The sequence below is a fragment of the Ancylobacter rudongensis genome, assembly GCF_900100155.1.
Classification (GTDB): Bacteria; Pseudomonadota; Alphaproteobacteria; order Rhizobiales; family Xanthobacteraceae; genus Ancylobacter; species Ancylobacter rudongensis.
Window position 1 is genome coordinate 392,813 of sequence record NZ_FMTP01000004.1, and the last position, 55,703, is coordinate 448,515.

The 55,703-nt window shown below is 69.1% G+C and carries 52 protein-coding genes and 1 tRNA gene (2 of these 53 running past the window's edge); 29 read left to right on the forward strand and 24 right to left on the reverse strand.

The annotated features are described in order from the left end of the window. Positions 1-761 carry the 5' portion of an ABC transporter substrate-binding protein gene (locus BLO63_RS13100; protein WP_091441255.1) on the reverse strand. The gene continues 16 nt to the left of window position 1, outside the view, so the window shows 761 of its 777 coding nt (coding positions 1-761); the start codon lies at positions 759-761; its stop codon lies beyond the left edge, outside the window. Between the two features lie 248 nt (positions 762-1,009). On the opposite strand from BLO63_RS13100, the gene BLO63_RS13105 reads away from it, so the two are divergent. Continuing rightward, a complete protein-coding gene (locus BLO63_RS13105; RefSeq protein WP_091441258.1) occupies positions 1,010-2,194 on the forward strand; it encodes an Mrp/NBP35 family ATP-binding protein in 1,185 nt (394 codons plus the stop codon). 30 nt (positions 2,195-2,224) lie between these two features. Here BLO63_RS13105 and BLO63_RS13110 read toward each other — a convergent pair whose 3' ends face one another. Next, positions 2,225-3,055 carry an isocitrate lyase/PEP mutase family protein gene (locus tag BLO63_RS13110; RefSeq protein WP_091441260.1) on the reverse strand — a complete coding sequence of 277 codons (831 nt, stop codon included), beginning with the start codon at positions 3,053-3,055 and terminating at the stop codon, positions 2,225-2,227. Between the two features lie 154 nt (positions 3,056-3,209). Between BLO63_RS13110 and BLO63_RS13115 the strand changes: the two genes are divergently transcribed. Continuing rightward, positions 3,210-4,298, forward strand: coding sequence for a TRAP transporter substrate-binding protein (locus tag BLO63_RS13115; protein ID WP_091441263.1), 1,089 nt, complete (start codon positions 3,210-3,212; stop codon positions 4,296-4,298). Positions 4,299-4,354: 56 nt separating this feature from the next. After that, positions 4,355-5,461, forward strand: coding sequence for a TRAP transporter substrate-binding protein (locus BLO63_RS13120; RefSeq protein ID WP_091441266.1), 1,107 nt, complete (start codon positions 4,355-4,357; stop codon positions 5,459-5,461). Positions 5,462-5,562: 101 nt separating this feature from the next. On the opposite strand, the gene BLO63_RS13125 is transcribed toward BLO63_RS13120, so the two are convergent. The 3 genes from BLO63_RS13125 to moaA form a co-directional block, all read right to left on the reverse strand. After that, complete coding sequence (locus BLO63_RS13125; RefSeq protein ID WP_091441267.1) at positions 5,563-6,456, reverse strand: DMT family transporter; 894 nt, start codon at positions 6,454-6,456, stop codon at positions 5,563-5,565. Between the two features lie 119 nt (positions 6,457-6,575). Beyond that, entirely contained in the window at positions 6,576-7,787 is a 1,212-nt protein-coding gene (locus BLO63_RS13130) for an MFS transporter (protein WP_091441270.1), read from the reverse strand. Positions 7,788-7,931: 144 nt separating this feature from the next. After that, entirely contained in the window at positions 7,932-8,978 is a 1,047-nt protein-coding gene (gene moaA, locus BLO63_RS13135; RefSeq protein WP_091441272.1) for a GTP 3',8-cyclase MoaA, read from the reverse strand. A 193-nt stretch (positions 8,979-9,171) separates the two neighbouring features. On the opposite strand from moaA, the gene BLO63_RS13140 reads away from it, so the two are divergent. Beyond that, on the forward strand, positions 9,172-9,564 hold the full coding sequence (locus tag BLO63_RS13140) for a gamma-butyrobetaine hydroxylase family protein (protein WP_091441274.1): 393 nt from the start codon (positions 9,172-9,174) through the stop codon (positions 9,562-9,564). Positions 9,565-9,612: 48 nt separating this feature from the next. On the opposite strand, the gene BLO63_RS13145 is transcribed toward BLO63_RS13140, so the two are convergent. The 6 genes from BLO63_RS13145 to BLO63_RS13170 form a co-directional block, all read right to left on the reverse strand. After that, positions 9,613-10,218: a L,D-transpeptidase gene (locus BLO63_RS13145; RefSeq protein WP_091441276.1), complete on the reverse strand. Its 606-nt coding sequence runs from the start codon at positions 10,216-10,218 to the stop codon at positions 9,613-9,615. A gap of 170 nt (positions 10,219-10,388) precedes the next feature. Then, a complete protein-coding gene (locus BLO63_RS13150) occupies positions 10,389-12,269 on the reverse strand; it encodes an acyltransferase family protein (protein WP_091441445.1) in 1,881 nt (626 codons plus the stop codon). A 153-nt stretch (positions 12,270-12,422) separates the two neighbouring features. Then, positions 12,423-14,345, reverse strand: coding sequence for an acyltransferase family protein (locus BLO63_RS13155; protein WP_091441278.1), 1,923 nt, complete (start codon positions 14,343-14,345; stop codon positions 12,423-12,425). A 56-nt stretch (positions 14,346-14,401) separates the two neighbouring features. Then, positions 14,402-15,142 carry an SOS response-associated peptidase gene (locus BLO63_RS13160; RefSeq protein ID WP_091441281.1) on the reverse strand — a complete coding sequence of 247 codons (741 nt, stop codon included), beginning with the start codon at positions 15,140-15,142 and terminating at the stop codon, positions 14,402-14,404. A 56-nt stretch (positions 15,143-15,198) separates the two neighbouring features. Further along, positions 15,199-15,273, reverse strand: a tRNA-Val gene (locus BLO63_RS13165). Between the two features lie 87 nt (positions 15,274-15,360). Further along, complete coding sequence (locus BLO63_RS13170; protein ID WP_091441283.1) at positions 15,361-16,044, reverse strand: HAD-IA family hydrolase; 684 nt, start codon at positions 16,042-16,044, stop codon at positions 15,361-15,363. Positions 16,045-16,224: 180 nt separating this feature from the next. Between BLO63_RS13170 and BLO63_RS13175 the strand changes: the two genes are divergently transcribed. The 4 genes from BLO63_RS13175 to BLO63_RS13190 all read left to right on the forward strand — a co-directional run bounded on the left by BLO63_RS13175 (position 16,225) and on the right by BLO63_RS13190 (position 18,675). After that, entirely contained in the window at positions 16,225-16,704 is a 480-nt protein-coding gene (locus tag BLO63_RS13175) for a hypothetical protein (protein WP_244517861.1), read from the forward strand. A gap of 104 nt (positions 16,705-16,808) precedes the next feature. Next, positions 16,809-17,510 (forward strand): ribose-5-phosphate isomerase RpiA, encoded by a 702-nt coding sequence (gene rpiA / locus BLO63_RS13180; protein ID WP_091441285.1) that lies wholly within the window; start codon positions 16,809-16,811, stop codon positions 17,508-17,510. Between the two features lie 21 nt (positions 17,511-17,531). Further along, entirely contained in the window at positions 17,532-18,083 is a 552-nt protein-coding gene (locus BLO63_RS13185) for a DUF2059 domain-containing protein (RefSeq protein WP_091441288.1), read from the forward strand. A gap of 109 nt (positions 18,084-18,192) precedes the next feature. Beyond that, complete coding sequence (locus BLO63_RS13190) at positions 18,193-18,675, forward strand: DUF421 domain-containing protein (RefSeq protein WP_091441290.1); 483 nt, start codon at positions 18,193-18,195, stop codon at positions 18,673-18,675. Positions 18,676-18,749: 74 nt separating this feature from the next. On the opposite strand, the gene BLO63_RS13195 is transcribed toward BLO63_RS13190, so the two are convergent. The 3 genes from BLO63_RS13195 to BLO63_RS13205 all read right to left on the reverse strand — a co-directional run bounded on the left by BLO63_RS13195 (position 18,750) and on the right by BLO63_RS13205 (position 21,810). Continuing rightward, complete coding sequence (locus tag BLO63_RS13195; RefSeq protein ID WP_091441293.1) at positions 18,750-20,261, reverse strand: tripartite tricarboxylate transporter permease; 1,512 nt, start codon at positions 20,259-20,261, stop codon at positions 18,750-18,752. A 10-nt stretch (positions 20,262-20,271) separates the two neighbouring features. Beyond that, positions 20,272-20,757 carry a tripartite tricarboxylate transporter TctB family protein gene (locus BLO63_RS13200; protein WP_091441295.1) on the reverse strand — a complete coding sequence of 162 codons (486 nt, stop codon included), beginning with the start codon at positions 20,755-20,757 and terminating at the stop codon, positions 20,272-20,274. An 87-nt stretch (positions 20,758-20,844) separates the two neighbouring features. Then, positions 20,845-21,810, reverse strand: coding sequence for a Bug family tripartite tricarboxylate transporter substrate binding protein (locus BLO63_RS13205; protein ID WP_091441298.1), 966 nt, complete (start codon positions 21,808-21,810; stop codon positions 20,845-20,847). Between the two features lie 226 nt (positions 21,811-22,036). On the opposite strand from BLO63_RS13205, the gene gor reads away from it, so the two are divergent. From gor to BLO63_RS13225, 4 genes are all read left to right on the forward strand, one after another. Continuing rightward, positions 22,037-23,443, forward strand: a complete 1,407-nt coding sequence (gor, locus tag BLO63_RS13210) for a glutathione-disulfide reductase (RefSeq protein WP_091441301.1) — start codon at positions 22,037-22,039, stop codon at positions 23,441-23,443. A 355-nt stretch (positions 23,444-23,798) separates the two neighbouring features. Then, positions 23,799-25,184, forward strand: coding sequence for a class II 3-deoxy-7-phosphoheptulonate synthase (locus BLO63_RS13215; protein ID WP_091441303.1), 1,386 nt, complete (start codon positions 23,799-23,801; stop codon positions 25,182-25,184). 126 nt (positions 25,185-25,310) lie between these two features. Then, on the forward strand, positions 25,311-26,096 hold the full coding sequence (locus tag BLO63_RS13220; protein ID WP_091441305.1) for an alpha/beta hydrolase: 786 nt from the start codon (positions 25,311-25,313) through the stop codon (positions 26,094-26,096). A gap of 189 nt (positions 26,097-26,285) precedes the next feature. Continuing rightward, positions 26,286-27,104, forward strand: a complete 819-nt coding sequence (locus BLO63_RS13225; RefSeq protein ID WP_091441307.1) for an alpha/beta hydrolase — start codon at positions 26,286-26,288, stop codon at positions 27,102-27,104. Between the two features lie 46 nt (positions 27,105-27,150). On the opposite strand, the gene BLO63_RS13230 is transcribed toward BLO63_RS13225, so the two are convergent. Next, positions 27,151-28,164 (reverse strand): zinc-binding alcohol dehydrogenase family protein, encoded by a 1,014-nt coding sequence (locus tag BLO63_RS13230; protein ID WP_091441310.1) that lies wholly within the window; start codon positions 28,162-28,164, stop codon positions 27,151-27,153. Between the two features lie 187 nt (positions 28,165-28,351). Between BLO63_RS13230 and BLO63_RS13235 the strand changes: the two genes are divergently transcribed. The 4 genes from BLO63_RS13235 (at position 28,352) to BLO63_RS13250 (ending at position 33,987) form a co-directional block, all read left to right on the forward strand. Then, positions 28,352-28,702, forward strand: a complete 351-nt coding sequence (locus tag BLO63_RS13235; protein ID WP_091441311.1) for a winged helix-turn-helix transcriptional regulator — start codon at positions 28,352-28,354, stop codon at positions 28,700-28,702. A 112-nt stretch (positions 28,703-28,814) separates the two neighbouring features. Beyond that, entirely contained in the window at positions 28,815-30,815 is a 2,001-nt protein-coding gene (locus BLO63_RS13240; protein WP_091441314.1) for a rhamnan synthesis F family protein, read from the forward strand. Positions 30,816-30,874: 59 nt separating this feature from the next. Next, entirely contained in the window at positions 30,875-32,260 is a 1,386-nt protein-coding gene (locus tag BLO63_RS13245) for a nitrilase-related carbon-nitrogen hydrolase (RefSeq protein ID WP_244517862.1), read from the forward strand. A gap of 362 nt (positions 32,261-32,622) precedes the next feature. After that, entirely contained in the window at positions 32,623-33,987 is a 1,365-nt protein-coding gene (locus BLO63_RS13250) for a glutamate--tRNA ligase (RefSeq protein ID WP_091441318.1), read from the forward strand. Positions 33,988-34,114: 127 nt separating this feature from the next. Here the strand turns inward: BLO63_RS13250 and BLO63_RS13255 are convergent, their stop codons facing one another. Further along, entirely contained in the window at positions 34,115-35,134 is a 1,020-nt protein-coding gene (locus tag BLO63_RS13255) for a DUF2865 domain-containing protein (protein ID WP_091441320.1), read from the reverse strand. 221 nt (positions 35,135-35,355) lie between these two features. On the opposite strand from BLO63_RS13255, the gene BLO63_RS13260 reads away from it, so the two are divergent. Continuing rightward, positions 35,356-35,892, forward strand: coding sequence for a CreA family protein (locus tag BLO63_RS13260; protein WP_091441323.1), 537 nt, complete (start codon positions 35,356-35,358; stop codon positions 35,890-35,892). A gap of 67 nt (positions 35,893-35,959) precedes the next feature. Here the strand turns inward: BLO63_RS13260 and BLO63_RS13265 are convergent, their stop codons facing one another. After that, on the reverse strand, positions 35,960-36,289 hold the full coding sequence (locus tag BLO63_RS13265) for a hypothetical protein (RefSeq protein ID WP_091441326.1): 330 nt from the start codon (positions 36,287-36,289) through the stop codon (positions 35,960-35,962). 295 nt (positions 36,290-36,584) lie between these two features. Between BLO63_RS13265 and cysS the strand changes: the two genes are divergently transcribed. Continuing rightward, the gene (gene cysS / locus BLO63_RS13270) at positions 36,585-37,979 is read left to right on the forward strand and encodes a cysteine--tRNA ligase (RefSeq protein ID WP_091441328.1); all 1,395 of its coding nucleotides are present in this window, start codon (positions 36,585-36,587) and stop codon (positions 37,977-37,979) included. After that, on the forward strand, positions 37,961-38,485 hold the full coding sequence (locus tag BLO63_RS13275; RefSeq protein ID WP_091441330.1) for a GNAT family N-acetyltransferase: 525 nt from the start codon (positions 37,961-37,963) through the stop codon (positions 38,483-38,485). Before cysS ends, BLO63_RS13275 begins: the two co-directional genes overlap by 19 nt. A gap of 174 nt (positions 38,486-38,659) precedes the next feature. On the opposite strand, the gene BLO63_RS13280 is transcribed toward BLO63_RS13275, so the two are convergent. Next, positions 38,660-39,271: an LOG family protein gene (locus tag BLO63_RS13280; protein WP_483073322.1), complete on the reverse strand. Its 612-nt coding sequence runs from the start codon at positions 39,269-39,271 to the stop codon at positions 38,660-38,662. Between the two features lie 173 nt (positions 39,272-39,444). Between BLO63_RS13280 and BLO63_RS13285 the strand changes: the two genes are divergently transcribed. The 4 genes from BLO63_RS13285 (at position 39,445) to pssA (ending at position 43,595) form a co-directional block, all read left to right on the forward strand. Further along, positions 39,445-39,828: an ArsR/SmtB family transcription factor gene (locus BLO63_RS13285; RefSeq protein ID WP_091441336.1), complete on the forward strand. Its 384-nt coding sequence runs from the start codon at positions 39,445-39,447 to the stop codon at positions 39,826-39,828. Between the two features lie 97 nt (positions 39,829-39,925). Beyond that, a complete protein-coding gene (locus BLO63_RS13290; RefSeq protein ID WP_091441338.1) occupies positions 39,926-41,854 on the forward strand; it encodes an ABCB family ABC transporter ATP-binding protein/permease in 1,929 nt (642 codons plus the stop codon). A 137-nt stretch (positions 41,855-41,991) separates the two neighbouring features. Then, the gene (locus tag BLO63_RS13295) at positions 41,992-42,690 is read left to right on the forward strand and encodes a phosphatidylserine decarboxylase (protein ID WP_162841811.1); all 699 of its coding nucleotides are present in this window, start codon (positions 41,992-41,994) and stop codon (positions 42,688-42,690) included. A gap of 23 nt (positions 42,691-42,713) precedes the next feature. Beyond that, on the forward strand, positions 42,714-43,595 hold the full coding sequence (pssA, locus tag BLO63_RS13300) for a CDP-diacylglycerol--serine O-phosphatidyltransferase (protein ID WP_091441344.1): 882 nt from the start codon (positions 42,714-42,716) through the stop codon (positions 43,593-43,595). 43 nt (positions 43,596-43,638) lie between these two features. Here pssA and BLO63_RS13305 read toward each other — a convergent pair whose 3' ends face one another. After that, positions 43,639-43,875 (reverse strand): transferase, encoded by a 237-nt coding sequence (locus tag BLO63_RS13305; RefSeq protein WP_091441346.1) that lies wholly within the window; start codon positions 43,873-43,875, stop codon positions 43,639-43,641. 312 nt (positions 43,876-44,187) lie between these two features. Next, entirely contained in the window at positions 44,188-44,781 is a 594-nt protein-coding gene (locus BLO63_RS13310; RefSeq protein ID WP_091441349.1) for a protease inhibitor Inh/omp19 family protein, read from the reverse strand. Between the two features lie 317 nt (positions 44,782-45,098). Here BLO63_RS13310 and BLO63_RS13315 point away from each other — a divergent pair, with 317 nt between their 5' ends. Further along, positions 45,099-45,869, forward strand: a complete 771-nt coding sequence (locus tag BLO63_RS13315) for an SDR family NAD(P)-dependent oxidoreductase (protein WP_091441351.1) — start codon at positions 45,099-45,101, stop codon at positions 45,867-45,869. Positions 45,870-45,928: 59 nt separating this feature from the next. On the opposite strand, the gene chrA is transcribed toward BLO63_RS13315, so the two are convergent. Further along, positions 45,929-47,143 (reverse strand): chromate efflux transporter, encoded by a 1,215-nt coding sequence (gene chrA / locus BLO63_RS13320; RefSeq protein ID WP_205409325.1) that lies wholly within the window; start codon positions 47,141-47,143, stop codon positions 45,929-45,931. Positions 47,144-47,213: 70 nt separating this feature from the next. Continuing rightward, positions 47,214-48,080 carry a LysR substrate-binding domain-containing protein gene (locus BLO63_RS13325; protein ID WP_091441357.1) on the reverse strand — a complete coding sequence of 289 codons (867 nt, stop codon included), beginning with the start codon at positions 48,078-48,080 and terminating at the stop codon, positions 47,214-47,216. 238 nt (positions 48,081-48,318) lie between these two features. Here BLO63_RS13325 and BLO63_RS13330 point away from each other — a divergent pair, with 238 nt between their 5' ends. The 3 genes from BLO63_RS13330 to BLO63_RS13340 all read left to right on the forward strand — a co-directional run bounded on the left by BLO63_RS13330 (position 48,319) and on the right by BLO63_RS13340 (position 50,934). Next, a complete protein-coding gene (locus tag BLO63_RS13330; protein WP_091441360.1) occupies positions 48,319-49,326 on the forward strand; it encodes a DMT family transporter in 1,008 nt (335 codons plus the stop codon). 103 nt (positions 49,327-49,429) lie between these two features. Next, positions 49,430-49,768, forward strand: coding sequence for a rhodanese-like domain-containing protein (locus tag BLO63_RS13335; protein WP_091441363.1), 339 nt, complete (start codon positions 49,430-49,432; stop codon positions 49,766-49,768). Further along, the gene (locus tag BLO63_RS13340; protein ID WP_091441366.1) at positions 49,768-50,934 is read left to right on the forward strand and encodes a hypothetical protein; all 1,167 of its coding nucleotides are present in this window, start codon (positions 49,768-49,770) and stop codon (positions 50,932-50,934) included. Before BLO63_RS13335 ends, BLO63_RS13340 begins: the two co-directional genes overlap by 1 nt. 20 nt (positions 50,935-50,954) lie before the next feature. Here BLO63_RS13340 and BLO63_RS13345 read toward each other — a convergent pair whose 3' ends face one another. Together BLO63_RS13345 and BLO63_RS13350 are read right to left on the reverse strand one after the other, a co-directional pair. Then, the gene (locus tag BLO63_RS13345; RefSeq protein WP_091441368.1) at positions 50,955-52,334 is read right to left on the reverse strand and encodes a transaminase; all 1,380 of its coding nucleotides are present in this window, start codon (positions 52,332-52,334) and stop codon (positions 50,955-50,957) included. A 68-nt stretch (positions 52,335-52,402) separates the two neighbouring features. Beyond that, a complete protein-coding gene (locus BLO63_RS13350) occupies positions 52,403-53,782 on the reverse strand; it encodes an aspartate aminotransferase family protein (protein ID WP_091441370.1) in 1,380 nt (459 codons plus the stop codon). A gap of 244 nt (positions 53,783-54,026) precedes the next feature. Here BLO63_RS13350 and BLO63_RS13355 point away from each other — a divergent pair, with 244 nt between their 5' ends. Together BLO63_RS13355 and BLO63_RS13360 are read left to right on the forward strand one after the other, a co-directional pair. After that, entirely contained in the window at positions 54,027-55,436 is a 1,410-nt protein-coding gene (locus BLO63_RS13355) for a glutamine synthetase family protein (RefSeq protein WP_244517863.1), read from the forward strand. Positions 55,437-55,551: 115 nt separating this feature from the next. After that, on the forward strand, positions 55,552-55,703 hold the 5' portion of the coding sequence (locus BLO63_RS13360; protein WP_091441376.1) for a polyamine ABC transporter substrate-binding protein. 958 nt of this gene lie beyond the right edge of the window; 152 of the gene's 1,110 nt are visible here — the first part of the coding sequence; it begins with the start codon at positions 55,552-55,554; its stop codon lies beyond the right edge, outside the window.

The window sequence follows — 55,703 nt, forward strand, 5'->3', positions numbered from 1 at the left end:
GGGAAATACTTGTCGTTGATGGTCTTGTAGGTGCCATCGGCGACGATCGCGTCGATCGCCTTGTTGAACATCGCCACCAGTTCGGGGTCGTCCTTGCGGATGCCGATGCCGATGCCCTCGCCGAAATATTTCGCGTCGGTATGGTCGGCGCCGACGAACTGGCAGCAGCCGCCATCCTTGGAATTCAGCCATTCCAGCAGCACGATCTTGTCGGCCAGAACCGCGTCGAGCCGGCCATTGGCGAGGTCGAGATTGGCCTCGTCCTGCTTGCCGTACAGCTTCACCTCGGCGCCGGCCTTGGCGTAGACGTCCTCAAGGTAGTTCGAGTGGATGGTCGAGGCCTGCGCGCCCAGCACCTTGCCCTTCAGCGCGGCCGGCGAGGTGTCGGTGATCTTGCTGTCCTTCGGGGCGGCGAAGATTGCGGCGGTCTTGTAGTATTTGTTGGTGAAGGCGATCTGCTGCTTGCGCTCCTCGGTGATCGACATCGAGGCGACGATGGCGTCGTACTTGCCGGCCAGCAGCGCGGGAATGATGCCGTCCCAGTCCTGCGCGGTGAAGGTGCATTCCACCTTCATCTTGGCGCACAGCGCCTTGGCGATATCGACGTCGAAGCCCTTCAGCTCGCCATGCTCCATATAGTTGAAGGGCGGGTAGGCGCCTTCGGTGCCGATGCGGACGGTCTTCCATTCCTTGGCGGAGGCGCCGCCGGCCATGGCCACTGCAAGCATGGCCACGGCCGCGAACCGGGTGACGAGCCTCATGATGTTCCCCTCTGAAAGACGATGCTTCGCCGGTGTGTTGTGTCGTTCCCGGCAATCCATGCTGGCACTATTTCCGAATGTAGCGCAACGGGGATGCCGCTTAGCTAGTCAGAAAGTCGAACTGATCCATTTGTGTGCAGTGCAGCGCCATCAGGCCGGCCAATCGGGCAATCCGGCGGCACGGGTTGACGCTGGCAGCGCGCTGGTGTGTCTCAGCTTGAAACAGATCCATTGAGGAGAAGCGCGCGATGGCGACGGCAGACGATGTGAAGGCGCGGCTGGCGCAGGTTTCCGCTCCCGACGGCCGTCCCGTGACCGAGGCCGGCGTGCTCTCGGAGGTGCTGGTCTCGGACGGCAAGGTCTACCTCTCCCTCACTGTCGACGCCGCTGAAGCGCGCGCCTGGGAGCCCGTGCGCGCCGCCGTGGAGCGCACGGTGCGCGGCACGCCGGGCGTGACCTCGGCGCTGGTGGCGCTCACCGCCGAACGCAAGGCCGGCCTGCCGCCGGTCGCGTCGCACACGCCCGCAGCGGCGCGCGCGCCAGCGGCGGGCGGCCATTCCCATGCCGGGCACTCCCCTGCCGGCCACAGCCACGCGCAGCCGCCGGCCGATCCGCAGAAGGAGACGCCGGGCCTGCCAGGTGTCGGCGCCATCATCGCGGTGGCGTCCGGCAAGGGCGGGGTGGGCAAGTCGACGCTGGCAGCCAATCTGGCGCTGGGCCTCGCCGCCTCCGGGCTCAAGGTCGGCCTGCTGGACGCCGATATTTACGGCCCCTCGGTGCCGCGCCTGATGGGGCTGAAGGGCCGCCCCGAGGTCAACGGCCGGATGATCACCCCGATGCAGGCCTTCGGCATCAAGGTGATGTCGATCGGCTTCATGGTCGAGGAAGAGACGCCGATGATCTGGCGCGGGCCGATGGTGATGTCGGCGATCAGCCAGATGCTGAAGGAAGTGAACTGGGCGCCGCTCGACATTCTGGTTGTCGACATGCCGCCCGGCACCGGCGACGCGCAGCTGACCATGGCGCAGCAGGTGCCGCTGGCCGGCGCGGTCATCGTCTCCACCCCGCAGGATCTCGCGCTGATCGATGCGCGGCGCGGCGTCGCCATGTTCCAGAAAGTGAACGTGCCGGTCCTCGGCGTGGTCGAGAATATGAGCTACTTCATGTGCCCGCATTGCGGCACCCGCTCCGACCTGTTCGGCCATGGCGGGGCGCGGCACGAGGCGCAGCGGCTCGGCGTGCCCTTCCTCGGCGAGGTGCCGCTGCAGATGTCGATCCGCGAGACCTCCGATGCCGGCCTGCCCGTGGTGGCGACCCGGCCGGACAGTCCGGAGGCGGGCATTTATCGCGGCATCGCCCAGGCGGTGCGCGAGGCGCTCGCCGGCCGCCACAGCACCGCCCGCGCCGCGCCGCGCATCGTCATGGAAGGGTGAGGGGCGCGCGCCACTTGCCGGTGGCGCCGCCTATCGCTCCTGCGCCGCGAAGGCGGTGAAGACGGCCTCGATCTCGGCGAAGCCCATCGCCTCGTCGAGGAAATCGAACCGCTCCTCGCGCTGCATAGCCTGCGCCGCGCGGATCACCGCGCCATAGGCGAGCCGGGCGAGGCTGGAGCCGACGCTGATGCGGCGCACCCCGGCGTCGCTCAGTTCCTTGCGGGTGAAGCGCGTCTTGCCGATGCCGATGACGACGTTCACCGGCCGGGAGACCGACGCGCAGACCGTGCGCACCGCCTCGATATCCGGCAGGCCGGGGGCGTAGAGCACATCGGCCCCCGCCGCCTCGAACGCCTGCAGCCGGCGGATGGTGTCGTCGAGATCGGGCCGGCCCCAGAGGAAATTCTCCGCCCGTGCGGTGAGCACGAAATCGCCCGGCAGGCCATTGCGGGCCTCCGCCGCCGCCGCGATGCGCTCGACGGCGAGGGTGAAATCGTAGATCGGCGCGTCGCGCTGGCCGGTATGGTCCTCCAGCGATCCCCCGGCCAGCCCGAGGGCGGCGGCGGCGCGGATGGTCTCGGCCGCGCTCTCCGGGCTGTCGCCGAGGCCCATTTCGAGATCGGCCGACACCGGCAGCGGCGTCGCGGCGACGATACCGGCGCAATGGGCGAACAGATCCGCGCGCGAGGTGGTGCCCTCGGCGACACCGCGCGAAAAATCCATGCCGGCGCTGGTGGTGGCGAGCGCGGGATAGCCCAGCGCGGCGAAGATGCGCGCCGTGCCGGCATCCCACGGATTGGGCAGGATGAAGGCGCCGGGCCCCTCATGCAGGGCGCGGAAGCGGGCGGCCTTGTCGTCCATATGCAGCGTCTCCCCGATGATGGCGGAAAGCTAGCCAAGCGACGCGAACAGAGCAAGAACATTTGCGTGCGCTCAGCTGCGAAGGCCAAGCCGGTTGCCCTGCGCCGCCGGCTGTTGCAAACATCCCCCGCCCATTTGCGAGGGAGGCCCGCCCATGAAGCGCCGCGATTTTCTCCGCACCGCCGCACTCGCCGCTCCCGCGGCGGGCCTGGCCGCGCCCGCCATCGCGCAGGACGCGCCGCAGGTGCGCTGGCGGCTCACCTCGTCCGTGCCGAAGGTGCTGGACGCGATTTTCGGCGCCAATGAGCTGGTGTCGAAATATGTGAGCGAGGTGACACAGGGCCGCTTCGTCATCCAGAACTTTGCCGCCGGCGAGATCGTGCCCGGCCTGCAGGCGCTCGACGCGGTGCAGAACGGCACGGTCGAGATCGCCCAGACGCCGCTCTATTACTACACCGGCAAGGACCCGTCCTTCGCCTGCTTCACCACCATGCCGTTCGGGCTCAATGCGCGCATGCAGAACGCCTGGTTCTACCATGGCGGCGGGCGCGAATTGCAGGACGAGTTCCTGGCGAAGTACAACCTCGTCGGCTTTCTCGGCGGCAATACCGGCACCCAGATGGGCGGCTGGTTCCGCAAGGAGGTGAAGGACCTCGCCGACTTCCGTGGCCTGAAGTTCCGCATCGGCGGCATTGCCGGGCAGGTGGTGGCCAAGCTCGGCGTGGTGCCGCAGCAGATCGCGCCCGGCGATATCTATGCCGCGCTGGAAAAGGGCACGATCGACGCCTGCGAATGGGTCGGGCCCTATGACGACGAGAAGCTCGGGCTTAATCGGGTGGCGCCCTATTACTATTATCCCGGCTGGTGGGATGGCGGGCCGACGATGAATGTCGTGGTCAACCGCGACAAGTGGAACAGCCTGCCCAAGAGCTACCAGGCCGCGTTCGAGGCGGCGGTGGCCTATGCCAATGCCGACATGCTGGCGAAATACGACGCCTTCAACCCGGCGGCGCTGCGCCGGCTGGTGGCGGCCGGGGCGCAGCTGCGCACTTTCCCGCAGAGCTTCCTCGACGCCTCCTGGCAGGCCTCGAACGAGCTGAACGCCGAGATCGGGGCGAAGAACCTCGGCTTCAAGAAGATCATGGACGCGCAGATCGCCTTCCGCAACGAGGAGTATCTGTGGTGGCAGGTTGGCGAATATCCGTATGACGGCTACATGATCCGCGCCCGCACGCGGGGGTGAGGTTTCTCCCTCTTCCCGTTGGGGAGAGGGAATAAAAAAACACAGAGGAAACGCCGATGCCGCATTCGCCTTCCCGCCGGGGCCTGATCAAGGGTGCCGGCCTCGCCACGGCCGCTGCCGCCTCGACCCTGGCCGCGCCCGCCATCGCCCAGACCCTGCCGACGCTGCGCTGGCGGCTGACGTCGAGCTACCCGAAGTCGCTCGACACCATCTATGGCGCCGCCACCCTGCTGTCGAAATATGTCGGCGAGGCCACGGACGGGCGCTTCACCATCGACGTCTTCGCCCCCGGCGAGATCGTCCCCGGCCTGCAGGCGCTGGACGCGGTGCAGAACCGCACGGTCGAGGTCTGCCAGACCGCGCTGTATTACTATATCGGCAAGAACCCGGCCTTCGCGCCCTTCACCACGCTGCCCTTCGGGCTGAACGCGCGGATGCAGACGGCGTGGCTCTACCATGGCGGCGGCAACGAGCTGCAGAACGCCTTCCTCGCCAAGAGCAACGTCATCGGCTTCGCCGGCGGCAATACCGGGGCGCAGATGGGCGGCTGGTTCCGCAAGGAGATCAAGTCGGTCGGCGATCTCAAGGGGCTGAAGATGCGCATTCCCGGCATTGCCGGGCAGGTGCTGGCGCGGCTCGGCCTGGTGCCGCAGAACCTCGCCGGCGGCGACATCTACCCGGCGCTGGAGAAGGGCACGATCGACGCCGCCGAATTCGTCGGGCCGGTGGATGACGAGAAGCTCGGCTTCAACCGGGTGGCGCCGTTCTACTACTATCCTGGCTGGTGGGAGGGCGGGCCGACCATCCATTTCGTCGCCAATCTGCCGGCCTGGAACGAACTGCCGCGCCCCTACCAGGCGGCGTTCGAGGCGGCCTCCGCCTATGCCAATTCCGACATGCTGGCGAAGTACGATGCCCGCAACCCGGCGGCGCTGCGCCGGCTGGTGGCCGGTGGCGCCCAGCTGCGGCCGTTCCCGCAGGAGGTGATGGACGCCGCCTATAAGGAGAACATCGCGCTGATGGCAGAGATTTCCGCCAAGAACCCGGAGTTCAAGACCATCTACGACTCGATGCTGGCCTTCCGCAACGAGGAGTATCTGTGGTGGCAGGTCGGCGAATACCCTTACGACGGCTACATGATCCGCGCCCGCCAGAAGGGCTGAACGCCCGGCGCGGTCATCCCCGCATCCGCAACGCCGTTATCCCGGAAGCGGCCTAACGGCCGTTCTGGGATAACGGATGTGTGGGGCGGCATCCGGCCCGCTTACGCGACCTTGCGCGGCGCCACCACGACGGCGCGGGCGCTCATATGGTGGTGCATGGTGTAGAGCCCCGCCGCCATGATCAGCGCCATGCCGCCAATGGAGACGAGATCGGGCATGTCGTGGAACACCAGCGCCGAGAGGCCGACGGCGCAGACCACGGCGGCATAGCGGAACGGCGCCACCACCGAGATGTCGCCCGTCCGCATCGCCGCGATGGTCAGCATCTGGCCGATCACCAGCGAGACGCTGCCGCCGACGAGATAAGCCAGCGTCGCCCTGTCCAGCGCGTGCCACTGCTCGACCGAGCTGCCGGCAAAGCCGAAGCCCATGCCCACCACCGCCGTGCTGAAGGTGACGATGAGGGTCGGCACATGCGTGCCGATTCGCCCGGTGACGAAGTCGCGAAAGGCCATGAGCAGGGCGGCGCCCAGCGGCAGCAGTGCCATCGCGTCGAAGGCGGAGGTGCCGGGCTTGACGATCAGCGTCACCCCGAGAAAGCCGATGGCGACCGCCAGCCACTGGCGCCAGCTGATCTGCGCGCCGAAGAACAGCACCGCCGCCGCCATGGTGGCGAGCGGGGTGATCTGCAGGATGGCGGTGGAATCGGCGATCGACATCACCGAGATCGAGGTGATGAACAGCAGCGCCACGCAGGCCTCGGTGACGGAGCGCAGCAGCACCCGCCGGTCCATCATGTAGCGCAGCGAGGGAAGCTGGCCCATCCAGCCCAGCACGGCGAGCAGCAGCAGCGCCGCCAGGGCGCCGCGCACCGCCAGGATCTGCGAGGGCGGGATATGCGCCAGCGCCAGCTTGGAGAAGGCGTCATTGGTCGAGAAGATCGACGAACCGGCGATCATCAAAAGAATGCCGCGCTTGGCGCTGGGGGCGTGCATGAAACGGGTCCGGAGGCGAGAGCGCCCTTAAGCCATTCAAAGGCGGCGCAAACGCGGCGAGCGCGCCGGCGCCGGGGAAAAGGTCCGGCCTCAGACGAGGGCGCGGTTTGGCCGTTGGTTCAGCATTCCTTGCAGGCGACCTCGCCGGTGGCGGGGTCGGACAGGTCATCGGCCGCGACCAGCCCGCCGCTGCGCCGCTCCAGCGCCTGCGAGGCGACGCACAGGCCGAGCGCGCCGACCGCGAGCGCGGCCCCGACCCAGGGCAGGTCGGCATAGCCGATGCCGACCGTGATCGCTGCCCCGCCGATCCAGGCGCCAGCGGCATTGCCGAGATTGAACGCGCCCTGGTTCAGCGTCGAGGCGAGGTTGGGCGCCCCTTCCGCCGCGTCGACCACCCGCATCTGGATCGGCGGCACCACGGCGAAGACGAGGATGCCCCAGACGAAGACGGTGGCCACGGTGGCGGCGGCAAAGCCGCTGAGGAAGACGAAGGCGACGAGAATGGCGGCCAGCCCGATGAAGCTCGCCATCAGCGAGGGCATCAGCCGCCAGTCGGCCAGCTTGCCGCCGAGCAGATTGCCGATGGTGATGCCGACCCCGAACAGCAGCAGCACATAGGTGACGGCGTGCGGGGTGAAGCCGGTCACGTCGCGCAGCAGCGGCGCGATATAGGTGAACACCGAGAACAGGCTGGCCGAGGCGAGCACGCTCATCAGCATGGTGAGGATCACCTGCGGGCGCTTCAGCACCGCGAATTCGCGCAGGATGTTGCCCGAGGCATGGGGAATGTTCCGCGGCACCCACAAAGCGATGGAGCTGACCGCGAGAATGCCGATGAGCACCACCGCCCAGAAGGTGGAACGCCAGCCCGCCGCCTGGCCAAGCGCGGTGCCGAGCGGCACGCCGAGCACATTGGCCAGCGTCAGCCCGGCGAACATCAGCGCGATGGCGCTGGCCCGCTGGTTCGGCGGCACCAGATTGGCCGCCACGACCGCGCCAATGCCGAAAAAGGCGCCGTGGCAGAAGGCGGTGACGACGCGGGCCGCCATGAGGAACCAATAGTCCGGCGCGATGGCGCAGAGGAAATTGCCCAGCACGAACATGCTGGCAAGGCCGATCAGCGTGCCCTTGCGCGGCAGCGAATTGGTGATGACGGCGACAATCGGCGCGCCGACCACCACGCCGAGCGCATAGCCGGTGACGAGAAGCCCGGCGGCGGGGATCGTCACCTGGAGGTCGGCGGCGACTTCCGGCAGCAGGCCCATGATGACGAATTCGGTCGTGCCAATGCCGAAGGAGGCCATGGCCAGGGCCAACAGCGGAAGCTGCATCGCGGAACGCTCTATGATCGAAAAAAGGTGTGGTGGCTGCTGTTTAGCAGCGCGATTCCGCCCATTCTATGCACGTTGCATTGCAGCGCAGCAACAGGACGGAGCGCGCGGCAGCCATGCAGTGCGTTCGCAGGAGGCGCCGGCTCAGCCGCCGGTGACGCTCATATGGCGGCGCACGGAGGGGGCGCGGCCGGGGCGGTCGATGACGAAATCGTGCCCCTTCGGCTTGCGGAAGATGGCGTCGTCCAGCACCGCGTGCAGCTTCTCGTCGCTCTCGGAGGCGCGAAGGGGCGCGCGCAGATCCGCCGCGTCCTCCTGGCCAAGGCACATATACAGCGTGCCGGTGCAGGTGACGCGCACCCGGTTGCAGCCCTCGCAGAAATTATGCGTCAGCGGGGTGATGAAGCCGAGCCGGCCGCCGGTCTCCTTGATGCTGACATAGCGCGCCGGGCCGCCGGTGCGGAACGGGATGTCCTCCAGCGTCCACTGGCGGGCGAGGCGCTCGCGCACGGTGGAGAGCGGCAGATACTGGTCGGCGCGCTCCGCGCCGGTTTCGCCGAGCGGCATCACCTCGATCAGCGACACGTCCATGGCGCGGCCATGCGCCCACTGGATCAGGTCGGGGATCTCGTGCTCGTTCTCGCCGGCCAGCGCGACGGCGTTGAGCTTGACATGGATGCCGGCTTCCTGCGCCGCGTCGATGCCGGCGAGAACCTTGCCCAGGTCGCCCCAGCGGGTCAGGGCGCGGAAACGGTCGGGGTCGAGCGTGTCGAGCGAGACATTGATGCGCTTGACGCCGCACGCGGCCAGTTCGCGCGCGAAGCGGGCGAGCTGCGAGCCATTTGTGGTCAGCGTCAGCTCTTCCAGCGCCCCCGAATCGAGATGCCGGCCGAGCGAGCGGAACAGGGTCATCACGTCGCGGCGCACCAGCGGCTCGCCGCCGGTGAGGCGCAGCTTCTTCACGCCGCGGGCGACGAAAGCCGAGCAGAGGCGGTCGAGTTCTTCCAGCGTCAGCAATTCGGGCTTGGGCAGGAACGTCATGTGTTCCGCCATGCAGTAGACGCAGCGGAAGTCGCAGCGGTCCGTCACCGAGACTCTGAGATAGGTGACGGCGCGGCCGAAAGTGTCGACCAGCGGCGCGCGCGGCGCGCCGAGCTGGATACGGTCGATGACGGCTTCGCTGGTGCTCACGCAGTCGCTCCCGCGCCGAAGGGCGCTGTTCTTCTTCCATTTCTAAGGCTCGGCGCCCGGTCTGCCAAGGCGCAGCGGCCTATCGGGCGATAGCCTAACCCATTCGTGACAGTGGCTTTGCGCGAACGCAGCCGCTTGGCGAACGCGCCACGCCTGTCTATGTGGGAAGGAACGAGAAGAGAGGAAGACGCCCGTGACCGACGCCGCAGGCACATTCTGGCCGACCGAAATCAAGGTGCACAAGGATCGCCGTGCGCTGACCATCGCCTTCGAGGGCGGGGCGAGCTTCATCATCCCGGCGGAACTGCTGCGGGTGGAGAGCCCGTCCGCCGAGGTGCAGGGCCATTCGCCGGCCGACCGGCAGCTGGTGGCGGGCAAGCGCGAGGTGCGGATCGAGGAAGCGATTCCGGTCGGCAATTACGCGGTGCGGCTGATCTTCGACGACGGCCATTCCACCGGCATCTTCACCTGGGATTTGCTGCACACGCTGGGCCGCGAGCAGGACACGCGCTTCAAGCGCTACCTGCAGGAGCTGGCGGCGAAGAATCTCTCGCGCGACGCGCCCGGCGCGGTGCGCCGGCACTGAAAGCGATCCCGGAGCGGCCTTTCGGCCGTCCGGGAGGACGCGCTGGCGTCAGTTCAGCACCACCACCTGGGTGCCGACGCGGACGCGGTCATAGAGGTCGGTCACGTCGTCATTGGTCATGCGGAAGCAGCCTGATGACACCGCCTGGCCGATCGTCTCCGGCTCGTTGGAGCCGTGGATGCGGTAGAGTGACGAGCCGAGATACAGGGCGCGGGCGCCGAGCGGGTTGTCGATGCCGCCGGGCATGTAGCGCGGCAAATCGGGGCGGCGCTGCAGCATCTGCGGCGGCGGGGTCCAGCCCGGCCACTCGGCCTTGCGGGTAATCGTCTTCATCCCGCCCCAGCGGAAGCCGTCGCGGCCGACGCCGATGCCGTATTTCAGCGCGGTGCCATTGTCCTGCACCAGATAGAGCCGGCGCTCGGCGGTGTTCACCACGATGGTGCCGGGCTTGTACTTGCCCGTATAGGGCACGACCTGCCGGCGGATCGAGGAATAGCCCTTGACTGGCCCGTTGCCGAAATTGGACGGCCGCGGGAAAAAGCTGAAAAAGGACGGCGTGCTCGCGCTCTGCGCCATGGCCGGCGCACTGCCGGCGAGAATCGCGGCGCCCAGCGCCAGGGCGGCCAGTGTCTTCAGTCGCATCGTAAGCCCCATGAAATGCCCCGTTCCGTCCGCCCGCCATCAAGCGCGGGCGCCGGCCGACCGACACCGAAGCAGGGCGGCCGCCGGAGAGTATGCGGCTAAAATCCGGAGTGCTGCCTAACGCGGGCCGGAGAGGGGCATTTTTGCCCAACGCTATGGCACGAAAGCCACAGGCCGGCGTCTCACTGCGCCGGGCGGCCGAAGATGAGCGCGCTGACCGGCCGGCCGAAGAAGCGCGCCCCGGCCAGGGTGAAGTGCGAGCTGTCGTGCTGCAGCGGCACGCCGTCCACCATCAGCGGGCAGTTGGTGCCGCCGCAGGCGGCGTCGAACACCGAGATGTAGGTCACGTCAGGCATGCTGGCGAAATGCGCGCGCAGCTTCTCATCGTGCCGCTGGGCGCTGGGGAGGAGGTCGTCGCCCGCCCCGGTGTCGCCGTTGCCGGCGATCTGGCGGCGGGCGAGCAGCTTGGGCACCTTGTCGCGGTACATGGGAACCGGGCCGACCACCACCACGCGGATGCCCTCGCGGGCGAAGCCCTCGATCGCCTGGTCCAGCTCCGGCGTGGGCGCGCCGACCCCGCCGAGCACCAGTATGTCCGGCTTGTTCGCCCGCACCCAGTCCCGCGCGAAGGCGTTCATCGCCGCGCAATAGGGCAGGCGCGAGCCTTCGGCTTCCAGCACCGGCGGGCAGGCGGCGCCGGTGATCTGGCCCACCGCATAGCCGCGCGCCTCGCCCGCCTCGATGATAGCGGTGATGAAATGGGCGATATGGCTGTTGCCCCACACCAGCACCGACGGATGGGTGGTGGGCAGGCATTCCGGCCTGATGGCGAGTTCGGCCTGGAAGAAGGGGGTGAAGCACACGCCCTGCCGGAACACCGGATCGCCATTGTAGAAGGAATAGCCGGCGAGGCGCCGCACCTCGGGGTCGAGCCACTGAGGCAGGCCGCGCGTGGTGATGGTTGTCTGCGCGAAGGCCGCCAGCGCCAGCGTGCCCGCCACCGTGGCGCCGACCACCACTTTCGGCGTGAAGACGCGGCGGTTGAACCGCACCGGCTGCTCGACAAAGCGCCAGGAGAGAAAGCCCAGCGCCACCGAGAGCGCCACCCCGCCGACGAGGAAGGGCAGCGGCGCCACCGGGCCCAGCCACTCCTTGCCGAGCGAGACGAGGGGCCAGTGGACGAGATAGAGCGAATAGGAAATGGCGCCGAAGAACACCATCGGGCGGCAGCCCAGCAGCCGGGTCGGCAGGCTCGCCTCGCCCTCGCCGCCCCAGATCACCAGCGCCGCGCCCAGGCAGGGAATGAGCGCCAGCAGCCCGGGAAAGGGCGAGGCGGAGCTGAGGCCGACCATGCCGCCAAGGATCAGGGCGCAGCCGCCCGCCACGGCGGTAAACCGCACGCCGGGGCTTTGCGGAAAGCGGATGCCGGGCAGCGCCAGCCAGGAGCCGATCAGCATCTCGAAGGCGCGGAACGGCAGCAGGAAATAGGCGGCGGCGGGATCGCGCATCACCATGAACTGGCTGGCGGCCAGCGAGGCGAGCAGCAGAACCGGCACGCTCCAGGCGATCGCCCGCCGGCCGAAGCGGGCCCCGGCGAGGACCAGCGCCGGGAACAGGAAATAGAACTGTTCCTCCACCCCCAGCGACCAGTAATGCAGCAGCGGCATTTCCTGCGCCGCCGGGCCGAAATAGTCGGTGCGCTGGAAGAAGAAGATGTTGCCGGCGGCGAACACCGACCACAGCACCGAGCGGCCGAAGATCATCATCTCATAGGGCAGCAGGATCAGCGCGGCGAAGGCGGCGGTGAGGGCGGTGACGACCAGGAAGGCCGGCGCGATGCGGCGGATCCGCCGCTCATAGAAGCCCAGCAGCGAGAAGCGACCGGCCGCGACATCGCCATAGATCGACTTGGAAATCAGGAAGCCGGAAATGACGAAGAACACGTCGACGCCGACAAACCCGCCCGGCAGCCAGCTCGCACCGAAATGATAGAGCACGACGCCAAGGACGGCGACGGCGCGCAGGCCGTCAATATGGGCACGATAGCGCAGGGAATGATGCACGGTGGACCGAAGGATGGTTGAGGCAGGCAAGGAGCGAACGCGCCATTATGGACGCTGCGCCGGCGCGGGGGCATGCCCCGCGCGCCCTGTCTCCTGCCGCACGCCCACTTAGGCCGCAAGTGTGGCTGTGCGGCCATAGGGGCGCCGCCGGCCTCACGGTGCGGCAGGGGCCGCAGGGGCAGGGGTAGTGACCGGCGCCGGCGCCGGGCCGAAGATCAGCGCCCCGAGCTGCCCGCCATAATAGGCGACGCCCTCGCGGGTGAAATGGGTGGGGTCGAACTGCAGCGGCGCGCCGTCGACCATCATCGGGCAGTTCATGTCCGGGCACATGGCGAGGATCGAGACGAACTCGACATTGGGATTGCCGGCGAAATGCTCGCGCATCAGCGCGTCGGCGCGGTGCGTGGCCTCGGTGAGGTCGTCATCGGCGAGGCGGCTCGGCGCGTTGCGGTACATGCGCTCGGCAAGGATTTCCGGCACCGCCCGACGATATTGAGGCACGGGCCCAAGCAGGATCACCCGGATGCCAGCGGCGTGCAGCTTGGCGAGGTCGGCGTCGAGCTGGCGGAAATGTTCCTGCGAGACCAGCGTGTCGCCGCCGATGACCAGGATGGACGGCCGGTGCGCCAGCAGCCAGTCGAAGGCGAAGCGGTTCAGCCGGTCACACATCGGGGCGAAGCTCGACTGCACCAGCGGCGGGCAGGCGGCGGCGGTCATCTGGCCGACCGCATAGCCATGGGCCTTGGCGATCGGCGCCAGTGCGCCGATGAACTGTGCGACATGGCTGCTGCCCCACAGGACGAGGCTGGGATGGGTGTCCGGCAGGCATTCCGGCGCCGGCTGGTCCTTGGGGCGGTTGCCGTTGATGAAGCAGGTGCCGTCGCGCACCACCTCGCGGAAGGGATAGCGGGTATAGGCGAGCACGCGCTGGATGTCCGGGGCCAGCCGGCCGGGAAAGCCGCGCGTGTCCGAGGCGGCCGTGCCGAAGGCGATGAGCAGCGCCCCGCCCACCACCGTGCCGCCATAGACGAATCGGCGGGAGAACAGCTCCCGCTTCTGCCGCACCGGCTGTTCGACGAAGCGCCAGGACAGCCAGCCGAGCAGGGTCGAGGCGGCGACGCCGCCGATGAGGAAGGCCGGCGCCGGCAGGTCCGGCAGCAGATGGCGGGCGAACACCACGATCGGCCAGTGGACGAGATAGAGCGAATAGGAAATGGCGCCGAAGAACACCAGCGGCCGCAGGCCGAGCAGCCGCGCCGGCAGGCTCTCCGTCCGCTCGCCGCCCCAGATGGCGAGGGCCGCGCCAAGGCAGGGCACCAGGGCGAGCACGCCGGGAAAGGGCGCGTGCTCGGTGATGAACACCATGCCGGCGAGGATGAGGCCGGTCCCCGCCGCCATCGCGCCCGCGCCGAGCCTGCGGCCCTGCGGAAACCACAGGCCGGGCAAAGCGAGGCCGGCGCCGATCAGCAGCTCGAAGGCACGGAAGGGCAGCAGATAGAACGCCGCCGCCGGGTTGAACGGCCGGATGATCTCGCAGGCGAGGAGCGAGACCACGAGCAGGCCGAGCACCAGCTTCGTCCGCGCCCGGGGCGCGAAGCGGGCGATCAGCAGGAGCAGGCCCGGAAACAGGAAATAGAACTGCTCCTCCACCCCCAGCGACCAGTAGTGCAGCAGCGGCGTCTCGTCCGCCGAGGGGCCGAAATAGTCGGTGCGCAGGTAGAAATAGACATTGCCGAAGGCCAGCACCGCCCAGATCAGCGAGCGGCCATAGGTCATCAACTGGTTGGGAAAGAACACCAGGAAGGCGGCGAGGCTGGTCGCCGCCGTCACCACGAAGAAGGCCGGCGCGATGCGCCGCATCCGCCGCTCATAGAAGCCGAGGATGGAGAAGCTGCCCGAATCCACATCGGCGTAAAGCGACTTGGCGATGAGGAAGCCGGAAATGACGAAGAACACGTCGACGCCGATGAAGCCGCCCGGCAGCCAGGTGGCGCCGAAATGGAACAGCACCACGCCGAGCACGGCGATGGCGCGCAGGCCGTCAATATGGGCGCGATAACGCAGGGGATTATGCACGGGCCGCGGGCTCTTTCAGGCAGGAGATAAAACGGGCGCGGGCCGCGCGCGGGGCATCAGAACAGGCTGCCCTGGCGTGGCGGGGCGGCCGAGGCGGAGCCGGGGGGCGAATCGGAGGAGGGCTCGCGCAGGGCGGCGGGCGGCGGGTCCTCCTTCGCCGGCCCGCGCGCGACGATGACGAGGCGATCGTCGGGGAGCGGGCGCTGCAGGGCGCGCGCCTCGCTCCACGGGGCGTTCAGCCACGTCTCGCGCTCCTCACGGGTGGTGAGAATCACCGGCATCGCCTTGGGGTGGATCGGCTCGACCACGCCATTGGGCGCGCAGGTGAGAAAGCCGAACAATTCGTGCTGGCCCTCCACCGGTGCCGCCTTGGTGCCGCGCGTGCCGGTCCAGTGGGTCCACAGCCCGGCGAAGAAGGCGAGGGGGCGCGCCTCATCAAGCGCGAACCACACCACGTCCTTGCGGCCGGTGGCGGGGTTGGGCAGCGGGGCATATTCGGAAAAACTGGTGAACGGCACCAGGCAGCGATGCGCAGGCCCGCTCCAGGCGCGCCAGTGCGGCGAGGCCAGGTTGCGGATGTTCGTCACCGGCGGCCCGGCGACCGTGGGCGGCGAGGGCATGCCCCAGCGGGCCAGCGCCAGTTCGCGCAGGCCATCTTCCCCTGTGCGCACGATCGGGGCGGGGAAGTCCGGGAAGATGCCGGTCTGCGGCGGCAGATTGCCGGCGAGATTGCGCAGCGTGCCGACGAGATCGGTGATGGCGTGCAGATTGGAATGATGGCTGTAGAGGTTGCACATGGGCGGCCCCGCTGGCCGGCTCCCGGCCTGTCGCGTCCCTGAAGCGCGAGCGACGATGGTGGGCGATGCAGGGATTGAACCTGCGACCCCTCCCGTGTGAAGGGAGTGCTCTCCCGCTGAGCTAATCGCCCGTCGGCCCCGTCGGATAGATCAGGGGCCAGCGCCATCGCGGCGGGGTTTAGTGTGTCCACGCCCCGGGTGTCAAGCGCCGCGCGCGGCTACCCACGGGAGAGAAGCTGCTCCACCGTCTCCACCAGCAGCTCGTAATGGCCGATGAACACGTCGCCGCCCAGTTCCTGCGCCGGAATCTCGGTGTAGCCGAACGGCACCACGATCGAGGGAACGCGGGCGTTTCGGGCGGTGAGCACGTCCGTCATGCTGTCGCCGACCATGATCGCCCGGGTGTGCACGCCGCCGGCGCGCTCGATGGTGCCGAGCAGATGGCCGGCATCGGGCTTGTAGACCGGAAACGTGTCCGAGCCGGCGATGACGGCAAAGCGATCGGTGAGGTCGAGCCGGTCGAGCAGCAGGCGCGAGAGATATTCCAGCTTGTTGGTGCACACGGCCAGCACATGGCCGCGGGCGGAAAGTTCGTCCAGCGCGTCGAGCAGGCCGGGATAGGGCCGGGAGAGATCGGCGATATGGGCGGCGTAGTGCTCCAGGAAGCGGGCATAGAGCGCGTCGAATTCCGCCGGCTCGACGCTGATGCCGGCGGCGGTGAGGCCGCGATTGACCAGCGCCTTGGCGCCGGCGCCGATCATCTTGCGGGTTTCGTCGCGCGGCAGGCGGGCGGCGCCGGCCTCGTCGAGCACGATGTCGAGCGTGTCGAGCAGGTCGGGGGCGGTGTCGACGAGCGTGCCGTCGAGGTCGAAGGCGATCACGGCGGGAGGCGAGGAGGGCATGACAATTTCCGTGGATGGTGACGGGAAAAGCGGGCGGCCCGCCGCCGCGAGACGGGCTTCCCGATCTAGGCCTACAATCCTGCCGCTTTTGCTGTCCAGCCTTCCGCGTCCATCGGGCGCATGCGGGCAGCGGCCGCGCGGCGCGGAAGATGGGCAAGGCACAGGCAGGATGTCCCGGCGATGAGGATCATGATGCAGAACTGGCATGTGGCGATGGTGGCGGCCGCCCTCGGGCTCGGCGCGCTGGCGGGCGGCGCCGTGGCGCAGGAGGCGAAGCCGGGCGAGGCGCCCGCCGCTCCCCCCGCCCAGGCCGAGGCGGCCCCCGGCGACGGGCCCTACGTGTTCGCCTCGCCCCCGGCCGCCCAGGCCAACCGGCTCTATTCGGTGAATGTGCGCACGGGCCAGGTGAATGCCTGCCAGTTCGAGCGCCCCGAGGGCAGTCTTGTCGGCGTCACCCGCTGCTTCCGCCGCGATGCCAGCGCCGAGGGCGGGACACCGGGCCGCTACGACATCCTGTCGACCCGCTATTCCGGCGAGACCGGCATTTTCCGCGTCGATGCCGGCACCGGCCAGATGAGCGTCTGCTATGTCCGCGACATGCCCAAGGAGGGCGGCGGCGTCGAGCCGGCGGTGGTCTGCACCCCGCCTTCCAGCCAATGATCGCCGGGGAGGCGGCTGCCGGCGGGCTTGTCGGCGCGCGCCAACGGCGCTACGCACGAGATGAACATTAAAGAAGTGCTAAAAACGAGGGCCCCGCGACGCTCATGACCGACGCTGACAACCTCAAGAGACAGGCCGCCGCGCAGGCGCTCGAATATGTCCGCTCGGGCATGAAGCTGGGCCTCGGCACCGGCTCGACCGCCAAGCATCTGGTCGATCTGCTCGCCGTGCGGGTGAATGAGGGGCTGGAAGTGGTCGGCGTGCCGACCTCCGAGGCCACCCGGGCCCAGGCCGAGAGCCTCGGCGTGCCGCTCGGCACGCTGGACGAGTACCCGGTGCTTGATCTGTGCATCGACGGCGCCGACGAGGTCGGGCCGGACCTGACCCTGATCAAGGGTGGCGGCGGCGCGCTGCTGCGCGAGAAGATCGTCGCCTCGGCGGCCAAGCAGATGATCGTCATCGCCGACGCCTCGAAGAAGGTGGAGGTGCTCGGCACCTTTCCGCTGCCGATCGAGGTGGTGGATTTCGGCGTCGCCGCCATCCGCCGCGGCATTGACCGCGCCGCCCGCGCAGCGGGGTGCCACGGCCTGCTGACGCTGCGCCGCCGGCCGGACGGTCATGTTTTCGTCACCGATCAGGGACACCTGATCCTCGATGCCGCCTATGGCAGCATCACCAACCCGACCGCGCTTGCCGCCGAGCTCTCCAATGTGCCGGGCGTGGTCGAGCACGGCCTCTTCATCAATCTGGCGAGCCGCGTCATTCTCGCGGGCGCCGGCGGCGTGACGGTCATCGACCGCGCGTGAGCAGTTCGTCAGGAGACTTTCATGCAGCTTGATATTGCAGCGCGGTTTGCAGGCGCCGTCGTGGCCGCGAGCCTCCTCGCCGCGGCTCCCGCGCTGGCGCAGGACACCGCCCCCTTCCAGCTCGCCCAGGCCGCCGCGCCCAAGGCGCCGGAGCCGAGCGCCGAACAGATGAAGCTGGCCAATGAGCTGCTCGTCGCCAATGGCGAGGCCAGCAGCTTCGATGCGGTGATCCCCAATGTCGTGGATCAGACGGCAGCCAGCTTCGTGCAGTCCAACCCGGACCTGATTCGCGACCTGCGCGAAGTCGCCAAGCAGCTGTCCACCCAGTATGAGAGCCGCCGCAACGAGATCGTCCAGATTCTCGCCAAGATCTACGCCACCGAGTTCACCACCCAGGAACTGCGCGACCTTCTGGCCTTCTACCGCTCGGAAGCCGGCAAGAAGCTGGTGCTCAAGCGCGAGGACCTGCTCAAGGCCGGGTTCAGCAGCATCCAGGCCTGGAGCGCGGGTTTCGCGCGCGAGATGGAAGTGCGGGTGCGCGAGGAGATGAAGAAGCGCGGCTTCACCATCTGACCTGCCAGATCGCCCGCCCCCACGAAGGGGCGCGGGGACGGCTTGCTTCTGAACCGTATCGATACCCCGGCGTTGCAGTCCGGGGCGAGCGGCACAAGGAGCGACCGTCATGGACTGGAGCGACATATTCTTCCAGAGCTGGCAGGGCATCACGCGGACGCTGGTCGTCGGCGTTCTCGCCTACGCGGTTCTCGTCGCCTTCCTGCGCATCGCGGGCAAGCGTACCCTCGCCAAGCTCAACGCCTTCGACTTTGTGGTGACGATCGCCATCGGCTCCACGCTCGCGGCCATCCTGCTTCAGAAATCGGTCGCCCTTGCGGAGGGTGCAGCAGCGCTCGGGTTGCTCATCCTGCTGCAGTATGGTGTGACCTTCGCCTCGGTTCGCTCCTCCCGCTTCGCCGGGCTCGTGCGCTCTGAACCCACCCTGCTGGTGCGGGACGGCGTGCTGTGTGAAGCGGCGATGAAGCACCAGCGCGTCACGCCGGACGAGGCGCTGAGCGCGATACGGGAAGCGGGCGGACGTGACATCGCCTCGGTCGACTACCTGATCCTTGAAAGCGACGGCACGCTGAGCGTCGGTCTCAGGGGCTGACGGCCCGCGCGCCTGACGCGCGGACCGTGCGGTGCCTTCTGCGGCCCGCGCGCGACTGGCGCGGGGCGGGGGGCTCAATCCTCGTCGGCGCCGACTGGCGCCTTGCGGCCGGTGAAGACGTAGAACAGCAGCGGCCCGAATAGGGCGAGCGCGGAGAGGGCGAACAGCGTCAGCGCCACCGGGCTCTGGAACAGCACCAGCGGATCGCCGACACTGATCGCCAGCGCCCGCCGCAGCTGCTGCTCGGCCAGCGGGCCGAGGATGAGGCCGACCACGACCGGGGCGATCGGGTAGTCGTAGCGCCGCAGCACATAGCCGAGCAGGCCGAAGATCAGCAGCATGCCGAGTTCGACCAGCGAGGGATTGGCCCCCAGCGTGCCGAGCGTGGCGAAAACCAGGATGCCGCCATAGAGCCAGGGGCGCGGAATGGCCAGAAGCCGCACCCACAGCCCGACGAGGGGCAGGTTCAGCACCAGCAGCATGCCATTGGCGATGAACAGGCTGGCGATCAGGCCCCAGACCAGGTCCGGATTGGTGGCGAACAGCAGCGGTCCGGGATTCATGCCGTATTGCTGGAAGCCGGCGAGCATGATGGCGGCGGTGGCCGAGGTCGGCAGGCCGAGGGTCAGCAGCGGCACCAGCACGCCGGCCGCTGCGGCGTTGTTCGCCGCCTCCGGCCCGGCGACGCCCTCGATGGCGCCATTGCCGAACTCGCCCGGCTTGCGGCACAGGCGCTTTTCCAGCGCGTAGGACAGGAAGGTGGGGATCTCCGCCCCGCCCGCCGGCATGGCGCCGATGGGGAAGCCGAGAAACGTGCCGCGCAGCCACGGCTTCCACGAGCGCTTCCAGTCCTCCCGGTTCATGAACACCGAGCCCTTGACCGGCTCGATGATCTCGTCGGCCCGCGCGCCCGCCGCCACCACGGAGAGCGTCTCGCCAATGGCGAACAGGGCGACGGCGAGCGTCGTCACCTCCACGCCGTCGAGCAGGTCCGGCACGCCGAAGGACAGCCGCGCCTGCCCGCTCTGCAGGTCGATGCCGATCAGGCCGAGCGACAGGCCGACGAACAGGCTGGTGAGGCCGCGCGTCACCGAGGAGCCGAAGGCCGCCGAGACGGTGGTGAAGGCCAGCACCATCAGCGCGAAATAATCCTCCGGGCCGAAGGAGATGGCGATGTCGACAATGGTCGGGGCGATCAGCGCCAGGCCGATGGTGGCGATGGTGCCGGCGACGAAGGAGCCGATGGCGGCGGTGGCGAGCGCCGGCCCGCCGCGCCCGGCGCGGGCCATCTTGTTGCCCTCCAGCGCCGTGACGATGGAGGCGCTTTCCCCCGGCGTGTTCAGCAGGATCGAGGCGGTGGAGCCGCCATACATGCCGCCATAATAGATGCCGGCGAACATGATGAGCGAGCCGGCCGGGTCGAGCTTGAAGGTGATCGGCAGCAGGAGCGCGACGGTCAGCGCCGGGCCGATGCCGGGCAGCACGCCCACCGCCGTGCCGAGCATGACGCCGACAAAGGCGAAGAGCAGGTTGATGGGCTGGAGGGCGACCATTACGCCCTGGCTGAGGGCGGCAAACGTGTCCATGGGTGCGTCCTCAGATCAGCCGTTCGAGCGGGCCGGCCGGCAGCGCCAGCTGCAGCCCCTTGGCGAACACCGCATAAATGACGAAGCACATCAACGCCCCGGCGAGGAAATGCCCCCAAAGCGGGCCGCGCCCAAAACCCTTGGCGGTGGCGGCGAACAGCCAGCCGGTGGCGATGGCGAAGCCGGCACCGAAGGCCAGCAGCACGATCTGGCCGATCAGCCCGCCCAGCACCCAGGCCATCGGGCCGATCTCGTCGCGCGGGCGATCCTGCGCCCCCTCGCGGACCGCCTCGACCGCGTTGGCCAGCGCCAGCAGGGCCAGGCCGGCGGAAATGACCGCGGGAAAAGCCTCCGGGCCGACGGCCGAATAGGTGTTGATCCCGGACAGCCGCCACGCATCCCAGCCGACCACGAGCGACAGGATGGCGAGGGCGAAGGCGATGACGAAGCGGCCCTTGTCGGGGCCGGTGGTGGAGGCGGGGGTGGAATCGCTCATCGGCGGGGCTCCGGGGTGTCGGAACGAAAGACACCCCCGCGGCGGGCCGCGAGGGAGTCCCGGTTCGGTCGGATAGGGCGGCCCCCCTTACTGGGCGAGGCCGATATCCTTCAGGATGGTCTGGGTGGCGGCGATGTCCTTGGCCAGCTGGGCGTCGAACGCGTCGCCGGAAAGGTAGGTGTTGGCCCAGCCCTTCTGCGCCAGCATGTCGGTCCATGCCTTGGACTTCACCATCTTCTCGATGGTCTGGCTGAGTTCCTGCTTCTGCTCCGGGGTGATGCCCGGGGCGGCGGCGATCATGCGCCAGTTCTGGATTTCCACATCGACGCCGGCTTCCTTGAAGGTCGGCACATCGGGGGCTTCCGGCAGGCGGGTGGGGCTGGACACGCCGAGGATCCGCAGCTTGCCGGCCTTGGCCTGCGCGTCATATTCCGACAGGCTGGAAATGCCGACCGTGACCTTTCCGCCGAGCAGCGAGGCGAGCGATTCGCCGCCGCCGGAGAAGGCGATGTAGTTCACCTTGCGCGGATCGACGCCGATCGCCTTGGTGAACAGTCCGGCGGTGATGTGATCGGTGCCACCGGCCGAGCCGCCGGCCCAGGACACTTTCTGCGGGTCCGCCTTCAGCGCCACGACCAGATCGGCCAGCGACTTCAGCGGCGAGGCGGCCGGCACGGCGATGGCCTCATACTCGCCGGTGAGGCGGGCAATCGGCGTCACCATGGACAGGTTGACCGGCGACTTGTTGGTGATGATGGCGCCGACCATGACATAGCCGCCGACGATCATCACATTGGGATCGCCCTTGCTGGAATTGACGAACTGGGCGAGGCCGATGGTGCCGCCGGCGCCGGGCACGTTCAGCACCTGCACATTGCCGACCAGCTTGTCGGACTGCAGCACATGCTGGATCGAGCGGGCCGTCTGGTCCCAGCCGCCGCCGGGCGCGGCCGGGGCGATGATCTTCAGTTCGTTGATGTCGGCATAGGCCGCCCCGAGCGGTGCGACGGCGACGGCGGCGGCGAGCAGCGCCCCGCTGACGAGATGCTTCATGGTTTCCTCCAAGGAACGGGGCGACGGCACGTTGACGCTGGCCGCCGCTTGCACGCGGTAAGCGAAGCTAAAGCCGCAGGCCCCCCGCTGTCGAGTTCGCCGGAAGGATGAGCGCTGATTGCGCCGGTATTGGCCGGCCGGATTCGCAGGCCAGCCATGCGGGCGCTTGACGGGCGCGCCTCGGGGGGCGACATGCCACGCACAAGCGCAGCGCGGAGAGCCCTATATGGACCAGTTCGACGTCGACCTGTTCGTCATCGGTGGCGGCTCGGGAGGCGTGCGCGCCGCCCGCATCGCGGCGGGCCATGGGGCCAAGGTGATGCTGGCGGAGGAGTACCGGCTCGGCGGCACCTGCGTGATCCGCGGCTGCGTGCCCAAGAAGCTGTTCGTCTATGCCGCCCGCTTCGCCCATGAGTTCGAGGACGCCGCCGGCTTCGGCTGGAGCGTGGAGAATGTCCGGTTCGACTGGGCAACGCTGGTCGCCAACAAGGACAAGGAAATCGCCCGGCTGGAAGGCGCCTACCGCGCCAATCTCAACCGTGCCGGCGTCGAGATCGTCGCCCAGCGGGCCTCCCTTGAGGGGCCGCACGCGGTGCGCCTGGCCGATGGCACGAAGGTGACGGCGCGCACCATCCTCATCGCCACCGGCGGGCGCCCCAATCGCGGGCTCGACTTTCCCGGCTGCGAGCTCGGCATCTCCTCGAACGAGATCTTCCATCTCGAACGCTTCCCCGCGCGCATCCTCATTCAGGGCGCGGGCTATATCGCGCTGGAATTCGCCAGCCTGCTGGCCGGGCTCGGGGCGAAGGTCACGGTCATTCATCGCGGCGACAAGCTGCTGCGCGGCTTCGACGAGGATATCCGCGCCCGCATCGTCGACGAGATGGCGCAGAACGGGGTGGAGTTCGCCTTCAACGTCACCATCGAGGGCATCTATCAGGAGGGCAGCGAGAAGCGCGTGCGGCTGAATGACGGGCGCGACCTCTATGCCGACGAGGTGATGCTGGCCATCGGCCGGGTGCCGAACACGATCGGGCTCGGCCTCGACACGGTGGAGGTGCATCTCGACGAGGCCGGCGCCATCGCGGTGGATGGGCTCTCGCGCACCAACATCCCCTCCATCTATGCGGTGGGCGACGTGACCAACCGGGTGAACCTGACCCCGGTCGCCATCCGCGAGGGCCACGCCTTCGCCGACACGGTGTTCGGCAAGCGGCCCTGGCATGTGAGCTATGACAACATCCCGACCGCCGTGTTCACCGAGCCGGAGATCGGCACGGTGGGGCTGACCGAGCAGGAGGCGCGGGCGCAGGGCCGGCGGCTCGACATCTACCAGACCGATTTCCGCCCGCTGAAGGCGACGCTCTCGGGCCGCACCTCGCGGGTGTTCATGAAGATCGTCGTCGACCAGGCCGACGACCGGGTGCTCGGTGTCCACCTCATCGGCGAGGGCTCGGGCGAAATGGTGCAGATGGCGGCGATCGCGATGAATGTCGGCGCCACCAAGGCCGATTTCGACCGCACCATGGCGCTGCACCCCTCCAGCGCCGAGGAACTGGTGACGCTGCGTTCCAAGCACACCACCAGCGACCCGCTGCCCGAAGCCTCCACCGAGGCGACGCCGGCGCTTTAGGGCGGGGCTCCTGTACCTCACCGCCCCTCATCCCCGGGCTTGACCCGGGGACCCAGCCACGATGCCGGGTGGCGCGACGTCCGGGTGGCCGGGTCAAGCCCGGCCATGAGGGAAGGGAGTTTATGTCGCCGCGAAGCCGGGGACTAAGCAGGGTGCTGGCCCGCCTCCTTCGAGGTCCGGCCGCTGGCCGGGCCCCTCGGGAGGACGGTGTACGGGGAGGGGCGGCGCAAGGGCGCGCACGGCATCCCTGACCTTGCGGCGGTGCACTGGCGCGGCGGGGATGCTTGGGTGTATAAGGCCCGCCTTTCCGCCGGGGAGGAGCCCCGGCGACGTGTTGAGCTTGTTGGAGGCCGTCATGTCTGATCGCTGGACGCCGGATAGCTGGAGGGCCTTGCCCGTTCAGCAGGTGCCGGATTATCCGGACGCCGCAGCTCTGGCTGCGGTGGAGCGTCAGCTGGCCTCGTTTCCGCCGCTGGTTTTCGCCGGTGAAGCGCGCCGCCTGAAGCGCGAGCTGGCCAAGGTGGCGAAGGGCGAGGCCTTCCTGCTGCAGGGCGGCGACTGCGCCGAGAGCTTCGCCGAGCATTCGGCCGACAACATCCGCGATTTCTTCCGCGTCTTCCTGCAGATGGCGGTGGTGCTGACCTATGCCGGCGCCTCGCCGGTGGTGAAGGTCGGGCGCATTGCCGGCCAGTTCGCCAAGCCGCGCTCGGCGCCGATGGAGACCGTCGACGGGGTGGAGCTGCCCTCCTATCGCGGCGACATCGTCAACGACATCGAGTTCACGCCCGAAGCGCGCATTCCCGATCCGCGCCGCCAGATCGAGGCCTACCGCCAGTCGGCGGCCACGCTGAACCTGCTGCGGGCCTTCGCCAATGGCGGCTATGCCAGCCTCGGCAACGCGCATCAGTGGATGCTCGGCTTCATCAAGGACAGCCCGCAGTCCGGCCGCTACCAGGCGCTGGCCGACCGCATCACCGAGGCGCTCGACTTCATGCGCGCCATCGGCCTCGACGCGGAAAGCCACCCGGAGATGCGCTCGACCGAGTTCTTCACCTCGCATGAGGCGCTGCTGCTCGGCTATGAGCAGGCGCTGACGCGGGTGGATTCGACCACGGGCGACTGGTACGCCACCTCCGGCCACATGATCTGGATCGGCGATCGCACCCGCCAGGCCGACCACGCGCATATGGAATATTGCCGTGGGGTGAAGAACCCGCTCGGCCTGAAGTGCGGCCCGTCGCTGAAGCCGGATGACCTGATCCGCCTGATCGACACGCTGAACCCCCAGAACGAGGCCGGCCGCCTCACCCTGATCGCCCGCTTCGGCGCCGACAAGGTGGGCGACCACCTGCCCGCACTGGTCCGCGCGGTGAAGCGCGAGGGCCGCACCGTGGTGTGGTCGTGCGACCCGATGCACGGCAACACCATCAAGGCGGCGTCCGGCTACAAGACCCGGCCTTTCGACCAGATCCTCAAGGAGGTGAAGGACTTCTTCGCCGTCCACGCGGCCGAGGGCACCTTCGCCGGCGGCGTGCATCTGGAGATGACCGGCAAGAACGTCACTGAATGCACCGGCGGCGCCCGTGCCATCACCGATGCCGACCTCAAGGACCGCTACCACACCTATTGCGACCCGCGCCTCAACGCCGAGCAGGCCATCGAGATGGCCTTCCTCGTCGCCGAACTGCTGAAGCAGGAGCGCTCGGGCCGGGTGCGCCCGGTGATCGAAGCCGCCGAGTGAGGCCGGTTGCCGGCGCGGCCCTGAGGGGTCGGGCCGCGCTGGACGGAATGAGACACCGCGGCTCCCAGGGTCGCGGTGTTTTCATGTGGGTGGTTCCACCTCGGGTGTTTTCATAAGGGGGACGGCGTGCCGCAGCTTGAGACCGGACGTCATGTCCTGCTTGAGACGGAGAATGTGCGCGTGGTCCGGACCGAGGGCACCCGCACCGATGTGGTCTTCGTCACCTTCGAGCCGCATGTGCTCAACAAGGATCCGCAGCGGCAGGCCTTCGCCGAGAAATTCCTGCGCGACAACGGCTTTCCCGCCTACCATTTCTTCGCCAACGACAATTTCTGGTTCCAGTACCCCGAAATGGAGGAGGTGCTGGCCAAGGTGCGGGCCGACATCGCCCCCGGGGTGGAGGTGGTCGCCTATGCCGTCAGCATGGGGGCCTATGCCGCCATCCGCTTCGCCGGCCGGCTCGGCGTGGCGCGCATCCTCGCCTTCTCGCCGCAATACAGCATCGACCCGAAGGTGGTGCCGTGGGACCGGCGGTGGGACGGGCTGTTCGACCGCCCGCGCCAGATCCTGTGGGAGCACCTGATGGTGCCGCGTGGCGTGCCGGTCTACCTGTTCTACGACCCGCACAACCGCGACCGCCGGCATGTGCGGGTCTATGCCCGCGAGGCCGATGTGGTGCGGGTGCGCGTGCCCTATGCCGGCCATGGCTCGATCACCGTGCTGATGCAGACGGGGCTGCTGGGACAGGCGGTGCTGGACGTGGGCGAGAACCGCTTCGACGCCGCCGGCTTCCAGCGGCAACTGGCCACCCGCCTCGACGGCTCGGCGCTCTACCGCGACAAGCGCGCCCGCAAGCGCAGTCGCCTGTTCCGCCGGATCATTGCCGATATCGTCGACCGCTTCGGGATCTGACGCCCGCCTGACGCGGCATCCGGGGGTATCCGGGCGATGGGCCGCATTTGAGCCGCACGCATTTCAGCCGCCCGCATTTCAGCAGCACTTGCGCAATCTTCGGAAATTGTGATTGTCCGGTGACGACCGCTCTGGCTAGTTTGCCCTTCGCAGGGAAGGTCGCCCACCGGCGGCCAGCGGGGCAGTGTCGTGCGTCAGGTCATCTTTGAGAGCGAGAACCTAACGGTCGTCAAGGTTCCGGGCGAGTGCGACGACACGGTTTTCGTGACCTTCGAATCGATGCGGGCGGACTGGCCGGTGGGCCGGAAGGGCTTCGGCGAGGACTTTTTCGCCAAGCGCGGGCGCACCGCCTATCATTTCATGCCCTCGGGAAATTGCTGGTATCAATACCCGGAAATGCCCGAGGCGCTGGCCCGCGTGCGCGCCGATATCGCTGAGGGCGCGCGCGTCATCACCTATGGCATGAGCATGGGCGGCTATGCCGCCTACCGTTTTTCCGCGCCGCTCGGCGCCGACCTGGTGATCGCCTTCTCGCCGCAATACAGCATCGACCGCTGGCGCGTGTGGTGGGAGCGGCGCTGGGGCTCGCAGAGCCGCTCGGTGCTGTGGGACCGCCAGATGCCGAGCGAGGGCGCGGTCAAGTACATCTTCTACGATCCGCTGAACCTGGACCGCCGCCATATCCGCGCGCTGCGGCGGGAGGCGCCGCTCGAGCTGGTGCGGATCTATTTCAGCGGCCACGCCTCCATCGCCTATGTCCAGGAATGCGGCCTGCTCGACAGCGCCGTGCTCGACATCGCCGAGGGCCGCTTTGACGCGGCGCGGTTCGAGCGGCGCATCTGGCAGCGCCGGCTGGTTTCGGCCACCTATGCCAAGATTCGGCAGCGCAAGCGCACCGGCCTGTTTCGCCGCCTGCGCTACCGGGTCATCGAGCACCTGCTCGAACGCCGGCTCGGTACGGGCGGCGCGCCCGACGCGGCGGGGCTGACGCCCGACCGCGCCGTCTGACCGCGACGCGCCCGGGCGCCCCCCCGGGGCGCGTGGTCCTGGCGCGTCAGTCCCAGCCTTCCAGCACGATCTTGCCGATGGTGGCGCCGCTCTCGAGCGCGGCGTGGGCGCGCCTGAGGTTGGCGGCGCTGATGGTGCCGAGGGGAGTGCCCGCCGTGGGGAGCAGCGTGCCCGCGTCGACGAGGCGCGAGACCTCCTCCAGGATCTCATGCTGGCGGATCATGTCGGGGGTCTGGAACAGCGATCGGGTGAACATCAGTTCCCAGTGCAGCGACAGGCTTTTGCCCTTCAGCGGCAGGGCGTCGAGGCTGGCCGGGTCGTCGATGATGGCGATGCGGCCCTGCGGCTTCGCGGCCTTGACGATTTCGGCCCAGTGCCGGTCGGTGTGGGTGAGCGCATAGGTGTAGTCGACCAGCCCGAGCCCGGCGGCGTCCAGCTCGGCGGCGAGCGGGCGGGAATGGTCGATGACGGCATGGGCGCCCAGGCGCTCCACCCAGGCGCGGCTCTCCGGCCGGGAGGCGGTGCCGATGACGGTGAGGCCGGTCAACTGGCGGGCCAGCTGCACCACCATGGAGCCGACACCGCCGGCCGCGCCGACCACCAGCAGGCTGGCGCCGTCGCCGCCCTCCCTCGGCACCCCGAGCCGGTCGAACAGGCCTTCCCAGGCGGTGAGCGAGGTGAGCGGCAGGGCGGCGGCCTGCGCAAAGCCGAGCGAGGCCGGCTTGTGGCCGACGAGGCGCTCGTCGACGAGGTGCAGCTCGGCATTGGTGCCGGGGCGGTTGAGATCGCCGGCATAGAATACCGCGTCGCCCGGCTGGAACAGCGAGGCCTCGGCGCCCACCGCCTCGACCACGCCGGCGGCGTCCCAGCCGAGGATGACAGGCGCGCCCTCGGCTCCCGCGCGGCGCATCCGCACCTTGGTATCGACCGGATTGACCGAGACGGCCTTCACCCGCACCAGCAGGTCGCGCGGGCCGGGCGTCGGCGCGGCGGTCTCGAAATCGAACAGTGCCCGCTCCTCGCCGATGGGAAGCGACGTGATATAGCCGATGGCCTTCATGACAAATCTCCCGCGCCGCGCCCGAGGGCGCGCGCCGTGGTGGTGTTGATGTTTCTCTCCCAGATGTCGCGATGCGTGCGCCGAGCGCAAGAACGCACGAGATTGTCGGCTGCTATCGAAAATGTAACGCCCTTTCCCCCGCGCCCCGGACACCCTAGATTCCGCGCGCCCGAAGCGGAGACAGGCGATGGCGAGGCGGCATCAGGATTATGCGTGCGGCGAGGGCTGCCCGGTCGAGGCGGCGCTGGAGATCATCGGCGCCAAATGGAAGGGCGGCATCGTCTATCACCTGCTCGCCGGCGAAACACGATTCAGCGAGCTGGGCCGGCGCATGCCGAACGTGACTGCCCGCATTCTCGCCAAGGCGCTGCGCGAGCTGGAGGCGGATGGGGTGATCGCCCGCACCGTCTACCCCACCATTCCCCCTCAGGTCGGCTACCGGCTGACCGAGGAGGGCGAGCGCCTGCGCCCCGCCATCCTCGAACTGCACCGCTGGGGAAGCCGGCCGCGCGGGGTGTTCGACATCGCGGCGGAGTGACTTTGCGCGGCGGGGCTCTGGCCTTCGCCGGCCGGCCTCATTAGAACGCCGGGAGCGCTGCGCCTCGGCGAAGCGCGCTGCACGATCTTCCGCATCGGTCCGCCGGAGTGTCATGACCCGTCCCGAGTCGTCCCTGCCGGAGCAGGCATCGCCGGCAACCGAATGCCCGGCCACGGAGCACCCGGCCACGAACGGCCCGGGCAAGCGCGCGCGCTATTACCTGCCTCGGCAGCGCAGCCGGCTGCGCCGCTGGATCACGGCGCAGAGCCAGAAGACCGGGCGCCGTCTCGGCCGGCTGCTGTTCGACAGCGAGGGGCGCCCGCGCGTGTTCCTGCGCTCGCTGCTGTTCGATGCCTATCAGCGCCCGCGCCCCGGGCTGGAGGGCGTGATCTTCAAGGAGCCCGGCCGCCCCCGGCGCCCCTTCGCCAACTGGCTGACGGGTTCGGACGCGACGCTGCCGCCGCTGGTCGCCGACCTGCCGTTTCCGTCGCCATCGGCGGGGCGCCGCTCGGTGTTCGTGGTGATCGAGAACAGCGCCGCTCCGGCCGCGCCGCTGCTGCGCCTGCTCGCCCGCGACCACGCAGTGGTGGTGCTGGTGCTCGATGGCGAGCGGGGGGACGACGCGGCGCTGGTCGCTGACGGGGTTGCGGTTGTGCCGGTCGAGGTCGCCCGCGCCCGCGCGCCGCGCGCGGTGCTGCTCGACGCGCTGGCCTTCCGCGCCCACGCCGACCGGCCGCTCTTCGCCGTCACGGTGGGGCTGGCCACGATCGACGCCGCCGACGCGCTGGAGCAGCGCAACATTCCCGTCGTCGCCGTCATCGGCGAGGGCGATGCCGACCCGGCGCGGCGCGAGACGCTCGGCCCGGCGCTGGAACTGGCGCTGGAGCGGGCCAGCGCCCTGGTCTTTCCCACGCCGGCGGCGCGCGAGGCGGCGCTGGCGGCCAATCCGCGCTTTGCCGCCCGCCGCCGGCTGGTGGCGGTGGAGGCGCCGCTGGCGGCGGGCGCGGCGGGTGTGCGCGCCATCGGCCGCGAGATCGGCGAGGAACTGGACGGCGAGCTTGCCCTCGTGCTGGCCACCGAGCCGGAACGGCTGGAAATACTCGACATCCCGCGCGAGAACGACCCGCCCGGCGACTTCACCGTGGCGCAGAAGCTGGAGCGGCTGATCGCCGACTGGCGGCGCAAGGCGCTGCTGAAGCGCCACCCCAACCGGCCGCCGTTGCGCCGGCCCTATTCCGGTTTTCACCCGCTGATCTATGCCGAGCACCATCCGGTGGCCTGCTTCGACCAGCGGCGCTACCCGCTGTCGCACTGGATCGAGCGGGGGCGCCCGCCGGGGCCGTGGGCGATGCCGGTGTTCGGGCCGCTGCCGGGGCCGCGCGCGAGCCGGCTGACGAGCGCGCTGCACGGGCACTTCTTCTATCCCGACCTGCTGCCGGAACTCCTTGACCGCCTGATGGTCAATGCCTCGCGCCCGGACCTCTTCCTGACAACGGACACGCCAGCCAAGGCGGACGAGCTGCGGGCGGTGACGGCGGGCTATGCCAGCGCGGTGCAGATCGACGTCGTGCCCAATCTCGGCCGTGACATCGGCCCGTTCCTGACCGGGCTGCACGAGGCGCTGACCGGGGGGCGCTATGAGGTGTTTTTCCATGTCCACGGCAAGAAGACCAAGGGGCGGCGCCGCGCCATCGGCGATCCCTGGCGCCAGTTTCTGTGGGAGAACCTGATCGGCGGCGCGCATCCCATGCTCGACACCGTGCTTGCCCGTCTGGAGGCCAGCCCGGAGGTCGGCCTAATCCATCCGGAGGACTCGCACCTGGTCAACTGGGCGCGCAATGTCCGCATCGTCCAGGAACTGCGCGAGGACCTGAAGCTGACCGAGCCGCTCGGCGGCTATGTCGATTTTCCCGTCGGCAATATGTTCGCCATCCGTCCGGCGGCGATGCGGTCCTATCTGGCGCTCGGACTGGCGTGGGAGGATTACCCGGCCGAGCCGATACCGGACGACGGAACGCTCATGCACGGGCTGGAGCGGCTGCTGCCGATGGCCGTACGGCAGGCCGGCTTCAGCACGGTCGCCGTGCGGGTGCCCGGCACCGACTGGGACTGAATGCGGACCGGCCCGGCCACGATTGCCGGTGCCGGCGGGGAAAAGGCAACGTCGCGTCCATGTCCACCACGCCCATGTCCACCACGCCCATATCGAGTACGCCCGCCGACCAGCTCCTGATCGCCTTCGCCCAGCTCAACCCGGTGGCGGGCGACATTGCCGGCAATGTCCGGCGTGTGCGCGAGGCGCGGGCGCTGGCGGGCGGGCAGGGGGCGGAGCTTGTCGTCTTCACCGAGCTCTTTCTCACCGGCTATCCCTCCGAAGAGCTGGTGCTGACACCAGCTTTTCAGGGGGCGTGCCGGCGGGCGGTGGAAGACCTGGCCGCCGAGACCGCCGATGGCGGCCCGGCGCTGCTTCTCGGCGCGCCCTGGGTCGAGGGCGGCGCCCTCTACAATGCCGCGCTGCTGCTCGATGGCGGCGCGGTGGCGGGCGTGCGGTTCAAGGTCGAGCTGCCCAGTCATGGCGTGTTCGCCCCCGGCCCGATGCCGGGCCCGATGGCCTTTCGCGGCGTGCGGCTTGGCGTGCCGGTGTGCGAGGATATCGCGTCGCCTGACGTGATCGAGTGCCTGATGGAGACCGGGGCGGAAATCCTGCTGGTCCCCAACGGCTCGCCCTATCGCCGCGACGTCCATGACGAGCGGCTGAACCTTGCCGTGGCGCGGGTGGTCGAGAGCGGGCTGCCGCTCGCCTATGTCAACGCGGTCGGCGGGCAGGGCGAGCGGGTGTTCGACGGCGGCTCGTTCGTGCTCAACGCCGACCGCTCGCTGGCGGTGCAACTGCCCAACTTCCAGGAGCGTGTGCGCCTGACCCGCTGGGAGCGCTGGGCCGTTGGCTGGCGCTGCGAGGAGGGCGCCCGCGCGCCGCTGCTGGCCGGCGACGAGGCGGATTATGCCGCCTGCGTGCTCCGCCTGCGCGACGATGTCGAGACGAACGGCTTTCCCGGCGTGGTGCTCGGCCTGTCCGGCGGCCTCGATTCGGCGCTGGCGGCGGTGCTGGCGGTGGATGCGCTGGGCCCGGCGCGGGTGCACCTGGTGGCGCTGCCCACGGACGAGCGCGCGCCGGAGGGGTGTGCCGAGGCGGCGACCCTCGCCGGGGCGCTGGGCGTGCGGTGCGATTGCGTCTCTATCGACCCGGCGGTGCAGGCGATGGAGACGCTGCTGTCGCCGCTCGCCGGCCCTGCCGATTCTGCCGAGGACACGCTGGCGTCGGACATGCGCGGCGCGCTGCTGACGGCGCTGTCCGTTCGGCTCGGCGCGCGGCTGGTGACGCCCGGCGACGCTCTGGCGAACCTCGACGCCGCGCAGCGGCGCGCTCTTGCCGCGCTGCGCAACCGCTGGAAGCCGGCCGGGGCGCTCGGCCCCGACGGCGCGGTGATCCCCGCGCGCTTGCTCGCGGAGGGGGATGCCCCCGAGCGGGCCGGGGCGGACGGCCTGCCGACCGCCTGATCGTGAGGCGATCTCGGCGGGGAGGACCGCTCCCGCTCATCCCGCCAGATGACGGGGCAGCGCGGTCCAGAGTGGCGCCCCCCGCGAAGGCGACCACGCTGACAATCAGCGTCGAGGAGGCGAGGTCGACATAGGTCTGTTCGCCCCCGGCGATGACGATGCCGGAGAACCCCGGCGGCAGCGCGGCGAGCAGAACCACCTCTTCGAGATGGGTGGGGCGGGCCCCCGTCAACAGCGCCGGAATGACGTTCACCACCAGCGCGACGATGACGACGCCGAGCGGGGCCGTGCCGCCTAGAGCTGTGGGCGCATGTGTGGCGCCGGCGCTTGCTCCGATGGGGCGTCCTCGGCGATAAGACGGCATGTCCGACATTGCCCCCGACGCCCCGCCCGTCCTGCGTTTCGCGCCTTCGCCCACCGGCCTGCTGCATGTCGGCAATGCCCGGACGGCGCTCTACAACGCGCTGTTCGCGCGGCAATGGGGCGGCACGTTCATCCTGCGCTATGACGACACCGACACCGCGCGCTCGACCGCTGAATTCGCCGACGCCATCGCGCAGGATGTCGCCTGGCTTGGCCTCGCGCCGGACCGGGTGGAGCACCAGTCACGACGGCTCGTCCGCTATGACGAGGCGGTGGCGCGGCTCAAGGCGCTCGGCCGGCTCTACCCCGCCTTCGAGAGCGAGGACGAGCTGGAGGCCAAGCGCCAGTCCCGCCGCCGGCGCGGCCTGCCGCCGGTCTATGACCGCGCGGCGCTGAAGCTCACCGACGCGGCCCGCGCGGCGCTGGAGGCCGAGGGCCGCCGGCCGCACTGGCGCTTCCGCCTCGACGGGCGGCAGGTGGTGTGGGACGACCTGGTGCGCGGCCGGCAGGGCGTCGACACCGCCACGCTGTCCGATCCCGTGCTGGTGCGCGAGGACGGCTCCTATCTCTACACGCTGACCTCGGTGGTCGACGATATCGATATGGGCGTGACCCATGTCGTGCGCGGCGAGGACCACGTCACCAATACCGGCGTGCAGATCGAGATCATCGAGGCGCTGGGCGGCTTCGTGCCCCGCTTCGGGCACCATAATCTCCTCGTGCTGCCGAGCGGGGAGGGGCTGTCCAAGCGGCTCGGCCATCTCTCGCTGCGGGCGCTGCGCGAGGAGGGCGAGGAGGCGCTGGCCGTGGCGTCGCTGGCCGTGCTGACCGGCACCTCGCTGGCGGTGGAGCCGTCAGCCTCGCTGGAAGCGCTGGCGGCGAAGATCGACTTCGCGAAGATTTCCCGCGCCCCGGCGCGCTTCGACCCGGCCGAGCTTTCCGCCCTGACCGCCGCGACGCTGCACCATCTGCCGTTCGAGGCCGTGGCCGATCGGCTGGCGGCGCTCGGTGTCGGCGGCTCTGAGGGCTTCTGGCTCGCGGTGCGCGGCAATCTCGCCCGGCTTGGCGAGGCCGCCGACTGGTGGCGCGTGGTCGAGGGACCGCTTGAGCCAGTGACGGCGGCGGAAGATGCGGCGTTCCTCGCGCAGGCGGCGGCGCTGCTGCCGGAGGGCGAGTGGGACCAAGAGGTCTATCCGCGCTGGATCTCGGCGCTGAAGCCGGCGAGCGGGCGCGCGGGCCGGGCGCTGTTCCATCCCCTGCGCCTCGCGCTCACGGGCTGCGAGAGCGGACCGGAAATGAAGGCGCTGCTGCCGCTGATCGGCCGCGACAGGGCGGCCGCGCGGCTACGGGGCGAGCGGGCGTAGGCACATAGGGCCGTTCAGGTTCCGGCTGTCATCCCGGCCGCCGCTTCGCGGAGAGCCGGGATCGCGTGCCGATCGGGGCGACGATCCCGAATCGGCCTTTGGCCGTGCGGGATGACGGGCGCGCAGATCAGGGCTTCTTGGTCGCCGCCGGAGTGGCCGGGCGCGGCTGCGCCATTTCGCGCGAGGCGTCCTCGGTGACGACGATGTCGCCCTTGCGCAAGGTGGGGTCTTCCTGGCCGGAAAGCGCCTGTGCCCAGCTCATGCCGCTGGGGCGGCAGGTGCAGGCGGCGACAAATTCCTTCTTGAACAGCAGCGCGGTGGGCAGCGACATATAGGGCTGGCCGTTGATGCCGACCGCCTGGTTGATGTCCTCGCCCGGGTTACGATAGGCGAACAGCCGCGCCTCGGTGCCCGGGCACTGGCGCTGGCACTGCGCCTCGTCCGAGCCGAACTTGGCCGGGGTGGCGGCGAAGGAGACGGGGAAGAAGAAGCCGTCGCAGGTGCGCACGCACACGGTGCGATAGGTCGACACCTTCGGCATTTCCAGCGGCTGCACGTCCAGCGGGCCGGTTTCGTCCGCCGGCACGCCGAACAGCTGCTCGATGAAATTGCGCGGGCGGCGGTTCTGGTTGCCATAACCCCCGCCGCCGCCCTGGCCGAGCGCGGCCTGATATTGGGGGCCGCAATTGTTCTGGGCGAGGGCGTAGATCAGCTGCCGGCGCTGCTCATTATTGCCGCTCTGCTGGCCGCGCGCCTGCATCATGGTGCGGTCGAGATTCGAGCGGGCCTGGGTGAGGCGGCGGTTGAGCGATTCGCACTGCGGCGGCAGCTGCGGCTGGAAGATGAGGAAGCCGCGCTTGTCGCAGCCGAGCTGGCGCACCTGGGCGGAAAGGTTGGCGATGTCCTGCTGCTGCCGGGCGATGGCGGCGCCGAGATCGGGCTGTCCGCCCTGGCCCCTGTCGAGCCCGGCAAGCTGGCCCTCGAGCCGGATGCAGGTGGAGCGGTCGCCGCCTTCATAGCCGCCGCCATCATACCCCCCGCCGACGCTGCCGGGCGGATAGGCCTGCGCGTGCGCAAGGCCCGCCGGAGCGAGGAGCGCCGCGGCGATGAGGAGGCGGGCGGCGAAGCGGTGGCGGCGGAATGTCATCAAGGGAGACTGCAATCGCGATGGCGGACGGAAGCGGGTGTGCCGGAATCGGGTGAAGGCCGCAATGAGCACGGCAAGCTTGTCGAAAGTTTGAACCCGCTTTCCCCGCCCGATGCAAGCGGGCCGATGCCGGCGAGCCGCGCAGTGTGGGACATGCCGGGCGTTGCGCCCGGGGCCGGCCGCCCCATATGCGGGACGTTCCGATCGGAGTTCACATCCGCATGATCCGCGCCCCCCGCGTCCCCGCCTTTCGCTCTCTCGCCCTTGCCGCCCTCGCGCTGGCCGCCGGCCTCGCCGTCGGCCCGGTCCACGCGCAGGAGCCGGACCTCATCTTCCGCAAGTCGACGGTGTGGAAATTCCTCACCCCCGACGACAAGCTCGCGACCTATGGCATCGACGATCCCGTCGTCGACGGCGTCGCCTGCCATTACACCGTGCCCGAGCGGGGCGGGGTGAAGGGCATGCTGGGGGTGGCCGAGGAGGTCTCGGACATTTCCATCGCCTGCCGGCAGATCGGCCCGATCAGCTTCAAGAGCAAGTTCGAGCAGGGCGATGTGGTCTATCGCGAGAGCCGCTCGCTGATCTTCAAGAAGATGCAGATCGTGCGCGGCTGCGACGCCAAGCGCAACGTGCTGGTCTATCTGGTCTATTCCGACAAGCTCATCGAGGGCAGCCCGAAGAACTCGACCTCGACCGTGCCGGTCATGCCCTGGGGCGCGACCAATGAGGCGCCGAAATGCGGCGACTATCTCAAGTGAGGTCGGCCCTGCGCGCCGGCTGAGCGCGCAAGCCTTCTGTGCGCGCAGGCGTTCGGCGCGCAGGCGTTCAGCGCGCGCAGGTGATGGCGACGGAGTTCTGGCAGGCGCTGCCCTCGCAGGCGGCGGTGCGGACCGGGGCGGTGCCCGCGAGGCCCGCCGGCGCATCCGAGCGTGCCGGGCCGAAGCTGGTGGCGCGGGTGAAGTCATGCACCCGGCACCACGCATCCGCCATCGCCTGGCCGCAGGGCGCGCCGGAAGCGATGCAGGTGTCGATGCCATAGCCGTCGGAGAGGTCGACGCTGAAGATGGCGGTGTTCTCGTCGGCCATGGCGAGACCGGGCGCGAGCGCCAGGGCGACAGCGAGAAGAGTCAGGCGCAGGCGCGGCATCGCGTTCATGGTTGGTGCGTTCTTTGGTGGCGACAAGGTGGCGGCAGGACAACGTGAATGTGGCGAAAAGGTTTGAACCGACCCTTAAAATTTTCGTCCCGCCGTCATCGTGGCGGCGAGATAGCCGCACCTCCCGCACCCGTCAACTGTCCCTGATACACGGGCGGTGCGGACGCCCGTTGTTGCCGCGCCTTCGGTGTTGTCTGCGGGCTTATCCCGGCCTCGGCTTGACGCGGCCGGCCAAACGGACGACAGACGCGGCGCCGCGTTTCACCTGACGCGGCAGGATCCGGAAGGCACAGATATGTCGGGCACCAACGCGCAGGCGCTTCCCGAGCTCAAGCTCTACAACACGCTCACCCGGTCGAAGGAGGTTTTCACCCCCCTCGATGCCGCGAAGGTGCGGATGTATGTGTGCGGCCCGACGGTCTACGACTTCGCCCATATCGGCAATGCGCGCCCGGTGATCGTGTTCGATCTGCTGTACCGGCTGCTGCGCCATCTCTATGGCGCCGACCACGTCAAATATGTGCGCAACATCACCGACGTGGACGACAAGATCAACGCGCGCGCCGCAGCGGAGCATCCCGGCCTCGACCTCAACGAGGCGATCGCCAAGGTGACGTTCACCACCGAGGCGCAGTTCCACGACGATCTCGAAGCGCTGGGCGTGCTGCACCCCGATGTCGAGCCGCGCGCCACCGAGCACATCGCCGAGATGCGCCAGTTGATCGAAAAGCTGGTCGCCTCCGGCCATGCCTATGTCGCCGAGGACCATGTGCTGTTCTCGGTGCCCTCAATGCCCGATTACGGCAAGCTCTCCAACCGGCCGCTGGACGACATGCTGGCCGGCGCCCGGGTCGATGTTGCGCCCTACAAGAAGGACGCGATGGACTTCGTGCTGTGGAAGCCCTCCAAGCCCGGCGAGCCGGGCTGGCCCTCGCCGGCGGGCATCGCGGCCCCCGGGCGGCCGGGCTGGCACATCGAGTGCTCCGCCATGAGCTGGAAGCACCTGGGCGAGACCTTTGACATTCATGGCGGCGGCATCGACCTCGTTTTTCCCCACCATGAGAACGAGGTGGCGCAGTCACGCTGCGCCTTCCACTCCGGGCTGATGGCCAAGGTGTGGATGCATAACGGCTTCCTGCAGGTGGAAGGCGAGAAGATGTCGAAATCGCTCGGCAACTTCATCACCATCCGCCAGCTGCTGGCCGACTGGCCCGGCCCGGTGCTGCGGCTCAACATGCTGAAGACCCATTACCGCCAGCCCATCGACTGGACGGTGAAGGGGCTGGAGGAGAGCGCCAAGACGCTGGAGCAGTGGTTCGACGCCGCCGCCCCCGACGCCTATCCGCGCCCGGCGCCGGCGGTGCTGGAGGCGCTGGCCGACGACCTCAACACGCCCAAGGCGATCGCTGAGATGCACGCGCTGCGCGACCATGCCGGCAAGAAGGCGCTGGCGGGCACGCTCGCCTTCTTCGGCTTCGAGCCCGGCCCGCTGGAAGCCTGGGCCGCCGCGCGGGCGCCGGTGCTGACGATCCCGGCCGAGGAGGTCGAGGCCCGCATATCGGAGCGCATCGAGGCCCGCCGCAACCGCGACTGGGCCGCGTCCGACCGCATCCGCGACGAGCTGCTGGCGCTCGGCGTGGCGCTGAAGGACAACAAGGACGGCACCACCTCCTGGGAGCCGAAGCGGTGAGCGGCGCCAACCGGCCCCCCACGGCCGCGCTGCGCCCGGCATTGCCGGGCGACGTGCCGATGCTCGCCGCCATTGCCGAGGCGGCGATCCTTGAGCTGACCGAGGAGGATTATGATTCCGACCAGCGGGACGCCTGGGCGGCGGCGGCTTCCGACGAGGAGGCGCTGGCGGCCCGCCTGACCGACCAGCTGACCCTTGTCGCCACCCGCGACGGCGAGGTGGTGGGCTTCATCGCGCTGGCCGACAACCGCCTGATCGACATGCTGTATGTGCGGCCGGAAGCGGTCGGCGAGGGTGTGGCGTCTCTGCTCTATGACGCCATCGAGCGGCTGGCCGGCGCGCGCGGCGCCACGAGCCTGACGGTCGATGCCAGCGACACCGCGCTCGATTTCTTCAGCAAGCGCGGCTTTGCCCCCAAGCAGCGCAACACGCTCTCGCTGGGCGGGGTGTGGCTGGCCAACACGACGATGGAAAAGCCGCTGGCCGCGCCTGAGACGACGCATTAGCGACGGCAGGGGCGTCCATCGTCGCCATCCCTCGCGCCCCCGATTCGCCGGGCGCCTCGGGATGGCGTCGATTCATGGGACATTGCATCATGCTGTGACGCCGGTCGGAGGCCATCCCCACAGCAGGCAGGAAATTCTCCGCCTGACGCATGCGCGTGGATGGCTGCGTCCCGCTCACATCCGGTCGAGCACGCGCTCCTCGGCCTCGCCATGCAGGTCGGCCTCGCCGAGATGGGCGACTGCGGTGTGCAGCTTCGGCAGCACGGCGCGCACATTGTGCGCCACCAGCAGCTTCACCGGGCGGGCGATGTTGACGAAGCCGGTCGACTGCATGTGATCCAGCAGCGTCAGCAGCGGGTCCCAGAAATTGGCGACGTTGAGCACCATGACCGGCTTGGAATGCCGGTTGAGCTGGACCCAGGTGAGCTGCTCGATCAGTTCTTCCAGCGTGCCGATGCCGCCGGGCAGGGCGATGAAGGCGTCTGCCCGCTCGAACATCAGCCGCTTGCGCTCATGCATGTCGCGGGTGACGATCAGCTCATGGGCATGGTCGAAGGCCTGTTCCTTGCCGAGCAGGAAGTCGGGGATGATTCCCGTCACCTTGCCGCCCGCTTCCGCGCAGGCGCGTGCGGTGGCGCCCATCAGCCCCACGCCGCCGCCGCCATAGACGAGGCGTATGCCCTCGGCGGCGAGCAGACGCCCGAGCGCGATGGCGGTTTCGAGATAGACAGCATCGGCTCCGGTAGCCGCGCCGCAATAGACGCATATGCTCTTGATCTTTGTCATGGCTACCATGTTGCACCGCAGCACGGGTGGGTTCAAGCGCTCTGATCACCCTCACATGGCATTGCCCGCGCTCGGGTGCAAATGGCCCGGCGGGCCATCCGGTTCCACGGCCGCGCCCGACACGCGTCTCAGCAGGGGGCTGTCTTGAAATCATCGTCTATCGACGATAAACGATGGCGATGATTTCTGCCGATGCTGTTTCCGATGCCGCCAGCGACGCCGACGACCTGCTGGCCCTGCGCCTGCGGGCGCTGGCGCATCCGGCGCGGCTCGCCATTTTGCGGGCGCTGGCGCAGACGGAGCGCTGCCAGTGCGGGCAGATCGTGCGCGGGCTCACCCTCGCGCAGTCCACCGTCTCGCAGCACCTCAAGGTGCTGAAGGAGGCGGGGCTGATCACCGGCACCATCGAGGGCCCGCGCTCCTGCTACTGCCTCGACCGCGCGACGGTGGCCGCGCTGGCCGGCGATGTGCTGCCGCTGCTGGCGCTGCTGACGGCGGCGCCGGCGCAGGAGGGCGGCGCCGGCAACCCTGCTCCGCGTTCCGACGCACTGGTCTGAGCGCGCCCCGTCACCATCTGCGTGACGACGCCTTACGTATGAACGACGACATTATCCGGGCGCCCGCCGCCCGCGACTGAGAAGAACGGAAATTCGCATGTCCGCACCGCAAGGCCCCGCTAGCGCGCGCGCCTCTTCCGCCACCGAGATCAATCCGCGCGGCAGCCTTCTGGTCGCGCTCAAGGGGCTGTGGCCCTATCTCTGGCCGGCCGACCGGGCGGACCTGCGCACCCGCGTCGTCTGGGGGCTGCTGCTGCTGGTGCTGGCGAAGATCGCCACCATGTCCACGCCCTTCTTCTTCAAATGGGCGACGGACGCGGTGGCGGAAGGTGAGGGCGCGCGCATCTCCACCGACGCCATTGCCTGGCTTGTCGCCGGCCCGCTGATGCTGACGCTGGCCTATGGCGGCTCGCGCATCGTCATGGCCGGGCTGACGCAGTGGCGCGACGGCCTGTTCGCCAAGGTGGCGATCCATGCGGTGCGGCGCCTCGCGCTGGAAACCTTCCAGCACATGCACGCGCTCTCGCTGCGCTTTCACCTGGAGCGCAAGACCGGCGGCCTGACGCGGGTGCTGGAGCGCTCGCGCGAGGGCATCGAGACCATCGTGCGGATGCTGGTGCTGCATCTGGGGCCGACCATCCTCGAATTCGCCATGGTGATCGGCGTGCTGTTCTGGCAGTTCGACTGGCGCTATGTCGCGGCGACCATCGGCATGATCCTCGCCTACACGCTCTTCACCTTCGTGATGACCGAGTACCGCATGGGTATCCGCGCGGCGATGAACGAGAGCGACACCGACGCCAACGCCAAGGCGGTGGACAGCCTGCTCAACTATGAGACGGTGAAGTATTTCGGCGCCGAGAAGTGGGAATCCGAGCGCTATGACCGCTCGATGGCCCGCTATGAGCGCGCCACCGTCACCACCCACACCTCGCTGGCCTGGCTGAACGCCGGGCAGGCGGCAATCTTCACCCTCGGCCTCACCGCCGTCATGGCGCTGTGCGTGCTGGATATCCGCGCCGGGCGGCAGTCGGTCGGCTCCTTCGTCATGGTCAACGCCATGATGATCCAGCTCTATCAGCCGCTGAACTTCCTCGGCATGATCTATCGTGAGATCAAGCAGTCGCTGATCGACATCGAGGCGATGTTCACCATCCTCGCCCGCTCGCCGGAAATCCGCGACCGGCCCGGCGCGCCAGCGCTGGAGATGAAGGGCGGCACGGTGCGCTTCGAGGATGTGCGCTTTTCCTATGATCCCGAGCGGGAAATCCTCAAGGGCGTCAGCTTCGAGGTGCCGGCCGGGCGCACGGTGGCGATCGTCGGGCCGTCCGGGGCGGGCAAGTCGACCATTTCGCGGCTGCTCTACCGCTTCTACGACATCAGCGGCGGTCGCATCCTGGTCGACGGGCAGGATGTGCGGGACGTCTCGCAGGCGAGCCTGCGCGCCGCCATCGGCATGGTGCCGCAGGACACGGTGCTGTTCAACGACACGCTGGGCTACAACATCCGCTACGGCCGGGCCGGCGCCTCCGACGAGGAGGTGGCGCGTGCCGCCGAGCTGGCGCAGATCGACGGCTTCGTGCGCCGCACGGCCAAGGGCTATGCCACCGAGGTCGGCGAGCGCGGGCTGAAGCTCTCCGGCGGCGAGAAGCAGCGCGTCGCCATCGCCCGCACCATCCTCAAGGACCCGCCGATCCTCATCCTCGACGAGGCGACCTCGGCGCTGGACAGCCACACCGAGCGCGAGATCCAGGACGCGCTGGAGCGTGTCTCGCGCGGGCGCACGACGCTGGTCATCGCCCATCGCCTCTCCACCGTGGTCGGGGCGGACGAGATCATCGTGCTGCAGCACGGCCGCATCGCCGAGCGTGGCACCCATGGCGAGCTGATGGAGCGCGGTGGCCTCTACCATTCCATGTGGGAGCGCCAGCGCGAGGCCGAACGCGCCATCGAGACGCTGAAGGCCGCAGGCGAGGAGGAGGACGTGACGCCCTCCCTCGGCGCAGCGGATGCGGTCCCGGCCTGAGGCGATTGAGGGCGCGCGGGCGACCTCTGCGGAACCATGTCGCGCATCCGGCATTTGACGGGCGGGCCGGCGCGCCCTACCTCTCGGCGCAAGGACCCGGCGCGTGACCCATGGGCACCGGGCAGAAAGGCCAGTTGATGTCCGTCCTCGATTCCGTCCGCAGTGGCCTCGCCCCCATTCACCGCGAGGGCTACCCGTTCGTCCTGATCGGCGCTGGCGTGTCGGCGCTGTTTTTGTGGCTGTTTGCGCCGCTGGGCTGGATCTGCGTGCTGATCACGCTGTGGATCTGCTATTTCTTCCGCGATCCCGAGCGGGTGACGCCGGTGCGCGAGGGGCTCGTCGTCTCCCCCGCCGATGGCCGCGTCTGCCTGGTCGGGCCGGCAGTGCCGCCGGCCGAGCTTGGCCTCGGCGACATGCCGCTGCCGCGCGTGTGCATCTTCATGAATGTGTTCGACGTGCATGTGAACCGGGCGCCGCTGGCGGGCCGGATCACCCGCATCGCCTATCGCCCCGGCAAGTTCCTCAACGCCGATCTCGACAAGGCGAGCGAGGACAATGAGCGCAGCGGCATGGTGCTCGACACCGCCATCGGCGCGGTCGGCGTGGTGCAGATCGCCGGGCTGGTGGCGCGGCGCATCGTCAGCTTCGTGCGCGAGGGCGACCTGCTGGCGCCGGGCGAGCGCTTCGGGCTGATCCGCTTCGGCTCGCGGGTCGATGTCTACCTGCCGCTCGGCACCCGCCCGGCGGTGGCCGAGGGCCAGCGCGCCATTGCCGGCGAAACCGTTCTGGCGGATCGCGCCGCCATCGGCACCGAGCCGACCTTCCGCATCGATTGAGTTTTCCAACCCGCGAGCGTGCGATGGCCGACCTGTTTCCTCCCTTCGAGCCCGATGCGCCGGAGCCGCCGCGCCGGCGCTTCCAGGCGGTGCCGTTCCGGCTGCTGCTGCCGAACCTGGTGACGCTGCTGGCGCTGTGCGCCGGCCTCACCGGCATCCGCATGGCGATCGAGGGGCGGCTGGAACTGGCGCTTGGCGCCATCGTGCTGGCGGCGGTGCTGGACGGTCTCGACGGCCGGCTGGCGCGCATGCTGCACGGCACTTCGCGCTTCGGCGCCGAGCTGGACAGCCTGTCCGACTTCGTCTGCTTCGGCGTCGCGCCGGGGCTGGTGCTCTATATGTGGGGCCTGGAGACGCTCGGCTCGGTCGGCTGGATCGCGGCGCTGGCCTTCGCCATCTGTGCCGCGCTGCGCCTCGCCCGCTTCAACGTGATGCTGGAAGACCCCAACAAGCCGCCCTTCGCCGGGGATTTCTTCACCGGCGTTCCCGCCCCGGCCGGGGCGATCTGCGTGCTGCTGCCGGTCTATCTCGAATTGGTCGGCCTGCCGCGCCTTGTCGCCTCGCCGGCGGTGGCGGCGTTCTATTGCCTGGCCATCGCGCTGCTCATGGTCTCGAAGCTGCCGGCCTTCTCGGGCAAGCGGCTGGGCGCCCGCATCCCGCGCGACAAGGTGATGCCGCTCTTCATCTGCGTGGTGCTGTTCGTGGCGGTGCTGGTGACATGGCCGTGGGCGGTGCTCTCCGTCATCTGCGTCGCCTATCTCGCGGCGCTGCCCTTCTCGGTGATGCGCTACAACCAGCTGTCGCGGGCCTATGAGGTGCGGCACGCCCATGCCCACGCCGCCGCGCATCACCCCGCGCCGGTAGAGGGCGGCGCGCAGGACGAACGGGCCGGTCCGCTGAATTAAGGGCCGGCGCCGCGACGGTAGCTCGAAAAATGGAGACGCCCGCTCAGCGGGCGCGGGCCTTCATCGCCTCGACCCGCGCGGCCAGCGGCGCGGCGGGAAAGGCCTGCCGCAAAAGCCGCAGCGCCTCGGCGTCCGAGCCGGGGCGGGCAAGATCAAGGTGCTGGGACATCAGCTGCGCCACTGTGGCGGGCTCGCGCCTGATATAGGCGATGCGAGTGTCAGCCTCGCGCAGCGGGCCTGGCGCCGGAATCGTCACTGTCACGCTCGCAGACTGCAGCATCACAACATCTCCCGATCGCCATCTCGAATCAATCGGCTTTCCTCATGGATAAAATGAGGGCCCTGAGCGCCAAACGCACGAAATAAATTTCTGTTCCCGTTCTTGTGAACGCGCCTGTGGCCAAGTTCTCACAGTGTTACCGTGGTCGCCATACGAGACACTACGAAGACGAGACGACGATAGTCGCGCGTCGCCGCGAGATTTCTCACATCGAACGGTATTCGTCGGAGGGCAAAGCGAAGGGGCTGGCGGGCGTCAACATTCCCGCCGCGCCGGAATGACCGGATGGGTCCGGTCAATTCCGCAGGCGGATCAGCTGCGAGTGAGCGTCACCTTGGCGCCGTCGCCGGTGGCGACCCCGTCATATTGGCCAGCGCCGGCGGGTTGCAGCCGGGCCGTGACCTTGCCGACATGGTTCTGAAGGACGATTTCGTTGCCCCACACGTCCCAGCCCTTGGTCATGAAGATATCGTTCGGGCAGTCGACGTCGGCGGTGGCGGCGAAGCCGGACATGCCGCGATCGGTCGACAGCGTGACCTTGCAGCTCTTCTGGCCCTCGTCCCAGGCATAGTTCCAGGTGCCGGCGAGCTGGGTGCGGGCGGCGCCCGGTTCGGCATAGGCGACGCCGCCCGGCGCGGTGGCCGGCGGCGGGGCGAGCGCGACCTGCGAGGCGGCGCTCGGCGAGGTCGGCGTGACCGCGGCGGCGGCGGTGGCAGCCGAAGCGCCATAAGTGGTCGGGGTTGGCGCCGCAACGGGCGAGCTTTCCACCGAGCCCGAGGGGGCCGGGGTGATCTGGCTGGTTTCAACCGGGCTCGCTGCCTTGTCGCCGAACCCGTCGAGCACGGTGCTGCAGCCGCCCAGAAGCAGGGCGGTTGCGGACGTGATGACGACGGCGGTGCACTTCATCGGCGCTGTACTCCTCGCCCGGCAAAACCCGCCGGACGTCTCCTGCAATCCTAAACGGTGCGGCGCCGCTTTCGGCATTCGCACTATCCCTGCTACCCGCCCTGTTTCCCCGGGGAAGATGGCATCAGCGTGACCCCCAACGCCCAATGGCGTCGCCACGCCTTCCCCACGGCCACATTTGGCGTGCTTATGCTCAATGAAAGCTTAACGCCGGCCGTCGGTCGCGCAACAGGGGCGTGTCGCGGGCCATCCCGCATCCCCCGTTCAGTTTTGCCGCAAACTGTTCTATGTGCGTTGCAGCGAAAAGGAGCTGCGCCATGTACCAGATGCTGGATCCCGCCACCCTGCGTGTCCTTGTCACCGGAGCCACCTCCGGTATCGGCGCCGCCACCGCCCGGCGCTTCGCGCTGGCGGGCGCTCATGTCGTCGGCACCGGCCGCCGCGCCGACCGCCTGATCGCGCTTCGCGACGAGCTCGGCAGCCATTTCCATCCGCTCGAAGTGGATGTGCGCGACAATGACGCGCTGGTGGCGGCGCTGGCCGGCGTGCCGGAGGCCTTCGCCCCGTTCAACGTGGTGTTCGCCAATGCCGGCCTGGCGCTCGGCCTGGAGCCGGCCCAGGCGGCCAGCCTCAAGGATTGGGATGACATGGTCGAGACCAATATCAAGGGGCTGCTCTACACTATCCGCGCGACGCTGCCGGCCATGGTGGAGGCCAAGGAAGGACATGTGCTTTTCACCGGCTCGGTGGCCGGCGACTACCCCTATCCCGGCGGCAACACCTATGGCGCCACCAAGGCCTTCGTGAAGCAGTTCGCACTGAACCTGATTGCCGATGTCGCCGGCACCGGCGTGCGCGTGACCAATATCGAGCCGGGCATGGTGGAGACCGAGTTCTCGCTCGTGCGTTTCCATGGCGATGCCGCCAAGTCGGAGAACGTTTATGCCGGCACCGAGGCGATGACGGCCGAGGATATCGCCGAGCAGGTGTTCTTCGCCTCCACCCTGCCGCGGCGCGTCAACATCAACCGCATCCAGGCCTTCGCCACCTGCCAGAGCTTCTCGCCGTTCAAGGTCTCGCGCGGCTGAGGGATACGGGCGGGGCACGTCTTTAGAGAAGAATGGCGCCGCCGAGGGCGGCGCAAGTCCTAGAGAACAATAGCGCCGCCGAGGGCGGCGCCCCCGACCACCGCCCAGGCCGGCACCCGCCACAGCGCCAGCGCAAGGTAGGCGAGCAGGGCCAGCGCGAAGGCGCGGTGTGAGGTGAGGCTCGACGTGATCACCGGGTCCCACAGCGCCGCGCCGAGCAGGCCGACCACGGCGGCATTCACCCCGGCGAGGCCGTCGCGCACCCGCCGGTTCGCCGCCAGCCGGGTCCAGAAGCGCAGCGCCGCATAGACCAGCAGCGCCGAGGGCAGGAACGCCGCCACCAGCGCCAGCAGACCGCCTGCCACGCCATTGGGCGGCAGCGGCATCATGGCGCCGACATAGGCGGCGAAGCTGAACAGCGGCCCCGGCACCGCCTGCGCCGCGCCATAGCCGGCGAGGAAGACCTCGCGGGTCAGCCCGCCGGGCTTGACCAGTTCCGCCTCGATCAGCGGCAGCACCACATGGCCACCGCCGAACACCAGCGCCCCAGCGCGGTAGAGCGTGTCGAACAAGGCGACGCCGGCATTGCCGCTGGCCTGCGCCAGCAGCGGCAGGCCGGCGAGCAGCAGCACGAACAGCGAGAAGGCGATCAGCGACGCTGTCCGCCCCGGCAGGTAATGGCCAGAAGGCTCGCGCACCGCCGTGCCGTCGAGCCGGATGAAGGCAAGGCCGACGAGCGCGCCGCCGGCAATGACGCCGATCTGGCCGAGGGCCCCCGGCAGCAGGGCCGCCGCCGCTGCCGCGACAAGGGCGAGGCTGCGGCGCGGGCGGTCCGGGCACAGCGTCTTGGCCATGCCGAGCACCGCATCGGCAACGATGGCGGCGGCGGCCACTTTCAGGCCGTTGAGCCAGCCCCCGCCCATGCCGGCGGCGTCGGCATGCCTCACCCCATAGGCGAAGGCGAGCATGAGCAGCGCCGAGGGCAGGGTGAAGCCCAGCCACGCCGCTGCCATGCCCAGCGGCCCGGCGCGCATGAGCCCCACCGCCATGCCGACCTGGCTGGAGGCCGGGCCGGGCAGGAACTGGCAGAGCGCGACGAGGCTGGCATAGCTCTCCTCGCTCAGCCATCGACGCCGCTTCACCAGATCCTCGCGGAAGAAGCCGAGATGCGCCACCGGACCGCCGAACGAGGTGAGGCCGAGACGCAGAAAGGCGAGGAACACCTCGACCGGGGTTCCTTTGTCCGTGCGGGCAGGGGCGGGTGCGTCTTTCATGGCGCAGCGTTACCGCAGGGCGGCATGCGCTGCATGTGAAATTTAGATGACGCGCGGGGTGCCCGGAGCGTCAGGCGGCTTCCACGACTGGCATGGCGAGCGCCGCGCGCAGCATGTCGGCAAGGCGGCGGGCGGCGGAGGAGGCGGCGGGGGCGAGGAACAACGCGACCTCGATATCCGGCAGCGGCGGCAGCCCTTCGGCCGGGCCGAGGCGGCGCCAGTCCGGCGGTGCGGCGCATTCGGGCAAAGCGGTGATGCACAGCCCGGTCTCGATCGCCGCATGGATGCCGCCCTGCGAGGAGGAGGTGCAGGCGACGCGCCAGCTCAGCCCCGCCTTGTCGAGGCTGGAGGCGATGTGCGGGCGGGCGCGGCAGCCGGTGGGAAACAGCGCCAGCGGCAGCGGCGAATTGCGCTCCGGCCGATAGCCGCGCGCCGCCAGCCAGAGCAGTTTTTCGCGCTTGATGAGTTCGCCGGTCGGCCGGGCGCTGTCGCGGGTCAGCAGTGCGACGTCGATATGGCCGCGATCGACCTCCGGCTCGATATGCTTGGAGAGGTCGGCGCGGATGGAAATCTCGACGCGCGGATAGGCGGCGGCGAAGCGGGCGATGGTGGGGGTGAAATAGGCGTCGACATAGTCGTCGGGCATGCCCACGCGCACGCTGCCCTCCGGCGTGCCGCCCTTAAGGTCGGCCAGCGCCTCGCTCTCATAGGCCAGCAGCCGGCGGGCATGGGCGACGAGCCGCTCCCCGGTCTCGGTGAGCGAAATGCCGCGCCGCGAGCGCTCCAGCAACCGCACGCCGAGATTGTCTTCAAGCTGGGCAATACGGGCCGAAACCGCCGACTGGGTGCGCCCGACGCGCTCGGCCGCCGCCGTGAACCCGCCCGTGTCGACGATGGCGATCAGCATGCCAAGCGATTCGGTGTCGAGATGTCGCATCGCGCCCTCCGGTCCGCCGGATGAGGATTTGTCGCGCCCTGGCGAGCGCGCCGACTTTCATATCAGAAACGATGATGGAATGACAAAATAAACTCGCTTTCGCGATTTCAAATGGCGCGGTAGACAGGCTGGCCTAGGTAAGGCTGCCGATCTCAGCCCGCGCTGGCGCCGGTCTCTGCGCTGGCCGCAGCCTAGCCTCCTTCGTTTTCAGACTTTCCAGCACCTGTCGAGTTCGGCAATGTCTCCGCCCCCTGCCGCCGTGATCGAACCTTCGCTCGGGGTTCTCCCCGACGCCGCCCCGTCTGTGATCCGCGACACGCAGCTGCGGCGCCAGGCCTTCCTGGCGGTGATCATGGCGGCGATGTGCATCGGCTTCTCGGCGCCGCTGGTGCGCCTTGCCGATGCCGGCCCGGCCGCTATCGGCTTCTGGCGCCTGTTCTTTGCCCTCGGCCCCGCCATGGTCTGGGCCTATGCCGAGCATCGCGCCCTGGTCCGCCACGCTCGCCGCGCCGGCGTTACCGCTTTGCGCCCTTCGCTGCGGCAGGTGCTGCTGGCGATGCTGGCCGGCCTGTTCTTCGGTGCCGACCTGATCGTGTTCCACAAGGGACTGGCGCTGACCAGCACCGCGAATGCGCTGCTGCTCGGCAATCTCGCCGTGGTGTTCGTGTTCGTGTTCGGCTGGCTGATCCTGCGCGAGCGGCCGACGCGGGGGCTGCTGATCGCGCTCGTGCTGGCACTGACCGGCACGCTCATCATCATCGGGTCGAGTGCCCTGGGTGGGGGGCAGGCGGGCAGCCGACCGGTAAGCGTCACGGGCGATGTGCTGTGCGTCGGCGCCGCGCTGGCCTATGCCTCGTACATGCTCGCGACGCGCGCGGTGCGCCGGGCCGGGCGCGGCGATGCGGTGCCGCTGGGTGGCGGCATGGTTTCGCTGGTCGCCAGCGCCACCGGGGCCTTGGTCTGCCTCGGCTGGGCGGTGGCGAGCGGGGAAACGCTGATCCCGCAATCGCTGCAGGGGCTGCTGGCGGTGATCGGGCTCGGCCTGATCGCCCACGCCACTGGCCAGGGGCTGGCGACCTTCGCGCTCGGCCGGCTGCCGGCGGGGGTCATCTCGGTCGTGCTGCTGCTGCAGATCGTCGTCGGCACAACGCTCGCGGCCCTTCTTTTCGGCGAGTTCCCCTCGCTGGTCGTTCTGCTCGGTGGGCTTCTGGTGGTCGCGGGCGTCACCACCGCACGACCGAACTGAGCGGAAACGGGCTCTGCGGACCTGACGCGGCGGGGCTCGCGAGGCATACTTGCGCGACAGGGCCGGCGGGACTACCTCGTTCAGGCACTCAAGGAGCCTCACAATGCAGCCCAATCCGTTCGGTGGCGTGATCGAGAATCTGACGGTCGAGGAGGTCAGGGCCGGCCTCGAAGACGGCACCATCCTTCTTGTCGATGTGCGCGAGCCGAACGAACTGGCCGCCGAGCGCATTCCCGGCGCGGTCGACTTTCCGCTCTCCACCTTCGATGCCGCCGCCCTGCCGGATCCCGGCGACAAGAAGCTGGTGTTTTCCTGCCGCTCGGGCCAGCGCTCGCAGAAGGCGGCCGCCGCCGCGCAGGCCGCCGGCTTCGACCTTCACCGCCACATGGCGGGTGGCATTCTGGCCTGGAAGGACGCCGGCTTCGACACGAAGCAGGGCTGATGGCAAGGGCGCGCGGTTCTCGTCTTTTCCGTAACTTCCGCGACAGGCTGGCCCGCAGGCGCGGCCAGACGCTGGCCGGGCGCGAGCCGGTGCCGCGCGCGCGGCGCCTTGTGCTCCATGTCGGGGGCCCGAAATGCGGAAGCTCGGCGATACAGGCGGCGCTCGCCGCCAATAATGAGCGGCTGGCCGCCCGCGGCGTTCTGGTCGCCTCCGACGCGATGGATGCGGCTCAGATCATCACCTATGGTCAGGTCGGCTATTTCCGGGAGATGGGCGACCGGCCGACCCGCGTCGAGGAGCTGACGCACCGCTTCAAGGCGCTGGCCGTGGCGATGGACGATCGCGCCGCCGATATGCTGATTCTCAGCGCCGAGAACCTGCTCCTGCAGCCCGGCGCGGCCGCCATGGTGATCCCGGCAGCCCGCGCGGCGGGGTTCCTCCCCGAAGTGTTCGCCTATGTCCGCCGCCGGGACGACTTCCTGATCGCGGCGTGGCAGCAATGGGGCGTCAAGACTCATGCCTCTCCCGAGGAGTTCTGGAAGGACTTCGACTTTTCCGGATGGCTGCCGGCCTTGACGTCGTGGGAGGAGCAGGTGGGACTGCAGAGCCTCAAGGTCTTTCCCTATCGTCGGGATTTTTTCCCCGACGGCGACGTGACAGTCCACTTCATGCAGGTCATCGGGCTGCATTCTCCCGAGATGGCGCGCCCGGCCCCGGCCAATCCCAGCTGCAACGAGCATCTGACCGATCTGCTCAACCGCGTGCGCGACCTGTTTTCGGGGGGGCACGACAATGACGTGCTCGACAAGCTGGCGCAGATCATCGGGCCGGCTGCCTTCAAAGCCGGTTCGGGCTCCTATTTCCTGCCCCTTGAGCAGCGCCGTGCCGTGCTGGAGCAGGCCCGCGCGGATGATGAGGCGGTGAAGGCGCGCTACGTGCCGCAGCTTGGAGCCGCGCCGCTGTTTCCGCCATTGCGGCCGGAACAGGTGGTGGAATGCTCCGACATCGAGAAGCTCCGGGCCGAGAATGCGCTGCTGCTGCGCGCGATCTATTCGCTCAACCTGCGCGTTTCCCAGATCGAGACCGCGACGCCTGCCGCGCCGTCCTGGCGACGCCTCCTGCCGAAACGCCGGAGCGGGGTCCGAGCGGTTCAGCCTGATCGGTGAGGCCGCCCTCCGGCCCCGCTCTAGCCGACCAGCCGCTCGACCACGTTGCGCGTGGCGGCAACAAGATTGTCGACCTGCGCCTGCGACGTCGCCGGGGAGGCGAGCATCATGTCGTGGAAGGGCGAGATCAGCACCCCCCGCACCAGCAAGGCGAGATGCGTCGTGGCCTCCAGCGCCGGATAGTGCGCGGCCTTGGCCTGCCGCCCGTCGGTGAGCGGGAAGGGCGCCCGCACCACTTCCACCCGCGCGCCGCAGCGGGCGACGTGCCAGGGCAGGCGGGCCTCGCTCAGCACCTGCGCCAGCCCCGCCTCCATCCGGTCGGCGAGGCGGTTCATCTGCGCATAGGCGGCCTCGGTGGCGACCTCTTCGAGATTGGCGCGCAGGGCGGCCAGCTGCAGCGGGCTGCCTGAGAGCGTCGTGCCCATGCCGGAATGGCCGTCGGGCCGGTTGATGCGGGCGGTGCGGAAGCGCTCGGCCACGTCCTCGGTCATGCCCCAGACAGCGGCGGGAATGCCGCCGGCGACCGCCTTGCCGGCGACAAACATGTCCGGCTCCAGCCCATGGGTGCGGGTATAGCCGCCCGGGCCGGTGGAGAGGGTGTGGGTCTCGTCGATCAGCAGCAGCGTGCCGTGGCGCCGGGTGATCTCGCGCAACCCCTCATGGAAGCCGGGCTGGGGCAGCACCATGGCGCAGTTGGTCATCACAGGTTCGGCGATGACGCAGGCCACGGTGCGGTCCGCCAGCGCCGCCTCCAGCGCATCGAGATCGTTGAACGGCACGACGCGGGTGAGCGTGGCGAGGTCGCGCGGCTCGCCCATCAAGGCGGGACGGTTGCCGACGCGCCCGTCCGGCCCGATCTCGACGAAGGTCTCGTCCACCGCGCCGTGATAGGCACCATCGAAGACGAGGATGCGCGGGCGCCCGGTGGCGGCGCGGGCGGCGCGCAGGGCGAAGCGGTTGGCGTCGGTGGCGGTGGTGGCGATCTGCCAATAGGGCAGGCCGAAGCGGGCGGCGAGCAGATCGCCGACAAGGGCGGCGTCCGGGCTCGGCAGCATGGTGGCGAGGCCGGCCGTTGCCTGCCGCGCCAGCGCCTGCGCCACCGGGGCCGGCCCATGGCCGAACAGCGAGGCGGTGTCGCCAAGGCAGAAATCGTCATAGGCATGGCCGTCCACATCGACCAGCCGGGCGCCGCTGGCCTGCGCGATGACGAGCGGCACCGGGGTCGACCAGTCGACCATCCAGTGCATCGGCACGCCGTCGAGCAGATGGGCGGCGGCCTCGGCGGCGGCGCGCGTCTTCGGCCGGGTGCCGAGATAGAGCGCTTCCGCCTCCGCCCGCAGCGCGGCGGTGCGGGCCGGGCTGACGCCCGGTCCATCCGGAATGGAGGTCACGGCATTCATATCCGGGCTCGCGCGTGTTGTGCCTGCGCGCTCATATAAGCACGTTTCCGCGACGGGTGGGGGTGCTGCTAGCGCACCCAGCCCCAGCGCTTGAGCTCGGCGAAGGTCTCGTCCAACGTCTTGCGCACGCGGGCAACCAGCTCGTCGCATTCCTCATGCGAGATGATGAGCGGCGGGGCGATGATCAGCCGGTCGCGCACGGCGCGCATGACGAGGTTGTTCTTGAACGAGAAGTCCCGCGCCAGCGTGCCGGCCTTGCCGACATCGGGGAATTTGGTGCGGCCGGCCTTGTCAGGCGTCAGCTCCAGCGCGCCGAGGAGGCCCGTCATCGGCGCCTCGCCCACCAGCGGGTGCTCGGCCAGCGCGCTCCAGCGGGCCTTGAGATAGGGGCCGACATCATTGGCGACGCGGCCCACCAGATCCTCGCGCTGCATGATGGCGAGATTGGCCAGCGCGGCGGCGCAGGCGGCGGGATGGCCGGAATAGGTGTAGCCATGGTTGAAGTCGCCGCCTTCATGCAGCACTTCGGCCACGCGGTCGGCCACCATCACCCCGCCGAGCGGCATGTAGCCTGAGGTGATGCCCTTGGCCATGACAAGAATGTCCGGCTCTGTGCCGAAGGTCTCGCAGCCGAACCAGTTGCCGGTGCGCCCGAAGCCGCAGATCACTTCGTCGGAAACGAACAGAATGTCGCGCTCGCGGCAGATGCGGGCGACTTCAGGCCAGTAGCTGGCGGGCGGGATGATGACGCCGCCGGCGCCCTGGATCGGCTCGGCGATGAAGGCGGCGATGCGGTCCTCGCCCATGGCGTCGATGGTGGCTTCCAGCGCCCGGGCGGTACGCAGGCCGAATTCCTCCGGTGTCTCGCCCTGGCGCGCCTCGCCCCAGAAATAGGGCTGGGCGATGTGCAGGATGTCGGGAATGACCGCGCTCTGGCCGTGCATCGGCGCCATGCCGCCCAGGCTGCCGGCGGCGACGGTGGAGCCGTGATAGGCGTTGCGGCGCGAGATGATGATCTTCTTCTCCGGCTTCTCCTTGATCTGGAAGAAGCGGCGGACCAGCTTGATCACCGTGTCGTTGGATTCTGAGCCGGAGCCGGTGAAGAACACCTTGTTGAACTGCGGCGGGGTCAGCTCGGCGAGCTTGGCCGACAGCTCGATGGCCGGGCGGTGCGTGGTCTTGAAGAAGGTGTTGTAATAGGGCAGTTCGCGCAGCTGCGCCGCCACCGCCTCGACGATCTCCTCGCGGCCATAGCCGACATTCACGCACCACAGGCCGGACATGCCGTCGAGAATGCGGTTGCCGTCCGAATCGGTCAGCCAGACGCCTTCCGCCTTGACCACGATGCGTGAGCCCTCTTCGTTCAGCGTCTTCATGTCGCTGAACGGGTGGAGGTGATGGGCCGCATCGAGTGCACGCAGCTCGGCCGTGGATCTGGGCAGGGTCATCTGTCGCTTCCTATCCCGTTACGTCCTCCCGGCGGGGCGCAGCACGACGCGCCGGCCGGAGGGCGGAAAACCTGCCGGCACAATGTGATCACATTTTGCGTGCGTCAAGTCGTCCGGCGTGGCAGAACTGCCGCCGCACGGCATCGGGACGCCGGCAGCTTCCGGCCCCACCACGGGCGGGCGGCTTGACCGATACCCCCGCACCGTGCGCAGATTTGATGTATCGACGTTTACCAGGTGGATCATGCCATTGCCCGAAGCCGTGGAAGACGCCACGGCCGCTGCGCGCGAAACCGTTCCGCAGATCGACGAATTCGGCGCCTATGTCGCCGCCAACGGCGCGCCCGAGATCGTCGAGGTTCTGCTGCCCGACACGCATGGCGTGCTGCGCGGCAAATGGATTCCCGGCGGGGCGGGGGGCAAGATCTGGGGCGATGGCGTCGCCATCCCGCTCTCCATCTTCGGCCTCGACATCTGGGGCCGCGAGGTCGAGGAAACCGGCATCCATATCGAGACCGGCGACCGCGACGGCATCTGCCGCCCGGTGGCGGGTACGCTGAAGCCGGTGCCGTGGTCGCCACGCCCGGCGGCGCAGGTGATGCTCTCCATGTATGAGCCGGACGGGCGGGGCTTTGAGCGGCCGTGGGATCTCGACCCGCGCCACAAGCTGGAGGCGCAGGTAAAGCGCCTCGCCGCGCTAGGGCTCACCCCGTGCGTCGCCTTCGAGCTGGAATTCTACCTGATGAAGCCGGCGCCGGGGCCCAACGGCGTGCCCGAGCCGGTGTTTCCCGCCTCGGTCGGCGGGCCGGCGCGGCAGAACATGTATTCCATGTCCGACCTCGACGCCTATGCCGGCCTGCTGCACGATGTGCGCGAGGCCGCCCGCATCCAGGGCCTGCCGGCCGATACGGTGATCTCGGAAGCCGCGCCCGGCCAGTATGAGGTGAACCTCTATCACCGCCGCGACCCGATGGCGGCGGCGGACGACGCCATCCTGCTGCGCCGGCTGATCGACGGAGTGGCCCGCAAGCATGGCGTGCGCGCCAGCTTCATGGCCAAGCCCTTTCTCGACTTCGCCGGCTCGGGGATGCATGTGCATGTGAGCCTGACGGATGGCGAGGGCCACAACGCCTTCGGCGCCGGCGAGGCGGGCGAGCGCCTGCTGCGCCAGTGCGCGGCGGGGCTGCTCGACACCATGGCGGACACCGCCGTGCTCTATGTGCCGAGCTATAACGGCTTCCGCCGCCTGGTTCCCGGCAGCTATGCCCCCACCAGTATCTCCTGGGGCTATGACAACCGCGCGGTAGCGGTGCGGGTGCCGAACGGGCCGCCCAAAGCGCGCCGGCTGGAGCACCGCATCGCCGGCGCCGACGCCCATCCCCATCTCGTGCTGGCCGCGATCCTCGCCGGCATGCTGGAGGGCATCGAGCGGGCGCTGGAGCCGCCGCCGCCGCTGACCGGCAATGCCTATGAGCAGGAGGCGCCGCACCTGTCCTACGACATGGGCGAGGCGATCCGTGCCTTCGGCCGCTCCGACTTCGTGGCGCGGGCCTTCGGCGCGGAATATCAGCGCGTCTTCGCCATCATGAAGGAGGCGGAGCTCACGGCCTTCGAACGGCGGATCAACCCGCTGGAGTACGAGACCTATTTGTGAGCCCCGCCGGATTTGTGAGCACGGTGATGGCTTGAGCAGAGGCGGCCGACGCTCTAGCCTTCACCTGACGTGGTTTGCGTTCGACCCAAGAAACCCATTTCCCGAGGAGAATAGGATGTCTCGCCTCCTGACGACCATCGCGGCAGGCCTTTTGACCGCGCTGGCGATTGCGCCGGCCTCGGCACAGGACAAGGTCGTGAACGTCTACAACTGGTCCGACTATATCGACGAGTCGGTACTGGAGGCGTTCACCAAGGAAACCGGCAT

Bases quoted from the DNA above. Each gene is read 5' to 3' on its own strand.
- BLO63_RS13205 (WP_091441298.1), bottom strand. From the start codon at position 21,810: ATGAAGCATCTCGTCAGCGGGGCGCTGCTCGCCGCCGCCGTCGCCGTC.
- BLO63_RS13245 (WP_244517862.1), top strand. From the start codon at position 30,875: ATGTCCACCACGCCCATGTCCACCACGCCCATATCGAGTACGCCCGCC.
- BLO63_RS13350 (WP_091441370.1), bottom strand. From the start codon at position 53,782: ATGACCCTGCCCAGATCCACGGCCGAGCTGCGTGCACTCGATGCGGCC.
- BLO63_RS13290 (WP_091441338.1), top strand. From the start codon at position 39,926: ATGTCCGCACCGCAAGGCCCCGCTAGCGCGCGCGCCTCTTCCGCCACC.
- BLO63_RS13120 (WP_091441266.1), top strand. From the start codon at position 4,355: ATGCCGCATTCGCCTTCCCGCCGGGGCCTGATCAAGGGTGCCGGCCTC.
- BLO63_RS13215 (WP_091441303.1), top strand. From the start codon at position 23,799: ATGTCTGATCGCTGGACGCCGGATAGCTGGAGGGCCTTGCCCGTTCAG.
- BLO63_RS13185 (WP_091441288.1), top strand. From the start codon at position 17,532: ATGCAGCTTGATATTGCAGCGCGGTTTGCAGGCGCCGTCGTGGCCGCG.
- rpiA (WP_091441285.1), top strand. From the start codon at position 16,809: ATGACCGACGCTGACAACCTCAAGAGACAGGCCGCCGCGCAGGCGCTC.
- BLO63_RS13315 (WP_091441351.1), top strand. From the start codon at position 45,099: ATGTACCAGATGCTGGATCCCGCCACCCTGCGTGTCCTTGTCACCGGA.
- BLO63_RS13295 (WP_162841811.1), top strand. From the start codon at position 41,992: ATGTCCGTCCTCGATTCCGTCCGCAGTGGCCTCGCCCCCATTCACCGC.
- BLO63_RS13280 (WP_483073322.1), bottom strand. From the start codon at position 39,271: ATGACAAAGATCAAGAGCATATGCGTCTATTGCGGCGCGGCTACCGGA.
- BLO63_RS13125 (WP_091441267.1), bottom strand. From the start codon at position 6,456: ATGCACGCCCCCAGCGCCAAGCGCGGCATTCTTTTGATGATCGCCGGT.
- BLO63_RS13325 (WP_091441357.1), bottom strand. From the start codon at position 48,080: ATGCGACATCTCGACACCGAATCGCTTGGCATGCTGATCGCCATCGTC.
- gor (WP_091441301.1), top strand. From the start codon at position 22,037: ATGGACCAGTTCGACGTCGACCTGTTCGTCATCGGTGGCGGCTCGGGA.
- BLO63_RS13230 (WP_091441310.1), bottom strand. From the start codon at position 28,164: ATGAAGGCCATCGGCTATATCACGTCGCTTCCCATCGGCGAGGAGCGG.
- BLO63_RS13330 (WP_091441360.1), top strand. From the start codon at position 48,319: ATGTCTCCGCCCCCTGCCGCCGTGATCGAACCTTCGCTCGGGGTTCTC.
- BLO63_RS13145 (WP_091441276.1), bottom strand. From the start codon at position 10,218: ATGGGGCTTACGATGCGACTGAAGACACTGGCCGCCCTGGCGCTGGGC.
- BLO63_RS13305 (WP_091441346.1), bottom strand. From the start codon at position 43,875: ATGCTGCAGTCTGCGAGCGTGACAGTGACGATTCCGGCGCCAGGCCCG.
- BLO63_RS13170 (WP_091441283.1), bottom strand. From the start codon at position 16,044: ATGCCCTCCTCGCCTCCCGCCGTGATCGCCTTCGACCTCGACGGCACG.
- BLO63_RS13190 (WP_091441290.1), top strand. From the start codon at position 18,193: ATGGACTGGAGCGACATATTCTTCCAGAGCTGGCAGGGCATCACGCGG.
- BLO63_RS13105 (WP_091441258.1), top strand. From the start codon at position 1,010: ATGGCGACGGCAGACGATGTGAAGGCGCGGCTGGCGCAGGTTTCCGCT.
- BLO63_RS13195 (WP_091441293.1), bottom strand. From the start codon at position 20,261: ATGGACACGTTTGCCGCCCTCAGCCAGGGCGTAATGGTCGCCCTCCAG.
- pssA (WP_091441344.1), top strand. From the start codon at position 42,714: ATGGCCGACCTGTTTCCTCCCTTCGAGCCCGATGCGCCGGAGCCGCCG.
- BLO63_RS13200 (WP_091441295.1), bottom strand. From the start codon at position 20,757: ATGAGCGATTCCACCCCCGCCTCCACCACCGGCCCCGACAAGGGCCGC.
- BLO63_RS13345 (WP_091441368.1), bottom strand. From the start codon at position 52,334: ATGAATGCCGTGACCTCCATTCCGGATGGACCGGGCGTCAGCCCGGCC.
- BLO63_RS13335 (WP_091441363.1), top strand. From the start codon at position 49,430: ATGCAGCCCAATCCGTTCGGTGGCGTGATCGAGAATCTGACGGTCGAG.
- BLO63_RS13240 (WP_091441314.1), top strand. From the start codon at position 28,815: ATGACCCGTCCCGAGTCGTCCCTGCCGGAGCAGGCATCGCCGGCAACC.
- BLO63_RS13130 (WP_091441270.1), bottom strand. From the start codon at position 7,787: ATGCAGCTTCCGCTGTTGGCCCTGGCCATGGCCTCCTTCGGCATTGGC.
- BLO63_RS13265 (WP_091441326.1), bottom strand. From the start codon at position 36,289: ATGAACGCGATGCCGCGCCTGCGCCTGACTCTTCTCGCTGTCGCCCTG.
- BLO63_RS13355 (WP_244517863.1), top strand. From the start codon at position 54,027: ATGCCATTGCCCGAAGCCGTGGAAGACGCCACGGCCGCTGCGCGCGAA.
- BLO63_RS13255 (WP_091441320.1), bottom strand. From the start codon at position 35,134: ATGACATTCCGCCGCCACCGCTTCGCCGCCCGCCTCCTCATCGCCGCG.
- BLO63_RS13235 (WP_091441311.1), top strand. From the start codon at position 28,352: ATGGCGAGGCGGCATCAGGATTATGCGTGCGGCGAGGGCTGCCCGGTC.
- BLO63_RS13115 (WP_091441263.1), top strand. From the start codon at position 3,210: ATGAAGCGCCGCGATTTTCTCCGCACCGCCGCACTCGCCGCTCCCGCG.
- cysS (WP_091441328.1), top strand. From the start codon at position 36,585: ATGTCGGGCACCAACGCGCAGGCGCTTCCCGAGCTCAAGCTCTACAAC.
- BLO63_RS13160 (WP_091441281.1), bottom strand. From the start codon at position 15,142: ATGTGCAACCTCTACAGCCATCATTCCAATCTGCACGCCATCACCGAT.
- BLO63_RS13260 (WP_091441323.1), top strand. From the start codon at position 35,356: ATGATCCGCGCCCCCCGCGTCCCCGCCTTTCGCTCTCTCGCCCTTGCC.
- BLO63_RS13175 (WP_244517861.1), top strand. From the start codon at position 16,225: ATGAGGATCATGATGCAGAACTGGCATGTGGCGATGGTGGCGGCCGCC.
- BLO63_RS13310 (WP_091441349.1), bottom strand. From the start codon at position 44,781: ATGAAGTGCACCGCCGTCGTCATCACGTCCGCAACCGCCCTGCTTCTG.
- BLO63_RS13250 (WP_091441318.1), top strand. From the start codon at position 32,623: ATGTCCGACATTGCCCCCGACGCCCCGCCCGTCCTGCGTTTCGCGCCT.
- BLO63_RS13340 (WP_091441366.1), top strand. From the start codon at position 49,768: ATGGCAAGGGCGCGCGGTTCTCGTCTTTTCCGTAACTTCCGCGACAGG.
- BLO63_RS13110 (WP_091441260.1), bottom strand. From the start codon at position 3,055: ATGGACGACAAGGCCGCCCGCTTCCGCGCCCTGCATGAGGGGCCCGGC.
- chrA (WP_205409325.1), bottom strand. From the start codon at position 47,143: ATGAAAGACGCACCCGCCCCTGCCCGCACGGACAAAGGAACCCCGGTC.
- BLO63_RS13285 (WP_091441336.1), top strand. From the start codon at position 39,445: ATGGCGATGATTTCTGCCGATGCTGTTTCCGATGCCGCCAGCGACGCC.